This is a genomic window from Acinetobacter sp. ANC_7553, from assembly GCF_056779895.1.
Genome location: NZ_JBWYIV010000009.1, coordinates 1 through 57,671 on the forward strand (window position 1 = coordinate 1; position 57,671 = coordinate 57,671).

Below are 57,671 nucleotides of genomic sequence, written 5' to 3' on the forward strand. Positions count from 1 at the left end.
CTGGCTCAGTCTTACCTGAGATTGTTGGTGTAGTATCGTTTGTTGGCTTAAGCTCATCGATGGTTAATTCAGGTGCTACTGTGTCAACCTCGAAGCTCTCTGGCTGAGATTCACCTGTGTTACCTGCTTGATCTGTCGCTTTTGCAACTACGTCATATTCGCCATCTGCCAATTCAACTGATGGTGTATATGTCCATGTATCACCTGTAACTGTCGCTGGACCTTCTGCAACAACTTGACCGTCTTTGTCTTTAACAACGACATTTACTGTTGTTCCTGGTTCAGTTGTACCTGTGATTTCTGGTGTTGTATCGTTTGTATCCGCAATTGGATCAATCGTTACATCGGTATCAGATGGTGCAGTTGTATCTACAGTTAATTTGCCATCCGCAGTTTCAGTAGCAGTATTACCCACCGCATCTTTCGCTTCAGCTTTAACTGTATATTCACCTTCTGGTAATTCTTCAGTCGGTGTGAACGTCCAGTTACCTTCAGGATCTACAGTCGCATCACCTGTTGCTACAGGGTTGCCATCTTTGTCTAAGATTTCAACTTTTACTGTTGCGCCTGGTTCAGTCTTACCATTAATTTCAGGAGTTGTATCACTAGTATCTTCTAGAGGATCGATTGTAATTTCTGGATCGATCGTATCAACTTCAACCGCAGTTTTAGCAGGTTGACTTACATTTCCTACCGCATCACGAGCTGAAGCCTCGACACTATATGTACCATCTGGTAACGCTTTAGATGGCTTATATGTCCAGCTACCATCAGCTGCAACATTCACAACTGCAGATTGAACAACCTTGCCAGCCGCATCCTTGATTTCAACACGTACTTGTGTTGCACCATCTTCAGTTTTACCTTTAAAGGTAGGCGCATCAATGTTCGTAAGTGGTAACTCTTCAATCGTTACTTTAGGTGGAGTAATATCCACAGTAAAGCTTGAAGTAGCGACTTTACTATTACCAGCCGCGTCATATGCTGTTGCTTCTAGTTTATAGTCACCTTCAGCTAATGTTACAGGTGATTTAAACTGCCATTTACCGTTGGTCACTGTAGCAGGACCTTCTGCGATAATCTTACCTGAACTATCGCGAATCACTACTTTTACGCTCTCACTATCTTTAGTGGTTCCCGTAAATGTAGGAGTTTGATTTTTAGTTGTATTCACTGGATTATTCTCCGATTCCGAAAGAGTATTTGCGATTGCAGCAATTGCAAAAGTTGATTGATTCGTTGCTGTATCCCAACCCTCAGGTTCAGGATCAGTAGGGATTGGATCGATGTCTATGTCTGGAGGAGTTAAGTCAACATTGAATTCTTGTTTTTCTTCTTCACCTTTATTTCCTGATTTATCAATAGGCGTTACGATAACTTCGTATTTACCTTCATCCAGGTTTTTCTCAGGTGTATATTCCCATTTACCATCTTTATCAACAGGAACAGTATCTTTATCAACCACGTTTCCATCTTTATCTTTAATTTCTATTTCGACATTAGATTCTGGCTCACCTTCACCTGATAGTTTAGGTGTTTCTGAGTTTGTTTCACCCTTATTTCCAATTTCATCAATAGTGATGTCTGATGGTGGGACAGTATCAAGCGTGATTGTCTTAATTGGTGATTTATCACTTTCTTGACCACTTACAGTTTGTGTGACAGAAAGCTCATAGATACCATCTTTTAAATCTTGATCAGGTGTAAAACTCCAATCACCATTAGACAATGCAACCGTCTCACCAATTAGTTCATCGCCATTATAGATTTTGATGATTGCACCAGGTTGAGCTCCAGAACCTTTGATTTCTGGACGAGCATCATTTGTTACACCACCATCAGCAACTTCACCAATATGCTCTGGCACATCATCAATGACGATTGGTGCATTTAATAATGCATTTGGCTTTGGCTGAGGGTTAGGTGTAGGATTAGAGTCAGAACCATTATCTGCGACTGCTGCAATTGCACCAGCTGCACCAGCACCAATTAACCAAGGGAGAATACCACCGATAAAATCATCGGAATAAAGAAGAGGTTCGATTTCTTCGATTGGGTAATACAGAATTGTTTCTGCAATTGAGCCATCTTCATTGGTAAATTTAACCCAATAAAGTTGACCACTTTCATCTTGGAATACGAGGCTGTTATCAGCAAATGAAGGATTGAAATAGTTTTCAATCACAATCACTTCACCATTACGCAAATTGATTAGAGCATTATTATTATCACGAGTGATTGAAGCTACATCATCTTTAGATACTTGAACGACAACTACAGAGTTTTCGTTAAGCCCCACTTGACTAGAGTTGACATTCTCTAATACCTGATGACTCTCTTTAGATATTACGGAGATATTAGCCATGGTAAATTCTCACTTATAAATTTTATTTTTATCGATCTTTCTACATCTAAGATACAAAAAAGATAGACACTATTATCTATAAGTGAGATTTATATCACATTTTTAAGATTTAATGCGAATAGATTTTGCGTCTTTTATCAGCTTTTTGTAACCGCTCATCCACAATAAAAATATATACTTTATTTACAAACACTTATGACAAAAGAATTAATATTTTTCTTACTTTTAGGATATTTCAGGTCACCAAATTTCAAAGGCTTACTTATCATAATTTCTGCTATATTTAGTTTAACTACATACGGTAACTTGTCCACCTAACATTTTAATGTTAGTAAACTAGTATACTTTTCATTTTATATTGAAAATTAATACTTACTTTTTAGTAAGTTAAGAAATAAATTTTGCTTTAAATATGATGTAATTTTCACATTTTAATTTTATATTTCATCGATAAAATTCTGCGTAACTGAATAAAATATTTAAACAATATCACTGTTATCTTCTGCATTGATCATGCTTAATTCATAAAAAAAAAGAGCAAGCACTATCATGCTTGCTTCAATTAAATATAATTTTTTAGAAATTTTCTGGATTTTCTAATTTTTTCACCTCTTCAGCTTTAGCTGGATGATGGACGATTGCCACACCATCATCAGAAGTCCGATCTAATATTACTTCAGGATTATAAATCGTAATAATCTCATTACCTTTACTATCTTCACCAACAATATATTTAAATCCTTTACGATTAAGCTTATTACATAATCGCTGATATAGTCCCTTTAAGCCCTCTTTTTCCTCATTAGGATTGTAATAGAAAGCATTCATGACTGCTGGCAAACCTAAACCACATACTACACCCGATAATAAAACAACAATAAAAGTATAACCAATCAAGATACTACTGTATTGCCTTAACTCTGGGACATTAGCAACCGCGAGAATTAGAGCCAATGAAATCCCTCCTCTTACTCCTCCCCATGATAAAATTGCTAGGCTACCGTTATAGCTTTTCTTACGAAACGATGGGAAGAATGCAAAAGCCAGATAGTTCGCAGCAAAACGAGAAATATGTAAAATTACAAATGCGATAATACCGCCAAGTATCATGCTGGCATTTAGATCAAGAATAAACAGCTCTAAACCAATTAAAGTAAATAAAAATGAATTAATGATGCCTTCGACTGTATGCCAAAAGTGATTTACTTCTTGGATTTCACGATTTTGTAAAATTTCTTTCCATTTATTACCAACAATAAGTCCACCAATCACACATGCGATTGGTGCTGATGCATGAGCAAATAAAGCAACCAAATATGAACCACAAGCCAGTAAAGCTGTCGTTAGGATTAATGATTCCATTTCATGCTTCCCGCGAAGCAATCGTAAAATCCCCCAACCAAATATCAAACCAATAATTACAGCTACCACAATTTCATAAAGGAGTGTTTGTAGTGTCAGCAACAGACTAAAATGCTCGCCTTCAAGTACATTCAACAACGTCATAAATACAGCAATACACATTGCATCATTGAAAAGTGATTCACCCTCCAATTTCACCATTAGATGATGTGGTGCACGTACAGAACTGAGTACCCCTTTGATTCCGATTGGATCTGTAGCACCTAAAGCAGAACCGAGTAATAAAAGTACGAGTATTGGTACAGGGTTACCAATCAAATATTGAAATCCAAATAATAATCCACCAAACAATGCTGCACACAAAACCAAAGCAATAGTGGCAAGAATACTAATTGGCTTCCAATATACTTTTAAATCAGACACTTTAAATTTCAATGCCGACGATGTAAGAATGAAGCAAATAACACCATTTACGAGAAAATCATAAAAATCAATATGACGGACTGCTTCTTCAATATTTGCCAAATTAATGGTGATAAAACGATTATCCCCTAATAAATTGGCAGCCCATTGCAGAATAAAGACAAAAATTGCTGAAACAATTGGCACCCCTATCGCTTGGGGAAAACCTAGAATTCGTTTATTGAATATGGTTGTGGCAATTGAGAGGGCAAAAACCACTGTAAATACTTGGAGAAAAAAAAAGTTGCCCATTTTGCACTCTATGATATGTTTTATTTAAATGAGATCATTTAAATTTTAAATGAAAAAACTATAGCCATTTATTTATTTTATATAAAGAATGTTTACTCGCAATCCCTTTTTTTAAAGATGTGTAGCCTTCCTAATAAATTATTCCATTAGCAGGCTACATGTATTAACTTTGCAAAAAAATCAATCGATTCTGCTTGGTAGATTTAGATTGAGGTATTGAATGTATCACATTGGTTCACATCACCTGTTTTCATGCCACGATCGAACCAATACATTCTTTGTTGGCTTGTGCCATGCGTAAAGCTATCAGGAACCACATGTCCTCTAGCCTTTTTCTGAAGATAATCATCACCAATCTTATGTGCGGCATCCATTGCCTCTTCAACATCACCTTGCTCCAAGAATTGAGTTCGTTGATGTGTATCTTTTGCCCACACCCCAGCTAGACAATCAGCTTGCAATTCCAAACGGACTGATAATTGGTTCCCTTGAGCTTCAGTAGCTCGTTGTCTAGCTTGTTGGACTTGAGTTGAAATACCTAAAAGATTTTGAATATGATGTCCGACTTCATGCGCAATCACATAAGCTTGTGCAAAGTCACCAGCAGCATTTTGTGTAGATAATTCTGATTGATTTCGTTCACCCGATATACCCATTTGCTGGCGCATATCTTTAAAAAAATCAGTATCAATATAGATTTTTTGGTCTGCAGGACAATAAAATGGCCCCATCGCTGACTGAGCTGTACCACAGCCTGAATTGACTACACCACTAAACATCACAAGTTTCGGTGCTTGGTATTGCATTCCCTGTTTTTGAAAAATGGTGGTCCATGTATCTTCAGTATCAGCAAGTACCGTACCAACAAATGCCGCTGTTTCTTGTTGCTCGGGTGTTGGGTTTTCAATCCCTATCGCTTGTTGTTGATTATTAGAAGTCACTTGTTTAGTTGCCTGATAGGCTTGTTGTGGATCAACCCCAAAAAATTTCCAAGCAACAAATGCAACAACTAAACCAAGAATACTAATTCCACCAGCTTTAGCCCCACCACCTCCACGGCGATCTTCTAAATTACTACTTACTCTCCGGCCTTTCCAACGCATAATCTCAGCCCTTTTTTAATCATATAACTTCTTATAATACGTTATTTCATCAAACTCTAAACTTTTCTAACGTTCCATAGTTTTTGTATTCCTGAAACAACGACCAAAACAATAAGTCCTGCAATAAAACCTATGACAAAGTTTAAGAGCGTCGGGGTTAAAGCACCGATGATACTGCCTACATTTGGAATATGTTCAATATAATCGACAGAATCTTCAGTAAAGTGATGAAATAATGGAATGGTATGATTAATAATACCGCCACCAACCAAGAACATCGCGATTGTTCCGACAATAGTTAGTGTCTTCATAAGTTTAGGCGCAAAAGCAAGTAAGCCCTGACCAATTCTTTGTTTCAATGTAGACGTTTGTTTGACGAGATAAAATCCCAAATCATCAATTTTAACAATCATAGCAACTAAACCATAAACACCTATCGTCATTAAAATTGCGATGACTGACAAGACTGCAACCTTTATTCCAAAAGTAGCTGCTGCAACTGTACCCAATGAAATCACGATAATTTCAGCAGATAAAATAAAGTCTGTTCGTATCGCGCCTTTGATTTTATCTTTCTCAAAAGTTGCTAGATCTATATTTAAGTTTTCGAGTTCTTTTTCGGCCTGTTCAGATGTTTTAGCTTTTTTATGGTGTAATGAGTGAATTACTTTTTCTACACCTTCATAACATAAAAATAATCCACCTAACATCAATAATGGATTTATAAGCCAAGGTGCAATCACACTAATTAATAATGCTAATGGAACCAAAATTAATTTATTAACAAATGAGCCTTTTGCAACAGACCAAACGACAGGCAATTCACGGTCGGCTTTCACACCACTAACTTGTTGAGCATTGAGTGCTAAGTCATCACCCAATACACCGGCCGTTTTTTTTGCAGCCATTTTACTCATCAGCGCAACATCATCAAGAATGGTGGCTATATCATCTAATAGCACCAATAAACTATTTGCCATTATTGTTATCCTTCTTTGTTTTTTGGAATTTTATTCTTCTATTTCAATTTATTCTGTATCAACATTATTAATACTATCTCAAATAAGGCGTTTTTAATTCGAATCTTTCGATGCTTTATGCTGACATAAAAAAAAATAATGCCGTACAATATTGCGAAATTTTAAAAATTCAGCCCTAGTGTTGATGACTTTGGTATAGAAAATGAGTAATCAAGATAATCGCCCTGTTATTTTGACAGGTGACCGTCCAACTGGACAACTTCATTTAGGCCACTTTGTCGGTTCTTTACGTTCACGAGTAGGTTTGCAAGATTCCCATCACCAACATCTATTATTGGCTGATGCACAAGCTTTTACAGACAATGCTGATAACTTCGAAAAAGTTAGACGTAATATTATTGAAGTTGCAACTGACTATCTCGCTGTTGGGATCGACCCGACAAAAACAACAATTTGCGTTCAATCAAGCTTGCCAGCTTTGAATGAGCTGACCATGCTTTATTTAAACTTTGTCACAGTTTCAAGACTAGAACGAAATCCTACGATTAAGTCTGAAATACAAATGCGTGGGTTCGAGCGTGACATCCCAGCTGGATTCTTATGCTATCCAGTTGCTCAAGCAGCTGATATCACTGCTTTTAAAGCATCGATTGTGCCCGTGGGTGAAGACCAAATTCCAATGATTGAACAAACAAATGAAATTGTTCGTCGTTTAAATCGTCAGATTGGTCAAGAGCTTTTGCCTGAATGTAAGGCACTGCTATCGAATGTTGGTCGATTACCAGGATTTGATGGTAAAGCTAAAATGTCTAAATCATTGGGCAATACAATTGTTTTAGATGCTTCTGATAAAGACATTAAAAAAGCTGTAAATGCTATGTATACAGATCCTAATCATCTTCGTATTGAAGATCCAGGTCAGGTGGAAGGTAATGTTGTATTTACTTATTTAGATGCTTTCGATCCAAATCCAGAAGAAGTAGCAGAGCTTAAAGATCACTATCGTCGTGGTGGTTTAGGTGATGGTACAGTCAAAAAACGCCTTGAAGGTGTTCTAAAAGAGTTGATCACGCCTATTCGTGAACGTCGAATGGAGCTTGCTAAGGATCCTGATTATATTATGGATATCTTAAAAACTGGTACTGACAAATGTCGTGATATTACGCAAGCAACATTGGATGAAGTTAAAGCTGGATTAGGTGTTTTTAAATTTTAATCCCTAAAAAATAAGTAAACTTAAAGCCGCATCACATTGCGGCTTTTTTATGGCTATTTATTAGCCTATTTAAAATTAACCTTCAATTAAACTTATTAACGTAATCTTACACGTTTTAACTCGACTACCAATGAGTTGCTAAATGAAATTGAATATCATTTAATTACTGTTATGAATACCCCCAAAATTCATAACATTTCTCCTTAACCGAAACTGTGTAAGCAGATTCGTTGTTCTGCGCAGTGATCACCCCAATCACTGCGTATTTTTTTATGTTGAATCCATTCAAAATGAAATCAATATTATATAATTGATAATTACGTCACTTTATTTTATTATTGTGATTAAAATTTGATAAAAATTCTAATATCTATAAGAGACTACCCATGTGGGACATGTTTATAAATCCGTCGAACCTATTCTTCAGTATTAGTATCTGCTTGATGTTTTTTATAGGCATTCTTGAAGTCTTTCTATTAATAACAGGTCTCAGTAGTCAAGGATTTTTAGAGCAATTTCTGCCTAGTTCATTAGATTCTTCTCCTGAAATGATCGTTGACCATCAATCCAGTATTTGGATTCAATTTTTAGATTGGCTTTATCTTGGACGTATTCCTGTATTAATTTGGCTGATTATCTTTCTCACGACCTTTTCAATTGTTGGCTTCTTAGCTCAATCTATCATCCATCATATATTTGGATCATTTTTAACAATCTGGCTCATTACTCCACTGGTACTTGTGGTCTGTATGCCATTCGTACGGCTATTCTCAAGATGGATGGCAAAGATCATCCCTAAAGATGAAACCACAGCAATTCATAGCGACGATTTAATTGGACTTCGAGCAGAAATCATTTTAGGCACTGCTCGTTTGCACTATCCTGCGCAAGCAAAACTCAAAGATCGCTTTGGTCAAACACATTACATTTTAGTCGAACCTGAAGCTGACGAAATATTCGTACAAGGTCAGCAAGTCATACTTACACAACGTAGTCTCAAAGGCTTTCAAGCCATTTCACAATAAATCAACTTAGAGAAAAAAATGTTTAGTTCAAGTTTTTATCAAATTATTATAATTGCAGGACTTATTCTCATTGCGCTGGTTGTCATCGGAACCATTATTGCACGACTATATAAACGCTCAAGCAAGGAAGTTTCATTTGTCAGAACTGGTTTTGGTGGGGAAAAAGTTATATTGGGAGGTGGTGCAATTGTACTTCCTGTTTTACATGAAGTCATTCCTGTCAATATGAATACCCTTCGCTTAGAAGTTAAACGTGCAGCTGATCAAGCCTTGATTACGCGTGATCGAATGCGTGTAGATGTGATGGCTGAGTTCTATGTTCGTGTTAAGCCAACAGCTGAATCGATTGCTACCGCGGCACAAACTTTGGGTCAAAAAACCATGTCACCAAATGAATTAAAAGATTTGGTTGAAGGTAAATTTGTAGATTCCCTGCGTGCAGTAGCAGCAGAAATGGCTATGGAAGAGTTACATGAAAAACGTGTCGACTTCGTTCAGAAAGTTCAACAAGTTGTTTCAGAAGATCTGTTCAAAAATGGTTTAGAACTCGAAACTGTATCTTTAACAGGTCTTGATCAAACCAGCTTTAAATTTTTTAATCCACAAAATGCATTTGATGCAGAAGGTTTAACAAAATTAACAGAAACTATTGAAGATCGTCGAAAAAAACGTAACGATATTGAACAAGATGCTGACTTAGCCATTAAAGCGAAAAATTTAGAAGCTGAACAAGCACGCCTTCAAATCCTGCGTGAAGAAGAATACGCAAAGATGCAACAAGAGCGTGAAATTTCGATTCGAAAAGCTGAACAACTTGCTGAAATTGCAACACAAGAAGCTGCCAAAAAGCGTGAGGCAGAAGAAGCCCAAATCGCTGCAGAACGTGAAATTGAATTAAAACGTATTTCAGCTGCACGTGATGTCGAAAATCAAAATATTCAAAAAGCTCAAATTATTGAACAAGCGCAAGTAGAACAAAAGAAAACCATTGAACTTGCGGAACAAGATCGCGCAATCGCGATTGCCGAGAAATCTCGTGCTGAATCTGAAGCCAAGGCACTTGCTGACCAAGCTCGTGCGCAAGCAGTGAAAGCCGAAGAAGAAGTTGTGACTGTTCGTGAAACACAGCGAGCTGAGCGTATTAAAGCGGTTGAACTTGTTGCTGCAAAACAGGCTGCAGAAACTGATGCTATTTCAATTACTGTGGCTGCCGAGGCATCAAAACAAGCTGCTGTAGATGAGGCTGAAGCTGTGCGTACTGCGGCTGAAGCAGAAGCAGAAAAAGTTCGCCTAAAAGCTAAAGGTGAAGCTGATGCTAAAATTCTTTTGGCTCAAGCTTTAGAAAAACAATACCAAGTCGATGCTGAAGGGACACGCGCAGTCAATGAAGCAAATAATATTTTGTCAAGTGAACAAGTTGAGATGCAAATTCGTTTGGCACTTTTGAAGTATTTGCCTGAAATCATCCGCGAAAGTGTTAAACCAATGGAAAATATCGATGATATCAAGATATTACAAGTGAATGGTCTTGGTGGCATTACTGGCGCCACAACTTCAGCTGATCAAGCAGATCAATCACAATCCGTTGCACTTTCAGATCAAGTGGTGAATAGCGCACTCAGATATCGTTCGCAAGCCCCTCTTATTGACAGCTTAATGAGTGAACTCGGTATTCAGGGTGGAGACATCAACGGTCTAACACAAAACCTAAAACCTAAAACCTAAAACCAATTAATGATAAAAGCCCTGATTTTCAGGGCTTTTATTCGCTTTGCTGCTAGCTATTGCTGTTCTTATTATTTTTAAGATAACAAATATTATTTTAGGATTGATCAGTTTTCCTTATCCAACGATCTCATGCATTTTTCTTTTACTCCTGCTTTAGCAATTGATGCAGTCACCTTATGACGTTATGTATCTTTATTCTAGGCGCAATTTTTGCTGGATTTATTCAAGGACTCACAGGTTTTGCCTTCGCTCTCATTGCGATGTCTTTTTGGGTATGGATTCTACCGCCTCAGATCACCGCCCCCTTGGTCGTTTGTGCATCACTATGGTGTCATATCATTTCAATGTATAAAGAACCAAGAACCTTTATAAAGCCTTCTATCGTTTGGGTCTATATTATCGCTGGCTTAATTGGAGTACCTTTGGGTACTTTTTTGCTTCATTATATCAATGCAGACACGTTCAAATTACTACTTGGGATATTTTTATTAATTTGGTGTCCACTCATGTTCTTTAATCCGCAACTACATTGCTTAAAAGATACCAGACTCAGGATGGACGGCTTGATTGGTTTTTTGGGTGGAATTTTAGGTGGGCTCGGTGGATTCTGTGGTGCAATTCCCTCGGCTTGGGTGATGCTTAAACAACTTCCTAAACATGAGCAACGCAACATTCTTCGACATTTTAATTTTGCCATCCAACTGTTTACTTTGATCATCTATTTATTTAACCAGACCATTAACGTGAGTCACTTGTCTTATTTGTGGATTTTGATCTTTGCAGTTAGCCTACCTACGATCATTGGTGCAAAAATTTTTTATCAAATATCTGAGCAAAAATTTAAATCGATTGTCTTAACTTTATTGTTTTTTTCAGGCTTTATTTTAACCTTAAACGCAATTTTCTTGTATTAAAAAGGCAGATTGTTCTGCCTTCTCCATATATCAATTGTTGTGCGAATATCTTTGGTCAACACTAAATTTTTCCGGGAATTTAGCTGAAATCTTTGAATAAAATTCCATAATTTCTGCCATATCCACTTCTATATCTCCAGTAGGATAAATAATTTTACCTACACCGCATTTTTTTTGACTGTAATCCATATATGCTAAAGCGATTGGAACATTCGCTGTAATTGCCACATGGTAAAAACCCGTTTTCCATTTTTCTTGTTTTGACCTTGTTCCCTCGGGCGTCACCAACATGACCAATTTTGGATGATCTTTAAAAAGATCTGCCATTAATTGCACCATGCTTGGTCTTTCCTCTCCCTCTTTCTTTGGTCGGCGATTAATTCCGATCCCTCCCATAGCCCGGACAAAAGGACCAAATGGAAACTTCATATAGCTGTCTTTAATTGTAATTCTGACATTTACACCTAAAGCTTTGAGCGCTAATCGCGCGTATAAAGCATCCCAGTTACTGGTGTGTGGTGCAGCAATCATGACACATTGGTCTAAATCTAAGGGCCAATGGTTATCAATTTCCCAACCTAATGCATTTAAACTCTGTTCAGCAAATTTTTCAAACATATAAATATACAAATGTAAATTTTCGGGATTGTAACAGCTTTGGCATTACTTTTATTCAAAATATGTATTAGGTTTTACTACCGCTTTTTTTCTATCTATACATCAATTCAATTGACTCATGTATTTAGTTAAATAATTTCATTAACAATAAAAAAACCCTGCTTACGCAGGGTTTTTTTGAATCAGTTCAGTGCTTATGCAGAGAATTGGTTCATTGTATTTTTCGCATCGTCACCCGCTTTAAGCGCGTTGTCGCCAGCGAAGATTTCTTTATGGTCATCACCGATGTCTGAACCAGCCATTGCTTGGTGTTTAACACAAGCGATACCGCCACGAATTTCTTTACGTTGTACACCAGCAACATAAGCCAACATACCTTCAGAACCGAAGTAACCTTCTGCAAGCTCATGTGTAGAAAGCGCAGCAGTGTGGTAAGTCGGAAGTGTAATCAAGTGATGGAATACACCTGCTTCACGAGAAGCATCAGCTTGGAACGTACGGATCTTCGCATCAGCATCAGCAGCTAATTCAGTATTGTCATACTCAGCGCTCATTAACTTAGCACGGTCGTAAGCAGATACGTCTTTACCTTCAGCAACCCAACGGTCGTAAGCTTGTTGACGGAAGTTTAACGTCCAGTTGAATGATGGTGAGTTGTTATAAACAAGTTTTGCATTTGGCACAACTTCACGTACACGGTTCACCATGTGAGCGATTTCTTCAACGTTTGGCGTTGCAGTTTCGATCCAAAGAAGGTCAGCACCGTTCTGTAAGCTTGTTACACAGTCAAGTACAACACGGTCAATTTGAGTACCTTCACGGAATTGATATAGACCAGAAGCTAAACGCTTAGGACGGTGTAATTTACCATCACGTTTGATTAGGATTTCGTCTTCTTGCGCTTCTGAAATATCAATTTCAGTAGTGTCTAAGTAGCTGATGTATTGAGAAGCGATATCGCCTGGCTCTTTAACCACTGGGATTTTTTGAGTCAAGTCAGCGCCTTCAGAGTCAGTACGTGCAACGATGATACCGTCGTCAAGACCCATTTCTAAGAATGCATAGCGAAGTGCATGGATTTTCGCAATGAAGTCTTCGTGTGGAACAGTTACTTTACCTGCTTGGTGACCACATTGTTTCGCGTCAGAAACTTGGTTTTCGATTTGAAGTGCACATGCACCCGCTTCGATCATTTTCTTCGCAAGTAAGTAAGTTGCTTCTTCGTTACCGAAACCAGCATCGATGTCGGCAATAATTGGCACAACGTGAGTTTGGAAGTTGTCGATTTGTGAAGTGATTTCAGCAGCTTTAGCAGTATCACCCGCTTCTTGCGCTTTTTTAAGTGCACGGAATAAGTCGTTTAATTCTTTTGCGTCTGCTTGACGTAAGAATGTGTAGATTTCTTCGATCAATGCAGGAACTGAAGTTTTTTCGTGCATAGATTGGTCAGGAAGTGGACCAAACTCAGAACGAAGTGCAGCAACCATCCAACCAGAAAGGTAGATGTAACGGCGTTCAGTAGTGCCGAAGTATTTTTTGTTCGCAATCATTTTTTGTTGTGCGATGAAACCATGCCAGCAACCCAAAGATTGAGTATATTTGCTAGAATCAGCATCATAAGCAGCCATATCACGACGCATAATCGCAGCTGTGTATTTCGCAATATCTAAACCAGTTTTGAAACGGTTTTGAAGTTGCATACGTGCAGCATCTTCAGGACTGATGTCTGCCCAAGTGTTGCCGAATTTTGCTTTTAATTCGCGGATTGCATCAATCGCTGTTTGGTATGTAGTCATGATATTTTACCCTGTATATAATTTTAGGATTTATCAATCGAAGGACTAAATCTACTCGGTATTAATTGTTCAGATTTAGAGCGCTTCGTTGCTATAGACTTAGCTTAGATTGACTCTAGAAATTAATCCAATATTTTCGTTTAATTCTCAGTATTTATTTAAAAAATATGTAGATTAAAGTCGTAATATAAATGAAATACCATTCTATAAATTATTGATTTTAATAAAATTTATAAAATAAATATTTGTACACTTTTAACACAATTTGAGTGATTCTTATTCATTAGACTTAAGTATCAAGCTCACAATTACGTTTAATTTTTCTTCAAACATCTTTATATTTTAACCTTCAATTGACTTTTCTGACAGAGCATCGTTATTAAACTGTTAGTTTTAAATGAATATTTTTTAAACTGTGAACCATATTGATGGAATTACCAATAAAGCATTTAAATTGAGATAAACCTAAAGACAATTTAGAACATAGCATGGTAATTTCAAAAACAACTAAAGCCCTATTTCTTAAATAAATGTATAGGGTCTGTCTTATGACAAAAAAAACGTAAATTTGATGAATATATGTTAAATTCTGCTGAAAAAATCAGCATAAAAACACACAAACCTAAGCGCTTATGGCATAATTCCCCACGATTTCAAAAATTTATTTTCGGTATTTTTTTTATGAATCTTGAGCGGGTTGATCTCAATCTCTTAATTTACTTAGATGTTCTTTTGCGAGAGAAGAATGTTACACGTGCAGCAGAACAATTAGGTGTTACTCAGCCTGCAATGAGTAATATTTTACGTCGTCTTCGTAACTTATTTAATGATCCGCTTTTAATTCGCTCTTCTGAAGGAATGACTCCTACGGAAAGGGCTTTAGAACTACAGCCTCGTATTCGTGATGCCCTTTCTGATCTATCTATGATCTTAGAACCACGAACAGAATTTAGACCTTATACGTCAAATCGTGTTTTCCGCATCATGACTTCAGATTATGCTGAAGCGACACTAGTGCCTCGCTTAGTTAAGGCTCTGCGTTCAGAAGCACCAAATGTTGTTTTAGATTTTCTAACACCGAGTGATGTATCCTATCGTGATATGGAACAAGGTAAAGTTGATCTTGCTATCAACCGTTTCAACGAAATACCACAAAGTTTTCATCAGGTTCTGGTGTGGCGTGACAGCTTTTCATGCTTACTCAATAATAAGCATCCTGCCGTAAATAATTTGAATCTAAAAAGTTATCTAGATGCGCAACATATCTGGGTTTCTAAAACTGGGATGGGGGTAGGATTTGGTGTTAACCCAGAAAAACAAGCTGGTTTAGGTTGGATTGATCAAGCTTTAGAACGTATTGGTCAAAAACGCAAAATTTCGGTATTTACACGTCATTATCAAATGCCAGGTTTATTAGCGTCTAATGTCGATCTCATTGCGACATTACCGACGAAAATCGCTCGCCTACAAGCTAAAAGTCAAAACTTGATGCTCAAAGACCCTCCATTTTACATTCCTGAATTTGAACTCAAAATGGCGTGGTGCCCTCTATTACATCATCATCCTGCTCATCGTTGGTTACGTCAGTTGATTTTATATGTTGCTCGTCAAATGACTGAGGAAGAAAATCGTGAATTTCTTTCAAATAACAATACCCACTTCTCACAATTTTGATTGAGTAGAGCTGATTTAAATCAATACTTTAAAATTTTTTACTCAATAACTATGATATTGAGGTAGTGTAAAAATTCACTACCTCTATGTTTTTTGTGATAAAACTTTCCTCATAAATAATTTAAAAACAAAGGTGTTCGTGTGAGCCTCTTTCAGAATTTCGTGATCATTATGATTTTGATTGCTGGAGCTGGATTCTTATCATTAAGTGAAATCGCACTTGCAGGATCACGTAAAGTGAAACTGAAAATTTTGGCTGAGTCTGGTGATGATCGTGCACAAAAAGTGCTTACGCTTCAAGAGAATTCAGCTGATTTCTTTGCTGCCTCGCAAATCGGCTTAAATGCTATTGCAATTTTGGGGGGGATTTTAGGTGAAGCTGCATTTAGACCTTATTTTGTGATTTTGGTCGATCGTTTCTATGATGGTCCTTGGTCACAATCAATTGGTTTTGCATTGTCATTTACTTTAGTGACATCACTGTTTATTTTATTTGCTGATCTTATGCCTAAACGATTGGCAATGATTGCACCTGAAAAAATCGCTGTCTCTTTAATTAATCCTATTCAGGTATTCATTACTGTTTGTCGTCCATTAGCTTGGTTTATCAATGCAATTGCCAACCTATTATTCCGTTTATTCAAAGTAAATACTACTCGTGATGATAATATCACCTTTGATGATATTTCTGCGGTAATGGATGCAGGGGCACAAGCAGGTGTCTTACAAAAACAAGAACATCACTTTATTGAAAATGTATTTGAGCTTGAAGAGCGAAATGTTCCTTCGAGTATGACTACACGTGAAAACGTGGTTTTCTTTACCATCAATGAATCAGAAGAAAGTATTCGTCAAAAACTGGCTGAATTTCCCTATTCAAAATATTTAGTCTGCAATGAAAATATTGATCAAGTGATTGGCTATGTTGATGCTAAAGATATCTTGATTCGTATTTTAAATAATCAAAAATTTAATCAGTTGAATGAATCCACTATCCGTAATGTATTAACGATTCCAGATACACTTACACTATCAGAATTACTTGATCGCTTCAGATCTAGTAAAGAAAAGTTTGCCGTAGTCATCAATGAATATGCCTTGGTGGTTGGTGTTATTACCCTATCTGATATTATGATTACCGTGATGGGTGACTGGGTTACGCCAACGGATGAAGATCTTCAAATTATCAAGCGGGATGATCATTCTTGGCTGATTGAAGGCAGTACACCTATTGAAGATGTCAAGCATGCATTAGAAATTGATGAAATGCCTGATGATGAAAACTATGAAACTTTAGCTGGGTTTATGATGTTTAAACTTCGTAAGATTCCACGTCCTGCTGATAGTGTAGTATTTAATGGTTATAAATTTGAGGTGGTCGATGTTGACCATTTTAAAATTGACCAACTACTCGTGACCAGATTACTTGATGAAAAAGCAGAATTAGAATCAACTGTTGAATAAGACACTATCCACCACTCAGGTGGATTTTTTTATTCAGTTTATCTAATTAAACTTGAGATTTTTTTCCTTCAAAATTATTGAAATTAGAATTTATAATCAATTTTTATTATAACCATCACACTTAAAAATCACCTTTAATGTCTCCAATCACAAAATATAAATTTTAAACTTATGAATTTTAACTACTATTTTTTATAAAAATTATGGTTATTTTAATATTTTCTAAACAATATTTAGTTTAATCATAAATTTCTCTAAGATGGTCGGCGTTTTCGAAGATAACAAATACTGTAATAGAAACAATATTGATTAAAACGCTAATCTAAGGATAGATCCATGTTGACCTTGCTTGGTTTGGGCATGATTTTGTGCTTTATGTACCTCATTATGTCTAGACGTATGACTCCCCTCGTCGCACTCACGCTTATTCCCGTTCTTTTTGCGCTAATTGCATATGGATTAGGTTTTTTTGTGGATAGTTTGAACCATATTCAACTTAATGAACTTGGTGAAATGATGTTAGATGGTGTTAAAAAGTTAGCACCTACCGGCGTCATGCTGCTATTTGCTATCTTGTATTTTGCCATCATGATTGATACAGGTTTATTCGATCCATCAGTGAAATTTATTCTCAGATTGGTAAAAGGTGATCCCCTCAAAGTAGTATTAGGTACGATTACCTTAACATTGATCGTGTCTTTAGACGGTGATGGCTCTACCACTTATATGATCTGTGTTGCTGCCATGTTACCGCTTTACAAGCGATTAGGCATGAGCCCTTTAATTATGGCCTGTCTCATGATGTTAGCCAGTGGAATCATGAATTTAACGCCATGGGGTGGACCTACTGCACGTGCGGCAAGTGCACTCCATGTAGATCCTAGCGATGTGTTTGTTCCGATGATTTTACCGATGCTGTTCGCCATTGCTTGGTTGTACTTTTTAGGAACCATGTATGGCCGAATGGAGCGTAAAAGATTAGGCATCATGGAATTGGATATTAGCCATGGCGACAATATTCAAATTTCATCAAACCCAGAGGCAAATCGAGCGCATTTGAGATGGTTTAATGGATTATTGACTCTCGCACTGATGGCCAGCCTAGTCATGGGTATTTTGCCTATGCCTATTTTATTTATGATTGCATTATGTATTGCTTTAGTCGTGAACTATCGTGATATTGATATGCAAAAAAGCTTAGTCGCTCATCATGCTGGTAGTGCTTTAAATGTCGTTGGTATTATTTTTGCCGCTGGTGTTTTTACAGGTTTACTCACTGGCACGGGTATGGTCGATGCCATGTCAAAAGAGTTAGTAGCGATTATTCCAGATAGTATGGGTCCATATTTGGCACCAATCACAGCCGTTTTAAGCATGCCTTTAACGTTCTTTATGTCAAATGATGCTTTTTACTATGGTGTTCTGCCCATCTTATCTGAAGCTGCAGCACATTATGGCATCTCTCCTGTGGAAATGGCTCGTGCATCGATTGTTGGTCAACCCGTTCATCTGCTCTCACCCTTAGTTCCATCTACCTTTTTACTCTGCGGGCTTGCTGGGATTGAGTTTGGTCAACACCAAAAATTTACCATTAAATGGGCGATTATTACGTGCTTAGTGATGCTTGCAAGTGGATTAATATTTGGGATGTTCCCATTCTATTCTGCTATTTAATCGTATCTCTAGTTTCGGAGTGATTTTTTGATCACTCCAATCTCTTATTTATAAAGGCTTATTGAGCTTGAGTCTCATTCCAAATATTCAAGTTCCCCATGTTAGATAGAAGTTGATACCTCACCACTAAAAACTCTGTCAACAAGGTGGAATAATTCATTTTTGCTTCATTCAACACATTCTGAGCATTAAGCACTTCGAGTAAATTTCCTACACCCGCTTTATAACGTCCTTGGGCGACTTCATAGGCTTCTGAAGCACTTTGATTCAATATCGTTAGCGCCTTAATATTGTCATGGATTGCATTTAGCTCATTATAGCTTTTCCAGATTTCAGCATTAATTTCAAGCTTCAATCTTTCTTGCTCTAATTGCTTTAATTTTAAGTTTTTTTGAGCAACGACAATTTGATTTTTTCGATTATAACCATCAAACAATGGGAAATTGACTTGCACACCTGCTTGTAGAGATTGGCGATCACTGCCATAACTGTCACTCGTTTGTTTTTGCTGATCATAAATGCCGTTAAAACTAACAGATGGATATCTAGACCGCTGTATTGCCTTAATTTTATTTTCAGCTGCGAGTGAATCATATTGTGCAGCTTTAAACTTTGGATGCATTTTTTCAGCATCCTGAATGAGGATTTCAATCGGTTTAAGATCTAGCTCTTTTGGAATTTTTAATTGATTATTAATTTGGAAATTTTGGTATGCAGGCTCACCCATTAATGATGCTAAAAGTCCTTTTGCTATTTTTAAATCACCTAAAAATTTAGTTTGATCTGACTTTGCTTTCGCCAAATTTGCGGACATTTGTAATGCATCTGATTTGATACCAACACCCGCACGATATCGAGCATTTGCAATTTCATAGTTTTTTTCTGCAAGTACAACCAACTCATTAATATTATTTAACTTTAACTCAGCCTGAATAATTTGATAATAAGTCGAAATCGTTTTGATGATCATATTTTGCAAAGCTACATCATGCTGTGCCAAAGACATCGCTAATAATTTTTCGGCTTCTTCTGCTTGATAAAATCGACTACCAAAATCATAAAGTAGCCAATTGGCTCTTATTCCAAGTCCGTAACGGCGTAAGTCAGTGTCATAACTCAAAACAGGACGATCTTTTACTTGATTATCATCACGTGACCAATCGTAATTCAAGGTGCTATTCACTTGAGGATAATAATTTGCTTTAGAGATTTTAAGCTGAGCAGCTTGAATACGCGTTTGTACCCAAGTACTTTTTGTCTCAGGATTACGACAAACTGCACGTTCAATGGCATCAAGGAGCTCTATCTGCTGTTCATTCTTGAGACTATTTTGAGATAAACAATGTTGAGGTTGACTTAACATTTTCTGATTTTGAAGGTCAAGTGACACACTTTGATTGAGTTGTTGTTCTATTTGCTTACGTTTTGTCTCATTCTCGCGGGCGTTACGCTGTGCCGTGAGCTCATCAAACCATAAAGTCTTGCTTTGTTTTTTTAGATTTGGAGTCAGTTTTGACAACCAACTCTCTGCATAAGCCAATGAACTATGTCCGAATAGCGACCCAGCAACAACAATGAAAGCGATGTATGGAATTTTCATTTAGGTTGCAAATCCTTGGTCAACATATCACGGACAATCACGCCATCTTGTAAAGCGATAATCCGCTCAGCAGATGAAATCGTTTCTGGACGGTGCGCAATAATCAATTTGGTAATATTCAAATGCTTGAGATTTGCATTGACCTCTTGTTCTTTTAATACGTCTAAACTACTGGTCGCCTCATCCATAAATAAAATCTTTGGTTTTTTATAGATAGCACGAGCCAATAAAATTCTTTGTTTTTGTCCTCCTGACAACATATTACCAATATCACCTACTAAGGTTTGATATCCCATTGGCATACGGCTAATGTCATCATGAATTGCGGCATAGGCTGCACATTCTTGTACCCATTGCATGTCTGGATTTGAATCAAAAAAGCAAATGTTTTCTGCGATTGAACCAGCAAATAGAATGTCATCTTGTAACACTGTCGCGACTTGATCTCGCACAGCGTTTAATCCTAATTGTTCAAAGTCACGCCCCATAATTTTGACTTCACCTTCATTTTGTTTAAATACGCCTAACAGAACATGTAGCAGTGTGGTCTTACCGCAACCTGTTGCCCCGACAATGGCGACAGATTGATTTTGGGGAATCTTAAAACTAATCCCCTTGAGTACATAAGGGTCATTTTCTGAATATTTAAAGTGCAGATTTTCGACTTCAATTGCATTCTCAACCTGACCTACATTTGTGATTTCAGCATCACCGTATAATTTTTCTTGTTCTGTTAACACAATATCGGATAAACGCTCTACATCAATTTGAAGCATTTTAACTTCGATAAACTTATCGATTAGTCCTGCAACCCGACTATCAAATTGGCCTTTATACGCCATAAATGCCATCAGCACACCAACTGTAAAATTACCCTCCAATACCAATGTGGCACCTAACCAAATAATTAGAATGTTCTGAATCCCAAATAAGACTCCATTCGCCAATGAGAATCCCAACCCCAGCTTTTGGGTGGTTAATCCGGCATTCACTTGATTGACCATAAGATTTAACCAAGTCGAACGGCGAACATCTTGTCGCTGGAACAGTTTTATGGTTTTTGCCCCACGCACGGTTTCCATAAAATGGCTGCTTTGCTTCGCTGCATGAATAATTTGCGCTTCAGTCGCTCGCTTCAAAGGTGCATACCAAATCCATCGGATTAAGGCGTATAAGCCCATGGTAAAAATTGCGATCCAAGCTAACTTCGGACTGTATACAAACATTAAAATCAACGTAAATACTGTCATTAATCCATCAAGAATCGCAGCTAAGAACGTTGTGGTGAGCGTGGTTTGAATGTTCCCAATTGATCCAAATCGCGAAACAATGTCACCGAGTGATCGTCTTTCAAAATAAGAGACAGGAACATTAATCATGTGATTAAAGACGTTGGCTTGCCACTGCACACTTAAATGTGTGCTCATATACATCATGATCCAAGAACGAAGTAGCCCGATAAACTGCTGAAGCAACATCAACATGCCAAATCCAATAGCCAGTATCGTTAAGAGATCCCTATCTGCAGATACGATCACATGGTCGATCACCCATTGCATAAAAAATGGGCTAATTAATGAAAAAACTTCTAAGGCTAAGGCCAAGATTAAAATTTGCCCGAGAGATTTCCATAAACCACGAACATGACCGATTAGACCTTTAAGCTGAATCTGATTTTTATCTTCTTTTTTTTCAAATTCAGTATCTGGCCAAAGCTCTAATGCAACACCCGTAAAATGTTCAGACACCTCATTGAGTGTCAGTACACGTTTACCAAATGCTGGATCTAAAATCGTGACTTTATTGGCACTGACTTCTTGCAATACCACAAAGTGGTTGAAATCCCAATGTAAAATACATGGGGTTTTAAGCTGATCTAAATCTTCTAAATCCAGCTTTAATGGGCGTGTTACCATTTTCAACTGATTACTAATTTTGATCAGCTGATTGAGATTTGAACCCTTTTGAGAAACTGAAAAACGACGTCTTAACGTTAATAAATCAGACTCATAGCCATAATAATGCGCAATCATCGCAATACAGGCTAATCCACATTCTGTCGCTTCCGTCTGTAAAATGGTTGGAATTTTCCGTCCAAATCCAAGAGAAATTTTGTCTAATATCTGCATGTTATTTCTTCTTATATCTTGCCCGTGATGCTATATAACGGTTCGAGTACCCATTCATATAGTTTTCTTTTTTCTTGCATGATATCTGCATCAAAGGCCATGCCCACTTTAAGAGGCTTACTTTCACCATAGGCTTTTACAAACTGTTGTTCTAATTTGACTTTGACTAAATACACAGGTTCACTTTGGTTAAATGTTACACCCTGACTTAACTCGCCTAAATTGGTCAGTTCTTGTGGGTTCATCGTCGTCGCTGAGATTGAATGAATCACACCTTCACCTTGACCAAATTTTTGGTAAGGATAGGCTTGAAAACGAAGTTTTACGGTTTGACCAGTCCTTATAAATCCAATTGCTGAACTGGGTACAAAAAGATGTGCTTCTAAATAAGAAGGCGTCGGAACAATATTCATAACAGGAATATTAGGAGAAATAAACTGACCAACCTCTGCATTAATCGATGCTATTTTTCCTGTCGCATTGGCTTGTAATAGCAAACTATCCCGCGCTTTATTTTCTAAAAATTCTTGCTGATTCGAAGCTAATTGACGATCGACCAAAGTCAGCTCACTTTCCAACTTCGATGCTAGTCCTTGCTGAGCCAATATTTTATTTTCTAATTCAGCTTGTTTAGTATTTTTTTCACGCTCATAACTCTGTAATGCAACTTTTAGGCTGATATAGTTATCTTGCTTCAGTTGATATTCTTCAATCGAAATATATTCTTTATCTTTTAAATCTCGATAACGATGTGCATTTTCTTGTGCAAGTGCTAGACGTTGGCGTTGCTCGGCAATTAAGCCATCTAATTTTATTAAATCTAAACGTATAGATTGAATTTCTGCATTTAATTGTTGAACATTATTTAAATGTAAGTCTTTTAGTTTATTTTTTTCAGTATCTAAACTTTGTTTTTTTAACTCAATTTGTTTTTGTACAGACTCATTATAGTTACCTGTACTATTATAACGCGTCATTTTTAATGTAATTAATGGTGTCCCTTTCTCCACTAATTGACCTTCTTTGACGAATTTTTCACTGACTGTACCCCCTTCAGCACTATAAACTCGGATTAAACCTGTATTAGGAATCAATAATCCTTTAACACTCGTCCTCTTCGTATAGCTTCCAAAAAAAATAAAACTCACTAATAAAACAGTAAAAATGGCGACAACAATCGTGAGTACCGTAAATGAAAATGGTCGAATCAAAATGACTTCACCAATCCACTTTGACTTTTGTGCATCAATCGCTTTGTCTCTAAACAGCTTATTTGTCATATATATTTGTAATTAATTTTTCAAGTACGGGTTTTTATATTGAATTTTCATCAAGTTGACTACATTTCAACAGCGTGCTTAAAAGAGACAAACACAAACCAAAAGTTTTCAATAAAATAGTCATGATCTGTGTTGTCTCCTGTTCTATCCCACACTTCGCTCAGCTAAATCTGCTTTGAATAAACTCAGTTGGATACTGATTTCAATAGATTAAAAACGAAGCGTTCATCTTGTTTTATTTCAAAACTCGATTGACTAAAGGTGCTGTGAACAAAGCATGAGGATCATATTGCTTTAAAATATGACTACTCGACTGAATGGTTAAATGATTAGATTGACCCTGAGCATGGACGCGTGGAATTTCGTAATCGATATAAGTTGAACTATCCCAAGCTTTTTGATTGGTATAGCCCCACCCTTTAGACCATTCTGGTCGCATCAAAGAATCACCTTGATAACGTTGTGACATCCACTCCTCAACTTCTGTGTAAAATTGCGCTGAGAATGGCGTACCTGGCAAGGTTAAAATATCAAACCAAACGGCACAGTCCCATTCAGGATGATCAGGACAAGGTTTAATGGCTGATAATGCTGCTGTTTGAGCGCCGTGAACAATTGAATCTTCTGGATGATCCAAGCCCGTAACTCGAATTTCAACAGGTCCATTCATTGGGAAACGACCCATTTTTTGATATTGCTTCATCTTAATGCCGTAATAATCACAAAAATCAGCAATAACCCGTTGAACGTTTGCACGACTGGTAATGACAGCATAGCCATTTGCCGTAACACGCAAAGTTGTTGGTTTGACATACAGTAAAACGTTTTTTGACGTTCCCCATAAATCATAAGTTTGAGTGGAAGCCAAACCACCAGTCAAAATCGTCGTGATTCCAGATAATGGCGTACCATTTAAACCTAGTTTAGAGATTTCATACTGAGTAAAACCGAAGGTTGGCGTGAGATAAGTACTTTTATTGACGATGATTTTATGAATCAAATCAGTAATAGGTTTGATCAAATTATCTGAGAACCAATAATTGAATGGTTTGACTGTCTGTCGAGCAGTCAAAGGACGATACGGAGTAACAGTCCAAACTTTTAACCAAGGATAATCGGTGAATGGAAACCAAATTGCTTCTGCACGACCAGATTTATCCAGAAAATGAGAGAAGGTACGTCCAGCATGCTTATCTTGAGCGAATAGCTCATTGATATGAATGTCGGTATAGCTTTCACAACGAATATATTGATTTTTTGACGTTTGTAATTGTGCAGATAAAATAAATGCACGACCTATATGAACTAAAAATGCACGAATTTCTGGATCATTTCGCAGGAAGGTTTTCGCAACATATCGACCTTCTCGTTGGTCGAAAACAGCAGCAGTGATCGATACCACTAAATTACTGATCGAACCATAAGTTTGACCTTCTTGTTTTATTTCCCCTACGGCAGGTACACCTGTGCCATGACCATCAATGGCCAACACACCACCCAAAGTTAAATCTCCAGGTGCGGGCACTGCTACAAATCCACGATTACGGTATTCCATTGCGGTTAACAATGCTTCCATTTGAATGCCTGCTTCGGCAGTCACAATACCTTTTGCATCAATACTGACTTTGTTGATATGCGTTGGCATATCAATCAATAAAATTTTAGTAATCTTGTCTTGATCATCCAACAATAAAGGTGACCAATTATGTGACATCCCTTTGGGTCTGACTTTATAGCCATTTTGATATGCCCAGTTAATGGCTTTTAAAACTTGTTCTTGATTTCTCGGTGATGCTGTCCATGCATTTTCATAACGAGATTCCCCAGACCAATTTTCATATTTCTGTTTAAAAATTGAGATTTCAGTTGGGAAATTTACTAATCTTTCTTGTAAAGGAAAAAACCAAGCTTCTGCCTTTTGTGTTGGAAGCCATGCTGAAACAGCACCAACAGCAGCTAAGCTACCCATTGTTTTTAGAAAGTTTCTTTTATCGTGATCTATTTGTTCTGATGAATTCTGCATTGTTATAGCCACCAAAAGTTTAGCTTTATTATTTCTGTTACTGAAAGCAGACCAGTACTCATGACCAGTCTGCCTTTAACACTTTATTTAAAACTTATGAAAGCCAAGCACGAACGCCATTTAAAGTCGGAAGAAGTTTATATTGACCTTCTGCCTTTTCTTTTTCGTAATGGTTTGGAGTTTCAGCTACATCGCCACCAAGTGCACGACCAAGACCAATTAATGTTTTTGATGCCACTAAACCAGTAGTATCAGCAGCTTGGTGTACTAGCCCTAAACCTACTGCACTAAATACAACACCAACTGATGAAATCAGTTTTGAATTAAGTGTTTGATTGAATAAGTTCACACCGTGGATGATTGAGTCACCAATCAATGTTCCAGCACCAGATACTTCATTGATTTCTTCTTGCTTTAATTCTACTAAGCTCATGATTAAAACCTCGTTATAAAGAATTTATGTTAGATACACCTAACTTTTGTTAAGCACTTTTAATATACAGAATGAATTGTGTATCTATAATGAAAACTGTATGACACTATTTAATTATTTTGTGATTTATTTAACATTAATTTTGATAATTCGATTGACTCAATATTCTTGAAAATAACAGCCCAATTTCAAATAATAGATAGATCATTGTGCCCCCAATCGCCATTGATAATATGTCTGGCGGCGTTACAAACATGGCAATAAAAAAACAAAAGATAAAAATGTAAGGTCTATTTTTTTGGATGGTCTCAATGTCTACTAATCCAAAATACACCGTGATCATAATGACCAATGGCACTTGAAAAATCAGCCCTAAGACGAAGAAAAACTTAATACAAAACAATAAGTATTGTTGAATATCTGTCATAGGGGTCACACTATCTGGCGAAACTCCAATAAAGAATCCCAATACAGCGGGCAGAATAAAAAAGTATCCCAGTGCAATGCCCGAGTAAAACAACACAATACTTGAGGGAAAAAAGAAAAAGAAAATTTTACGTTCTTTCAGATAAAGCGCATGTTTTAAAAAAACATATAATTTATAAAAAATAAAAGGAAAAAGGATGATCAGCGTGACAAAAAATACCAACTTAATGGGTGCTACAAATGTACTGGTAATATCTGTCGCAATCATATGCGCATTTGCAGGTAATTTAGCTTGTAGAGGCAGTGCGATCGCGTTATAAATTTTGTTCGCGAATGGCACTAATCCAACAAAAATAACTAAAAAGCCGATAACGACATGAATTAAATTTCGCCTAAATTCTTCAAAATAATCAGAAAAATGACTCAGTGTTTTTTTGAGGTCGGAAGTTTCAGACATATCTCACTCCCATTACATGTATATCAACACACGACCAATGCGCTAAATGAGTCATTAGAAAATCTGTTTTATAAGGTGCTGGAACATAAAACTTTTGTATTGGGAAATATTGTTTTTGTTTCTGATCAATTTGATCATCTAGATGCGCGAAGTATTCCTGCATTTGAGTTTCAAGCTGTTTAACATTCTGAATTTCGTCTTTTAATTCTTCACGAAGTTGATGAAGCTCAAGTTCTAGATCTACTTTCTGTTTAATATCGGATTTTATTTCACTTATTTTTTTCAAGCTTCGAAGCGCAAAACGAATCGCATCGGGTAAACGATCAGGACCCAAGACCACAATTACAATCAGTCCAAGAAAGAGTAGTTCTCCAAACCCAACATCAAACATAGGCTAAAACACCACAATATTGCTTTGAATATTGTTTAAAAAAGATTATTGATGAGTGTCTTTTTTATCTTCGCGAACAGCATCTTTAAAATCTTTTACAGCGCCGCCGACATCTTTGCCAAAATTCTTTAATTTAGCTGTACCGAAAATGACCAAAATAATTATGGCAAATAGTGCGATATGACCAATTGAAAGACCCATCATTATAGTTATCCTTATTTTTTAATATTGCTTAATAATAACAGACCAACAATGCATAGAACTCTTGAAATGTCTAACAATCTCAGCATACATATTTGAGTCTGTTAAGATTTTTTATTCTGCTTTCAAAATATAAGCTACTGATAAAATTAAAAAAACCGATTTAAGCCTTTGCTTAAATCGGTTTTCAGTCACTTGATTCGCTAAACTACGTTTTCAATTCTTTGTTTAACTTGAATAATAAAGTATTAGCGACCATAGATTTCTAAAAGTTTATCTAAAGTTGCTTGATAATGAATATCGATATCTTCAGCTAAAATAGCATACGCATTATCTAACTGAACCATTGGCCAGCCTTCTTTCCAAAATGGAAAAATATTGTGTAGATCATGTGTTACGATTGCTTCTTCACGAGTAATCGCCTGTGCAACCTGCGATAAAACTTGTGCTGTTTCAGCACCATCAATCTCAAGATAATCAATACCACGCGCTTTAAGAATACGAATTCTGTCTTTTTTATATTTAATTTTTTTTGCTTGTGCTTCATTTAAGCCTAGCGCAAGTGTCACTGCTTCAACAAACTTTTCTTCAAAAGATTGATGTAATGCAACCAAGGCTTTTTTATGTGCTTCCTGACGCCCCTCTTTACCACCACTTCGAATCAGTTTATTCGCCTCAACATTAAGTTCGTCAGATTTCATTGACTGCAAAATATCTAAAATTTCGATATCACTTAAAGATTCAGCATTGTGGTGTGTCATGGGAGTACTTCAATTCAACTTAATCTTGCATTTTCTCATAATTCAACACAAATACATAATCTAATTCAAATTGAATCGATAAACTTTCAAATGATTCTAAATATTTGGAATTATACTTCTGAGTTTTAGTGCAATATTAAAGTCAAAACGATGGGTAGTGTGATTGCAGCACCGATAATTTGCAGACTAATTATGCCAGCCATTAATTGACTGTCACCACCCAATACTTTTGTCAGAATATAAGCAGCTGAAGCCGTTGGTAATGCAAAATATAAAATAAAGATTTGCGTCTCTAAAGCATTGAAGCCTAGCATTTTACAGACCAGCCAAGCCAAAATCGGCATTAAACATAAACGCGATAGCGTGTTGATCATTAGAGGTAATGATTCTTTTTTAAGAGCCACAAATTGCAATGCAGCACCGACACACATTAGTCCCATAGGTAAGCTACATATCGCAAGTTGGTAAATTAATGACTCTGCACCTTTCCATAATGGCAGCCCGGATACATTGTAGAGCACCCCAACCAGACAACCTAAAATTAAAGGATTTTTGAGTAACGATATAATCACTGCGCGAAAATTCATATTTTCATGATCGGTCAGTGCCAATACCGAGATGATATTCACAACAGGAATACTGATCGCCAACAGTAATGCAAAAATTGTCATGCCTTCTGCTGGAAAAAGCGAAGCAACAACTGCTAAACCAATATAGGTATTAAAACGTACATTACTTTGAACATAGACTCCAAATCTTCGTGTTGGGGTCTGAAAAATTCTTTTTAAAATATATAAAACTGCACAAGCAATTGGAAAGACCACGAGTAAAATGACTAAAATTTTACTTACCATCTCCATATGAATATCAGCTTGAGCCAAATTGCCAAAGAGCATGGCAGGGAAAAACACAAAATAGTTAAGTTTTTCTGCACCCGCCCAAAACTCGTCAGTTAAATATGATTTCTGTTTAAGAAAATATCCAATTAAAATGAGCCCTATCAGCGGCACTAAGGATAAAACAATGCTGTACATAAATGATGAGCCTAATCGAGTGCAGATCGCTCAGTCCTAATACGCTCAATCAACCACAGTGGTTTATTGCATGCATTTTGAACTGATCATTTTATATTACACTGCATCAAGCTGATCGTCTCAAAAATTCATCATTTACATCGAGCATTGACTTGTTTTATATACGCTAAAATTTCAGGCAAAGTCTGGATTGTTTTATTTAACGGCGGTTGATGTTCAGCTAAGGATTGGTGAAACCCCGCCAAATATAGTCCATCTAGTCCAGCCTGAGTAGCACCCCAATAATCATTCACTGGATGATCACCAACATAAAGACAATGATCAGGCGCAATTCCTAATTGTTGACAAGTCATATGAAATATTTCTGCTTGAGGCTTTGACACACCTGCCTTCTCAGAACTCATGATTACATCAAAATAATGCGCGATTCCTAAACCTTCGATAATTTTGTGTCGAGTGAAATGTCCTCCATTCGAAATGATTGCCAACTTAAACCCTTTATTTTTAAGGCGATCAAGCATCTGAATAGCATTTGGCATCATGACTGCGTTTAGTCCAAATTGATTAAACCAATAATTACTTAATTCATCTAATTCTGGTGCTTTTTTCCATTTCAACTGCTTCAGTAATGCATGAGCGACTGAACCACCAATGGTTGGAGCAGTCATTCTTTCTCGGATGGGATAGCCACCATGATCAATATATCGAATCGTTTTAAGAATCTCAGCTTGCGCAGACGAGGCAGATTGATCGATTTGATGTTTATAAGTATTAAATAATGCCCGACTAAAAGTTTGAACACTTAAATCTCGGTGTGTCAGTGTATTGTCCAAATCAAAAATAACAGCTTGAATTTTCATAGTGCTTAGAGGAGTGTATTCATTTGCCCATGCTATCAACTCTCCACAATATCGATTATTCATTTTTATTTCATCCTAAGCATGAAAATGAATATAAGATAGATTACAGACTAATTCCATTGATGTTTGTTTTGAGCTGTATACCGACTCCATACTAAAATCGGTATGAACAAAAATAATCCTAAAATACAGATCAAAATGAGATATGAGGTATAACCGAGCCAATCGCCTAATATGCCACTCAAGGTATACAGTGCTCCCGCAATGGAAGCCATCAATGCGACTTGGAAAGTAAAATCTGTTCCTGCAAATTCTTTCCGACTGTATTGCATCACCAAGGTTAGAATAATCACCAATAACATCGCAGCGAACATATCTTCTAAAGCATTGATCATATAGATCCACACGACGTTCAATTCAGAAGGTCGCGCCTCATAATGCGATAACCATGCAAATCCAATGAGACTCAATAATTTAAGCAGTGAAAAAGTAATTAAAGCACTTTGGCGCGAATAAAACCTAAGTAGCCAACCCGCAATACCTGCTCCGATTAAAGCAGCAAATGCTCCAAGCATGGTCACATTGACACCAATTTGCGTCTTAGATAGTCCTAAATCGACCAACAATGGTTTAAGAATAGGTCCAGACAATCCATCCGTCACTTTAATGCTACACAATACAAAAAACCAAAGTCTGAGTTCTCGATTTTGAAAAAAATATTTTAAGTAATGACTTAAAGCTTTCACGAAACTTTGAGTTTTAGATGATGAATCATCATCTCGATGATTATTGATGCTTTGTGAAGCATGTTGAGGCTCACGATACAATAATACGGGTAGCGTATTAAATGCCACCAAAATAGCCAGGCATAAAAAAGTGGTTTGCCAAGTCAATGCATCTAATACCCACAATATCGCACCGCCTCCCACAATAAAGCCCAATCTTGAACCAATCACTTGGAACATATTGCCTAGATGCTGTTGTTCGCCTTTTAAAATATTCACAGCTAAGCCATCAGTTGCTATATCTTGAGTTGCTCCGATGCTGTTCATCATCAAAAGTGCTACAAAAAATCCAAAGAGATATTGAGGTTGGTTCAGTGATTGAATGGGGATAAACGATAAGATAACCAGCGTAATCATTGTGAGTAACTGAGTGGGTATAATCCAACTGCGGTAATGCCCTTGATTGAACAAATGATGACGATCAACCAATGGAGCCCATAAAACTTTGAGTGCCCACGGAGCCATCAGCAATCCAAATCCACCAATATGCGTTAAGGAAACACCTTCAGCACGCAGAATCACGGGCAAAGTATGTGTCATAAATCCTACTGGCAATCCTTGCGCCCAATAGAGTGAAAATAAAAGCACATACATTTTGGTATTTGGTGACATGAAAGAGGTGTCCTGCAACTGATGTTTTCTTAATCAATCCGTATTGAGATGTCCTTGTCACTTGATTCTTATTCTGCCAATGTATCTCATACACAAGGTCTTTATAATAAGTTTAAAAAGCAATTATACAACGCACAATGAACAATAGATTTCCAAAATTACCATCACAAGTTCCTCAACGCGGTTCAACGTTGAGTCGAGCAGCGTTCAAACAGCTTTATCTTCGACAAGGCTGGTCTTTTGAAGGAGAATTTCCAAATTTTCCCAAAGCTGTCGCAATTGTGTCCCCGCATACATCAAATTATGATGGACTGTATGCCTTTCTCGCGATGCTTGGCATTGGCATTGAAGTCACAATCTTTGGAAAAGATAGTCTGTTCAAATCTCCACTCAAACATTTACTCAAATGGATCGGGGTGATTCCGGTAAAACGCGATACCCCCCAAGGCTTGACTCAACAAATTGTTCAAGCTATTCATGAACGAGATAAAATTTGGGTGGCAATGGCACCTGAAGGTACACGAAAAAGTGCTAAAAAGATTCGCAGCGGTTTTTATCACATTGCCTTAGGTGCAAATATACCAGTGGTAATGTTTGCATTTGACTATGATCATAAAGTCATACGATGTTTAGGAAGCCTTGAAATGACGGGAGACTATGAATCTGATCTGCACAAAATATTAGAATATTATCGTGGAAAAATTTCTCCTAAAAATATAAGTCGTTTAGCATTACCCTTTAAAGAACTTTTGTAAAAATGCTAGAAAAATAGACAGCAATCTGTTGAGATATGCCTAAAATTTTGACACTTTTTAACAGATTAATGTCTATGTCATTGCTCCTCAATCTTCCCAAAATCAGCTTCATTGGCCTGAGTTTATTGGCGCTATCAGGCTGTAACTCTACTGTAAAAAATCCTACACAATCCACTCAAATTCAAGCACGCGAGCCAGTGATCGCCATTGCTCTAGGCGGTGGTGGTGCAAAAGGTTTTGCGCATATTGGTGTATTAAAGGTTTTAGAATCTCATGGTATAAAACCCAAAATTGTTACGGGTACAAGTGCTGGAAGTTTTGTCGGTAGTATTTATGCTTCAGGCAAATCTCCCTATCAACTACAGCAAATTGCACTTCAGCTGAAAGAGTCCGATATTCGTGATTTAACTTTAAATCGACAGGGTGTGGTCCTCGGTCAAAAGCTCCAAGATTATGTCAATCGACAGGTTGGGAACAAACCGATTGAACAATTCCCGATTCGATTTGCTGCAGTTGCCACACGTTTAGATAATGGTAAACGCGCTGATTTCGTCAAAGGTAATACAGGTCAAGCCGTAAGAGCGTCATGTAGTATCCCTAACGTCTTTGTTCCAACAACGATTGGCAAAACCAAATATGTTGATGGTGGACTCGTGAGTCCAATTCCAGTTCAAACTGCCAAAAATATGGGTGCAGATATTGTGATAGCAGTTGATATTTCTGCACGCCCTGCAGGCAATAAGCCGATGAGCATGTGGGGACTGTTGGATCAAACGATTAATATTATGGGTCAACAAAGTATCAATACTGAACTCAATGCAGCTACAGTCGTGATTCAGCCAAAAGTTGGCCATTTAGGAACTTTGGATTTGAAAGCCAGCAATGAGGCAATACTTGAAGGTGAGAAAGCAGCGCAACTGAAAATTAAATCAATAGATACCGCAATTGCCAATTTCAAAAAATCTCCTGCTGCTTTCAAACCTGCACCAACAGCTCGCTTTTAAGCATTTTTTATAGGCTTCTCTGCCCTAGTCTGTTATCTTGATATAGATGTTTTCGTCTATAACAAGATAACGATTAGAGTAGATGTATGGACTTATTGATTGAACCTTGGCATTGGTTTGTATTAGGTATTTTGCTCATCCTGTCTGAGCTCATTTTACCGGCCTTTGCTGCACTGTGGTTTGGTATAGCTGCAGTCATTATTAGCATACTGGTGTGGCTATTTCCTTCTATGGGGCTTCCAGCTCAAATTATTTTATGGGTTGTCCTATCGATTTCATGTACGGTGATTTGGTTTAAATTTATTAAACCGCTTTCCGTTGATAAGACCAAAGCGGGGCTCTCACGTGAAGCGACAATCGGACAAGTTGGGATGGTCATTCAAATTGGTCATGAACCTGAATTGGTCAAAGTTCGGTTTCAGCTTCCAGTTCTCGGCTCTGACGAATGGAATTGCAGAACACTGAGCCCTGTTCAGGTCGGTGATCGTGTCAGAGTTACAGATATTTTAGGTAATGAGCTGGTCGTTCAAGCGCACAATAACCTCAATTCACCGTTATAAACAATAATTCTTAAAGGAGTAGAAATGTCTGGTTCAATTATTGCCATCGCATTTTTGGCATTCGTCGGGATCACTATTTTTAAAGGGGTTCGTATCGTTCCTCAAGGCTATAAATGGATTGTACAACGTCTGGGTAAATACCATACGACCTTAAGTCCAGGTCTAAACTTTGTGATTCCTTATGTTGATGAAGTCGCATATAAAGTCACGACAAAAGATATCGTTCTCGATATTCCATCTCAAGAAGTAATTACAAGAGATAACGCAGTTCTTTTAATGAACGCTGTTGCCTATATCAACATTACTACACCAGAAAAAGCAGTCTACGGTATCGAAAACTATACTTGGGCAATCCAAAACCTTGTCCAAACTTCTCTACGTTCGATTGTAGGTGAAATGGACTTGGATGATGCTTTATCTTCACGTGATCACATTAAAGCGAAGCTAAAAGCAGCAATTTCTGATGATATTTCAGATTGGGGAATTACGCTTAAAACGGTTGAAATCCAAGATATTCAACCATCAAGTACAATGCAATCTGCAATGGAAGCCCAAGCCGCAGCTGAACGTCAACGTCGTGCGACAGTGACACGTGCTGATGGTGAAAAACAAGCTGCGATTCTTGAAGCTGAAGGTCGTCTTGAAGCATCACGTCGCGATGCTGAGGCTCAAGTTGTACTCGCTGAAGCTTCAGAAAAAGCCATTAATATGGTTACCAATGCTGTAGGCGACAAAGAGATCCCTGTCGCTTATCTACTTGGTGAACAATATGTAAAAGCAATGCAGGATATGGCTAAATCTAATAATGCTAAAACTGTGGTATTGCCTGCTGACATCATGAATACGATTCGTGGGGTAATGGGTCGTAATAATCCTTAAATCGCTCAAACACTCTTCAAAATTTAAAAAGGCAGCTTCGGCTGCCTTTGTTATTGATATGACTCAAGATTCAAATCTTCAGCATTTATTTTAAATTTATGGTTAAATTTCGCATCCTGAAAGATTGCATGAAAACAATCTATCGTCTAACTGCATCATGGAAATTGTATGAGCACCTTTGATCCCACCTTAATCACTTTCTTGTTCTATATTGTCGCCATGGTCGTGATTGGTTTAATCGCGTATCGAGCGACCACGAACTTTTCAGATTATATTTTGGGTGGACGACGCTTGGGAAGTTTTGTAACAGCCCTTTCAGCTGGTGCTTCTGACATGAGTGGCTGGTTACTTATGGGTTTGCCAGGTGCTATTTATCTTTCTGGTCTATCAGAAATGTGGATTGCAATTGGTTTAATTATTGGTGCATGGCTCAACTGGCTGTTAGTGGCAGGACGTCTCAGAGTTCATACTGAAGTTCAACACAATGCCCTTACACTCCCAGATTACTTTTCCAATCGTTTTAATGATCAGAAAAAAATTCTACGAATCGTTTCTGCATTTGTCATTTTAATCTTCTTTGCCATTTATTGTGCTTCAGGCATGGTGGCAGGCGCTCGATTATTTGAAAGTATGTTTGATCTGCCTTATAGCACTGCCCTTTGGATTAGTGCAATTGCAACGATCAGTTATGTGTTTATTGGTGGGTTCTTGGCTGTTTCTTGGACAGACACCATCCAAGCGGGATTAATGATTTTTGCCTTATTGCTTACCCCCATCGTAGCTTTACTGACTTTTTCCGATTTATCTCAAGTGAATCTAGCACTTGAAGCAGCGCGACCAGAAGCAAGCAGTTTAATGGGTAACTTAAGTACCGTCGCAATTATTTCATTACTGGCTTGGGGTTTAGGCTATTTCGGACAACCTCATATTCTCGTACGTTTTATGGCTGCTGATTCAGTTAAATCGATTCCTAATGCTCGTCGTATTGGTATGACTTGGATGATTCTGTGCCTTGGTGGTGCAGTGGCTGCTGGATATGTCGGTATTGCTTATTTTCAGCAAAATCCACAGTTCGCTAATATTGTGAATGCTAACCCTGAAACTGTATTTATGGAGTTAACGAAAGTTCTATTTAACCCATGGATCGCCGGCATTGTATTAGCTGCAATTTTGGCTGCGGTAATGAGTACATTGAGTTGTCAACTTCTTGTATGTTCAAGCACTTTAACCGAAGATTTTTATAAATCTTTCATCCGTAAAACTGCTTCTCAAAAAGAACTGGTTTGGGTGGGTCGTTTGATGGTGCTACTGATTGCTTTACTTGCGATTGTTTTAGCGTCAAACCCTGAATCTAAAGTACTTGGTCTAGTTGCCTACGCTTGGGCAGGCTTTGGGGCAGCATTTGGCCCGCTCATTATTCTGTCTTTATTCTGGAAACGCATGACTTTAAATGGCGCTTTGGCGGGGATGATCATTGGTGCAGTGACCGTTATTGTATGGAAAAATATTTGGGCTGATACTGGAATCTATGAAATCATTCCTGGCTTTATTTGCTCTCTCATCGCAATCATTGTTGTGAGTTTATTAGGTAAGCAACCGAACTCAGATGTTACTGACCGATTTGACGAAGCAGACCGATTATATAAAGCGACAAAATAACAAATAAAAAAGAGGACTTTCAGTCCTCTTTTTTTTAACTCTTTCGAGCAAGTAAAAAAGCTGAAATCTGTTTAAGTTCAGATGCTGAATCACCAAAATAATCTAAAGCACTAATGGCTTGCTGATGAAGCTTTTTTGCATATTCTTTTGCAGCATCTAAGCCCAATAAAGCTGGATATGTTGATTTTTCTACAAGTTCATCTTTTCCAGCGGTCTTTCCAAGCGTTTCAGTATCCGAAACTATATCTAAAATATCATCTTGTACTTGAAATGCTAAACCTAATGCTTGACCAAATTCACGCAATTTCGGTATTCCTGCATCTACACCGTCCATCACTGTCACTGCTGACATCATGATTGCCGCCTGAATCAGTGCACCAGTTTTATTAAGATGAATATTTTCCAATGCTTCCTGATCAATTTTCTTGCCTTCCGCTTGCAAATCTAGGACTTGACCACAAACCATCTTAGAAGATGATGTCGCCAATATCTGCATTTGCTTCAACACAATAGAAGGATCTACAGTGACTTGTGTATCAAAAAGGCGACTTCCTAAAACCTCAAATGCCATCGACTGCAAGATATCTCCCGCAAGTAGTGCTGTATCTTCACCATATGCAACATGGCAAGTTGGTTGACCACGACGCAATAAATCATTATCCATACATGGTAAGTCATCATGAGCAAGTGAATAGCAATGAATTAACTCGACTGCGACTGCTGCACGTCGCACAGCAGCAAAATTTTTATGATCTTCACTTAATTCTGCTGTTGCATACGCTAAAGCTGGACGAACCCGTTTTCCACCTAACATGACTGCATGATTTACAGCACTTTTCAAAGGCTCTGGAATGAAAAATGCATCTAGGGCAATTTTCAGATCCTGTTGGATTTGCTGCTGAGCACGTTGTAATACTTCACTATTCACAGAGATATGTACTGTCACTGCCGTCTTTGAACCTCAAGTTATACCGTTTCATGTCGGTATATATAAAATTGTCCTTATTCTACAACCAATTGTGATTGCTACAAAACACAATGCTGATTTGTTTTATTTAGTGATAGGTTTAAATGAAGAGTGACTATTCATCTAACACATGAATCGAGTTTCGACCCAATACATGTGCAATGTCAACAGCCCGATCTAAGGTTTCTAATATTTGCTTTTCTGAGTACATTTTCTGGCAATTAGGATGAAAAATCCCAATCGCACACGTGAGTACCTCATCCTCTTGAGGATCGAAATAAATTTTTTCACGGACCAATGTTTGTTTTAGGCGTTCAGCAATGGTGAGAATTTTCCAAGGAGTCGATTCTTGAATCACCAAGATAAAACTTGCAGAATTCAAACGATAGACTTCTGCTAAATCTTGATTCAACTCCTCTTTAATCAGAGATCCAATACGACTCAAAATTTCATCGCCAATGGTATAACTATTGAGCTGATTAAACTTTTTAAAATTTTCGACTTCAAACTTGATAAAAGAATAATTTTTCCGATCTTGAATAAGGAAGCGATCTTTTAAAAACTGTTCAAATGCCAGCTTATTGTTCATCCCAGTCACAGGATCCAAATATAGCTCTTCAAACAACCTTTTATTATTTTGGATCAAGACACGTTCACGTCTTTTCAATTTTGTTATATCTGCACATACGATCAACACGCAATCCAAAGAGGTTGATTTATCTCTTAAAGCACTAAAATAAATTTGAAAAAAATGCCCTTTTGAATAGAACTCATTTTCAATTTTGTATAAGCGTGAATCATGTCGAAACAATTGCAGCGCATCTTGAAATAATTGGTAAACCGTCGTTGATACGAAACCTAATTTCTTTCCGAGTAAATAGAGTGCATCACTCTCATAGATATCAGCAAATAATTGATTTGCACTAATAAATACACCATCATGCTGAACTAGCGCCACAGGCACAGGGATTTTGGCAATCACAGATACCAAATCTAATTTATTTGTAGCATGAATTTGGTTTAGAAACTCTTGATCAATCTTGGGCGTATCCTGCTCAAAATTATTATCCTTCTTCATTGGTCTTTCTCATTTTAATTATTCGTGGAGCGAAGGCTATTCAGCAACTTAATTTTATGAATTCGGTGAATATAATCACGTTGACTTATTTCCTTAATATAACATGTCAAAATTGTCATAGTCTCAATTATTTATGAGTGAATCGTACTGTTAGTAATGCTTTCAGGCTAATTTAGTATACTTATCACATATTTTATGCGCGTAAAAAAACCACTCGAAAGTGGTTTTTTCATATTAAAACGTATCGCCAGGAATTCGCACCCATCCTTCCATGAGTACTCGAGCACTGCGACTCATAATGGCCTTTTTTACAGTCCATTGATCATTAATTTTTTCGGCTTCAGCGCCCACTCTGAGTGTTCCAGAAGGATGCCCAAATCTGACTGATTTTTTTTCACCACCACCTGAGGCTAAATTGACTAATGTTCTAGGAATTGCAGCGGCGGTTCCAATCGCTACAGCTGCGGTTCCCATCATGGCATGGTGTAGTTTACCCATTGATAAAGCACGAACCGTCAAGTCGATCTCATCAGCGTGTACTGCTTTTCCGCTAGATGAGATGTAATTTTTAGGCGCAGATACAAATGCAATTTTAGGTGTATGCTGACGTTGAACCGCTTCATCAATATGCTGAATAATACCCATCTTTACAGCACCATAAGCACGAATTTTTTCAAACTTGGCCAAGGCCTCGACATCATTATTGATATGATCCTGAAGTTCAGTTCCTTCATACCCTAAGTCTGAAGCACACATAAAAATAGTTGGAATACCCGCATTAATCAGCGTCACCTGAAAGCGACCAATATCTGGGACTTCCAGCTCATCAACCACATTTCCTGTGGGAAACATGGTAGCCCCATCCTCTCCATCATCTGCGGGATCTAAAAATTCTATTTGCACCTCTGCAGCTGGAAATGTTACCCCATCAAGCTCGAAATCACCTGTTTCCTGAACATGACCATTTGTAATTGGGACATGCGCGATAATCGTTTTCTGGATATTGACCTGCCAAATCTTTACCGTACAAATCCCATTCTCTGGAATCTTTTCTGCACTCACGAGACCATTTGAAATCGCAAATGAGCCTACTGCTGCCGTAAGATTGCCACAGTTGCCACTCCAATCGACAAATGGTCGATCAATCGCAACCTGTCCAAAAAGATAATCTACATCATGATCAGATTGAGCGCTTTTAGAGAGAATGACTGTCTTACTGGTACTAGATGAAGCACCACCCATTCCATCGATTTGTTTGCCATAAGGATCAGGGCTTCCTATCACACGTAATAAGATCTGATCTCTTGCTTTACCTGGAACTTGAGCTTCTTTAGGTAAATCATTTAAGTTAAAGAAAACACCTTTACTCGTTCCTCCACGCATATAAGTGGCTGGAATTTTAATTTGTGGTGTTGAACTCATAGCTCATTCCTTCTCTTTTAATATTTGTTATCAATCGTGATTTTTAGTTCAACACAGTATAAATGATTTTTTATGTGAACATGAGCACTTAACACTATGGTATGAATTTCCATCAATTACGATAGATTAAATTTAATTCACTCTCACAAAAACAAATTCTAATAAAATTAAATGATTGATTAAAAAATAATTAAATCATTTTTCTATAATAATTTTATTTTATTTAAATCATAAAAAATATTCATGAACGCTGACGTACTAGGCTAATGCAATTTGATCTATTACAATCTTGTAACTTATTTCAATCGTCGGGCTGAATACTTTGAATAACAAGTCTTCACAACTTCAGCGTGGCTTAAAGAATCGTCATATCCAATTAATCGCTATGGGTGGTGCAATTGGTACAGGCTTATTTTTAGGTTCCGCACACGTGATCCAATCTGCCGGCCCATCTATTATTTTGGGTTATGCAATTGGTGGTTTAATCGCTTTTTTAATTATGCGCCAATTAGGCGAAATGATTGTTCATGAACCTGTTGCAGGATCATTTAGTCATTTTGCAAATAAATATTGGGGTAAGTTTCCTGGATTCCTAGCAGGTTGGAACTATTGGATTCTTTATATTTTGGTCGCGATGACCGAATTAACAGCTGTTGCAAAATATATTAACTATTGGTGGCCTCACATTCCTGCTTGGTCATCAGTTCTTTTCTTCTTTATTATCATTACCTTAGTTAACCTCTGTAATGTTAAATTTTATGGAGAATCAGAGTTTTGGCTGTCTATTATTAAAGTAGCAGCTGTCGTGTCGATGATTATCTTCGGTCTATTCTTGTTGTTTACAGCAGGATCTGACTCTACTGCATCATTCAGTAATCTTTGGACTCACGGTGGTTTCTTCCCTCATGGATTCGAAGGTTTATTCTTCATGCTGGCATTCCTGATGTTCGCCTTTGGTGGTATTGAACTGATTGGTATGGCGGCAGCTGAGGCTGAAAATCCAGAGAAAACGATTCCTAAGGCAATTAATCAAGTTGTTTTCCGTATTCTGATTTTCTATGTTGGATCGCTTACAATTCTTCTTTCTTTAGTTCCATGGAATCAACTGCAACTTGGTGGTCTAGATAAAAGTCCATTCGTAATGATCTTCAGTCAACTGGGTATTGATTGGGCTGCTCACCTGCTCAACTTTATTATTTTGACTGCTGCGCTATCGGTATATAACAGTGGAATGTATGCAAATAGCCGTATGCTTTTTGGTTTAGCAAAACAAGGGAATGCCCCTAAAATTTTTGAAAAAACCAATAAACAAGGTGTACCTGTTCCTGCGGTATTGTTGTCAGCAGTGTTAATTTTCGGGTGTGTTTTATTAAACTATTTCGCACCTGAAGATGCTTTAAGTAATTTAATTTATATTGTCGTTGGTGCTCTAGTACTTAACTGGGCGATGATTGCTTTGACTCACTTGAAATTTAAGCAAGCGATGAAACAGTCGAATACCACTTCTAAATTTCCTGCTTTATGGTCACCAGCGAGTAACTATTTAGTTCTTGGGTTTATTCTTGTCGTGCTTTACATCATGTGGACTCAGAGCTTAAGCGGTGCTGTGATCATGATTCCGATCTGGATTATCCTGATGTTGGTATTGTTTAAATTACTTTACCGAAAATAGTAAGACACATTAAAAAAGTTATTGCTAAGCAATAACTTTTTTTCAAAAATTTATTTGATCAGATTTGTATGCGTCCTTAGCTTAACTGGATAGAGCAGTTGCCTCCTAAGTGACCGGCGTGGGTTCGAGTCCCGCAGGGCGCACCATTTTCTAAGATTAATACACTTATCAACAAATTGACCCAAAATAAAAAAAATAATGTCATTTCAGTCAAATTTTTGTTGCATCTCATTACCTTTATGATATGTTGTTTGTAGAGTAAAAAATAAACATTTTAGCATAAATCGTTTATTTATCAGCTCTTAAGGAAATAACTAAAAAAATTCTATTAAATTAAAAATTCAAATTATCTAAGGATAGATAACATGAAATTAAAAACCATCAGTGCATCTGTATTATTTGCTTTATTACCGATTTCCGGGGCTCATGCAGCCGCTATGGATCGCTCAGGTCAATCGATAGGAGCATTTTTACAACCAAATAATTACTTTGAAGCTGGTATCTCCATTATTGACCCTGATGTATCTGGAAAAAATCAATTGGGTCCAATTAGTGATATGGGTGATGATTATTATTTTCCAAGCGCAGCTTTGAAATTACAACTTAACGAAAATTTCTCTTTCGGTATTCTATATGATCAGCCATTTGGGGCATCTGCAACTTATACAGATGGTATGATTCCTGATGATGGAGCCTTAGGTAATCGGCCACTTGCAGGCACTAATGTAAAAGTTAATTCAAATAATATTACTGCTCTTTTCGGCTTTCAACCTAATGAACAATGGAACTTTTATGCAGGCGGTGTATATCAAGATGTGAGAGGCAACTTAACACTGTCTAGTATTGGTTATAATTCAACTTTTAAACGTGATGAAGGCTACGGTTGGTTAGCAGGAGCAGCTTTTCAAATACCAGAAATTGCATTAAAAGTGTCTTTGACTTATAGATCTGAAATTGATCATGAGCTTGACACTACTGAAAATTCAAATTTAGTCGTTGGTGTAATTAACAATCAAGTTGCAACAATTGATGGACTAGTAGCATTAGCAAACGGCACAGTAACATTTGAGCAAGTGGTAAGTTCTCTGCCTATTTCTGCAGAAGATAAAGCTCAAGCATTAGCAGCAAATAGTTTACGAAACAAACTACTTAATTCTGATTCAGAAAAAACTAAAATCTCCACACCTCAATCCGTTAATTTAGATTTCCAAACTGGCATTATGGCCAATACAGTTGCTTTTGCAAATGTACGATGGGTCGAATGGGGTGGCTATGGTATAGATATTGATAAATTTGGAAGTATTACCCAATTATTATCAGGCCAACGACAAAATATTATCGATTATGATAAAGATCAATGGTCTGCCACAGTTGGTGTTGGGCGAAAAATTAATGAAAAATGGGGTGGTGCTATTTCTGCCGGTTGGGATTCAGGTGCTGGTAATCCTGTAACTGCACTTGGTCCAACTGAAGGTTATTGGAATGTCGGATTAAGTGCACAGTTTAGTCCTACTCCAGCAACTTTTATCGGTGGAGGCGTCAAATATTTTTGGTTAGGAGATGCTGAAGCTCGTTCTGTTGGCAAATATGTCGGTAATTTTGAAGATAATAATGCTTGGGCATATGGTTTAAAAATGGGTTATCGTTTCTAAATGCCATTTATTTTTCAAAAGAGCACTTTAGTGCTCTTTTTTATTTAATCATGAATACCGTTGACTGACTGTATAGTTCATTTATAAATTAACGATAAGATAGTATGACTCAAAATTAAATAATTCATAAATTCAATAATTTATATAAAAATAAAATTCCTATTATTTTTATCAGAATTAAAATTCAATTATAAATTTATTTCCTTAGAGTATTTACTCTGATTCTTAATGTGTTATTTTGTGAATATATGATTTAGGATCAGTTTAAGATAACTAATCCTCAATTCAATTGGAAAATACAAAATAATTCATTGAAGAAGATCAGGGAAAATTCAAGTGAAATTAACAAAATTATCAGCTGCTGTATTATTCGGTTTAGCATCATCAGGCACTTTTGCTGCTGCATTAGATCGTTCTGGACAATCTATTTCATCATTCCTTCAACCAGGAAATTACTTTGAAGCAGGTATCTCAATTTTAGATCCATCTGTCTCTGGTAAAGATTTATCGGGTAATCATACTGGAGATATGGCTGGTGATTACTACTTCCCTACCGCAGCATTAAAAATACAAGCGACTGATAATATTTCAGTGGGTCTTTTATATGATCAACCTTTTGGTGCAGATGCTGAATACACAGGAACAAATAATTTTGTCGCTAGCCCAGCCGATGGTGTATTACCTGGAACTGCTTTGACAAATGGATTACCAGTAGTGACTGCTAATCCAACAGGAAGCTTTAACGGTATACCTGTAATCACAGATCCGTCTACTGGATTACCAGTTGCAATCGGTTTAGGAACTCAAATAACTGGAAACACATCTGTCGAAGTTGATACTCAAAACTTATCACTGATTTTAGGCTACCAACCTACAGAAAATTTTAACTTTTATGGTGGTGCAGTCTATCAAACAGTTAAAGGTAACGTAAAACTTCGTGGTTCAGCATATAGCTTATTTAATGGTTATGATGCTGATATTCCTGAAGACAATGCCTTTGGATGGTTAGCTGGCGCAGCATATCAAATTCCTGAGATTGCGCTTAAAGCATCGATTACTTATCGTTCCGAAATTGATCATAAAGTCAATGTTAATGAAAGTATTCCTCTCATTGCGCCTCTAGGTTCTTTACTAGTGGCTTCTGGAGCATTACCAGGTTCAGCTTTGGCAGGTCTTAATTCATCTGGTGAAACTAAAATCACTACACCACAATCTGTAAATTTAGATTTACAATCTGGCATTATGGCTAACACCGTAGCATTTGCAAACATACGTTGGGTAGACTGGTCAAGTTTCTCTATACGCCCTCATAAATTTGGTCAATTATCAGAGCTTGCTGGTGGACTATTACCATCTTTAGGCAAACCTAATGGATTTAACCTAGTTGATTATTCTAAAGATCAATGGTCTGTAACAACAGGTGTAGGTCGTAAATTTAACGAGCAATGGGCTGGTAATGTTTCAGTTGGATGGGACTCAGGTGCAGGCAATCCTGTAACGACACTTGGACCAACAGAAGGTTATTGGAACGTAGGTTTAGGTCTTCAATATAGCCCTACTCCAGCTACGTTTATTGCAGGTGGTGTTAAATACTTCTGGTTAGGTGATGCTGATGCTCAGACAGGTGCACATAGCGCAGCAGGAAAGTTTGAAGACAATGACGCTTTAGCTTATGGTCTTAAAATCGGCTATAAATTCTAATCATTCATCAATAAAAAAAGACCACATGATTGTGGTCTTTTTTTATTTTTATACAAGTATAAATTAATTGCCTGTTATATCATCATTTAAAATAAGAAAACGACTCAAACTACAATTCCTTTTTTGCTCAATAATATTTTTTAAAAACATGGACATAATTATTTAATCTCATAACTTGATATTGAAGCTACATAAATTTGATTATATTTCAAACATTTCCGAGTATTTACTCTTTTTTTATTTATGTTATTTTTCATGCAATTTTTTTCGCCATATGGCATTCATGGATGAACATCATGAAATTTAAAGTACTTTCATACTCTGTCTTATTATCTACGCTCCCATTAACTTCAATTTACGCCGCAGGATTAGATCGTTCAGGTCAGTCAATTTCAGCATTTCTCCAATCAGGTAATTATGCAGAAGCTGGTATTTCTGTTTTAGATCCCACCGTTAAAGGTTCTTCCACCGTGATTAATAAAATCACTGGTCAGGATTTAACAGGCGAAAAAATTACCGATATGGGCAGTGATTATTATTTTGTAAACACTGCTCTTAAACTACAGATTACTGACCAAGTTTCTTTAGGATTAATTTACGATCAGCCTTTTGGTGCAGATGCATTATACGATGCTAAAAATCAATCATTTGGGAATAGTTTAAGTGGTACATCAGTTGAAGTTAAAACACAAAATTTAACTGCACTTATTGGCTATCAACCCACTGAAAATTGGAATTTTTACGCTGGTCCAGTATGGCAAACAGTTGAAGCTGATATCAATTTAAAAGGTAGTGCATACCAAGTCTTAAATGGCTATAACATCCATGTAGACCAAAAAGAAGCTTATGGCTGGATTGCAGGTACTGCATACCAAATTCCAAAAACTGCATTAAAAGCATCTATCACTTATCGCTCTGAGATTAAACACAAAGCTCAGTCGAATGAAACCTCGCTCCTTCCACTTTACGCCGATGCATTAAAAAAGCCTGAGTTTAATAGATTAGATAAGATCGCTGCAGTAACTGAAGCAGTTACTCCACAATCTGTAAATATTGATTTACAGTCTGGAATTGCAACAAACACTTTGGCGTTTGCTAACCTGCGTTGGGTTCATTGGGATCAATTTACGGTTACACCTAAATTACTTGGATTAGTTGGACAGGACCTCATTTCGTATTCCGATGATCAGTACTCTGCAACCTTAGGTGTTGCACATAAATTTAATGATCAATGGGCAGCAACCACAACTGTAGGCTATGACTCTGGAGCTGGAAACCCTGTAACCACTTTAGGTCCAACTGAAGGTTATTGGAGTATAGGCTTAGGTGGTCAATTCAACCCATCACAGCAAAGCTTTATTCAAGCTGGTGTTAAATATTTCTGGTTAGGCGATGCAACTGCACAAACGGGTGGCATAAATGTTGGAGAATTCAGCAACAATTATGCATTAGGTTATGGCATGAAAATCGGGTATCGATTCTAACAATTGTTATAAGAAAAGGACGCTAAAGCGTCCTTTTTTCAAAGTAATAATTTAAGCTGGAATATCACGAACAGAAGCGTTGCGAATCGCTTCTTTCAATGCAGCATAACCATTAATCGCAGGAAATTGTGGGAATTCTGCAATTACATTATCTGGCGCATCAAATAAGAAACCTTGATCTGCTTCACCGAGCATCGTAGTATCGTTATACGAGTCGCCTGCAGCAATTACACGGAAATTTAAACCGTGTAAAGCTTGCACTGCTTTACGTTTTTGATCAGGTTGACGTAGTTTATAATTTGTAATCATACCATTTTCGTCAGTTTCAAATTTGTGACAGAAAATCGTAGGCCAACCCAATTGTTTCATCAATGGATGAGCAAATTCATAGAATGTGTCAGATAAAATGATCAGTTGGAAATGTGTACGAACCCATTCAACAAACTCTTTAGCGCCTTCAAACGGTCCCATATCTGCAATAACAGCTTGAATGTCATTTAAACCTAAACCATGTTGTTTAAGAATATTTAAACGCTGAGTCATGAGCACATCGTAGTCTGGAATATCTCGAGTTGTTGCTTCAAGCTCTTTAATTCCTGTTTTTTTTGCAAAATTAATCCAAATTTCAGGAACCAAAACGCCTTCAAGATCTAGACAAACGATTTCCATGATACTGCCCTCAGCATTAATAAAATTTGCAATATCATAGCCGAAGATTGCCGAATATCGATGTAATTTTTTAAATCTATTTTATTCATAAGTATTTATTTTTATTTCATAAGATAAATCTCTGAATTCAACTAAAATATACATCAAATATTTTAATATAGGACTTGTTGTTTCCAAGCCTATATCGCCAGGATTCTCATGACTACCATTCCAAGCATAGATTTAATTGATGCACTTGCATCAGAGTATGAAGATAAATCCCCTTCGGAAATTATAGCCTTAGCTTTAAATCAAACAGGTGAAATTGCCATTTCATTTTCAGGTGCTGAAGATGTTGTATTGATTGATATGGCTGCAAATTTAGGTAAACCTTTTCGCGTGTTTAGTCTAGATACAGGTCGCTTGCATTCAGAAACTTATCAATTTATTGAGACTGTTCGTAAGCACTATAATATCAACATTGAAATATGTTTCCCGGAAGCTGAAGCTGTTCAGAATCTGGTCAACGAAAAAGGACTGTTTAGCTTTTATCAAGATGATCATAAAGAGTGTTGTGGTATCCGTAAGGTTCAACCTCTTCGTAAAAAGTTAGCAACACTTGATGGTTGGATCACAGGTCAACGTAAAGATCAAAGTCCGGGTACACGTACTGAAATTCCAGTCATTCAAGCTGATCTAGGTTTTTCAGGTGAAGGTAAACAACTCATTAAATACAACCCTTTGGCGAATTGGACGAGTGCTGACGTTTGGAATTATATTCGCATGATGGAAATTCCATATAATCCATTGCATGAAAAAGGTTTTATTTCAATTGGATGTGAACCATGCACGCGTCCAGTACTTCCAAATCAGCACGAGCGTGAAGGTCGTTGGTGGTGGGAAGAAGCAACGCATAAAGAATGTGGTTTACATTCAGGTAATTTAAAAAAGTAAAAACTGTCTCACAAAGTTTTAAGCCACTGATTTAAAGTGGCTTTTTTGTACTGACCATTCATTAAAAAAATTTATGCCCCCTCCAACAAATACGTCTATACTGATCTCTTGGATTGATAATTCTAAAAAACAATTTTAGAAATTTGCAGTGAGGCAAACCTAGACTATGCGTCCATTACACCCGCTTGATTTTATTTTCTTATCTTTGGAAAAAAGACAACAGCCCATGCATGTTGGCGGATTATTTTTATTTGAAATTCCAGAAGATGCGCCACCAACCTTTATTCAAGATTTAGTGGCAGATATTCGCAACTCAAAATCTATTCCAATTCCACCGTTTAATAATAAATTAAACGGACTGTTTTGGGACACAGACACTGAATTCGATCTTGATCATCACTTCAGACATATTGCTCTACCACATCCTGGTCGTATTCGTGAGCTACTCACCTACATTTCCCAAGAGCACAGTTCATTAATTGATCGAGCTAAGCCATTATGGATGTGTCATATCATTGAGGGCATTGAAGGCAATCGTTTCGCCATGTATTTCAAAATACATCATGGGATGGTCGATGGTATTGCAGGCATGCGTTTAATTGAAAAATCACTCTCTCATGATCCAAATGCAAGAAGTATCGTTCCGCCATGGTGTGTCGAAGGTCCGCGTGCTAAGCGACTTAAAACACCTAAAGTAAGCCGTGCAAAACAAATCTTGTCTAATTTGAAAGGTCAAGTGCAGTCTACACCGGGTGTATTCAAAGTGCTGTCTGAAACTGTCTTTAAAGATATGGGACGTAATCCGGACTATGTATCTAGTTTTCAAGCCCCAAGTAGTATTCTGAATCAAAAAGTCAGCTCATCACGTCGTTTCGCTGCTCAGTCATATGAGTTTAAGCGTCTCAACCATATTTCAAAATCACTGGGTGTGACCATTAACGATATTGTGCTTGCGATTTGTTCCGGTGCTTTACGTGAATATTTAATCAGTCAAAGTGCTTTACCAGAAAAACCATTAATCGCTATGGTTCCTGTCTCCGTTCGTACTGATGATTCAGACATGTCAAATCGTATTACGATGATTCTGGCGAACTTAGCGACACATAAAGCCGATCCATTAGAACGACTCGATCTTATTCGTCGTAGCGTAATGAATGCGAAACAAAAATTCAAACGCATGACTTCAGATCAGATTCTCAACTATAGTGCCTTCGTATATGGTCCTGCAGGTTTAAATATCATCTCTGGTTTAGCACCTAAACGTCAGGCCTTTAACCTCGTTATTTCTAATGTTCCAGGGCCTAAAGAGCCGCTATATTGGAATGGTGCACGTTTGGACGCACTCTACCCTGCTTCTATCGTACTTGATGGTCAAGCATTGAATATTACAATGACCAGTTATATGGATAAATTAGAAGTCGGTTTAACCGCATGTCGAAATGCTTTGCCTAAGATGCAAAATTTATTGACCCATTTAGAAGATGAGATTCAACGATTTGAAAAAATTGTGGGTTTACCTGAAGATGAAAAACCGCAGATTATGAAAAAGACCACTAAGCGTAGTGCAGTGAAGAAACAAGTCGTAGCGGATATAGAAGTTGCAAATGAAAAACCAGCTTAAGGCTGTATATTTCGATATTCACAAAAAAATTAAGGGGCTTTAAAAAGGCCCCTTAATTTTTAATATTACGACACTGCTTGATTAATTGCTGACAGAGCGAAACGACCATCGCTTGTGTAACTCGAACTTCTTGACCTTGATCGTTGAGCATCAAGCAAGCGCTTTTGTTTGAATCCACAATTTGACGATGGCTACCCGCTAATTGTTCCGTTAAATTCATACCCACTTTGACCTCACTTTGCTAAGACAACATCGCTGTCTTTGGCTATTCGATTTGATTTCTTAAGTATTGAGAAATCGGGATCGAATGTAAAATCTCAGTTGTAACAAGTGTTTAACGATATTCTGTTACAATTTCAATTCAAAATGATATCGTATTGCTCTTGCGTGTATAAATTTTCGACTTGGAACTTAATGACACGTTTCACAAAATGCTCTAAATCAGAGACGGCCGCAGCTTCTACGGTTAATAATCGATCCACAACCGATGGATGCGCAACGACAGTAAAGTCAGTCTGAGACTCAAAATCTCGAGCATATCTTAATATCTCTCGAAAGATTTCGTAACAAACAGTCTCGGCACTTTTCACATAACCACGTCCCTGACACGTTGGACAAGACTCACATAACAAATGTTCAAGTGATTCACGCGTCCGTTTACGCGTCATTTCTACCAAGCCAAGCTCAGACACTTGAGTGATTTTAGTTTTTGCATGGTCACGTTCTAAGACTTTTTCAAATTGCTTAAGCACTTCATCACGGTGTGAGGCCTCTTGCATATCAATAAAGTCAATAATGATAATTCCACCTAAGTTGCGCAGTCTGAGTTGACGCACAATGACTTGTGTAGCTTCCATGTTGGTCTTAAAGACGGTGTCCTCAAGAGAGCGTCCACCTACATATGAGCCTGTATTGACGTCAATAGTGGTCATGGCCTCCGTCTGATCAATCATGAGATAACCACCAGACTTTAAAGCAACACGTGTTTGCAGTGCTTTTTGAATATCTGTTTCAACATTGTATAAGTCGAATATCGGACACTCACCAGGATAATGTTTCAGACGATCAACCATATTTGGTACAAACTCAGCCACGAACTCTTGTAGCTTGCCAAACACTTCTCTTGAATCGACTTGAATTTTTACCGTATCTTCATTTGCCAGATCACGGATGATACGTTGAGGAAGTGGTAGCTCTTCAAAGATAAGTGATGGCACCACGACACTTTTTTGTTTGCGCTGAATAAATTCCCAAAGTTTTGCCAAATACGCCATATCTTGCGCAATAGCGGCCTCTTCGATCCCCTCTGCTGCAGTTCGTACAATGACAGAACCGGGTAACTTATGTTCAGCTTGAATACGCTCAATGATCGAACGTAAACGATCACGCTCTTCTTCTGATTCGATTCGCTGAGACACGCCAGTATGATGTCCATAAGGCATCATCACCAAATAGCGAGAAGGAATGGAAAGATCAGTACTTAAACGCGCACCTTTCGTGCCTAACATATCTTTCATGACCTGCACTGTCAGAATCTGACCTGGTTGCAGAAGATCAAAGACATTTGGCGTCGGTTGATTACGAGGCCAAATCATGTCATTGATATGTAAAAAAGCAGTACGAGATAAGCCAATGTCTACAAATGCCGCTTGCATACCAGGCAATACACGTACAACTTTGGCTTTATAAATATTCCCGACTAAACCACGTTTAGCGTTGCGTTCAACAAATAGTTCGTTGACCGTCCCATTTTCAACTAACGCCACCCGACACTCCATTGGGGTGACGTTAATCAACAACTCGTCAGACATAAAAAACACTCAAAACATTATAAAAATTTTTTAAAAGGTTAATTTAGTGCCTTAACCACTTTTCAATATTTGATTCAGTAACTGTGATGTTTCATGTAAAGGCAAACCCACCACATTGGTGTAGCTACCTTCAATACGAGGAACGAACTTTGCGGCGATTCCTTGTATTGCGTAAGCCCCTGCTTTTCCTACAGGTTCCCCAGTTGACCAATATTCTTCCATATCATGATGACTGAGTGATTGAAAATCAACCTTTGTGCTCACTACCGTACTTATTGTTTTATGTTGTGAAGCCACACAAAGGCCACTGAGAACTTCATGCTGACGCCCTGACAAGGATTGCCAAATTTCAAACGCATGTTGCTTCGAGTCAGGTTTGCCAATAATTTGCCCATCTAAACTGAGGCTTGTATCTGCGGCAATGACCACCGCATCTGGAAATTGTGCTAAAACAACCTGAGCTTTTTGTTCTGCCAAACGTCGAACATAATCATGTGCTTGCTCACCATCATGTACAGACTCATCGATTTCTGGACTAAAAATATCAAATTTAAGTCCAAGCTGTGCAAGCAATTCTTTACGCCGAGGCGAGCTCGACGCCAGGATTAAATTCGCCATTTTCGGAGCAAATAATACAAGATGGGCCAAGTTAAAATACTGCTCATTAGTGGCTGCCAATGACGAGTTATCGAAAATTGCATATCGGAAATAATTTGTGCAAAAAGGACATAAATCAAATGTGCCAATATAGCAACACTAGCGATTGCCCAAGTATTTCCAAACGTCATTAAACGGCGTTCACGCACAAACCAACGGATGGCGAATGTTAGTAAAACGAAGCTTAACGCATGTAAACCAAGGGGTGCATCAAGCAGTAAATCGGTAAATAACCCGACTGCAAAAGCAAACCAAACGCCACACCATGTCGGTTGAAGCAAGATCCAATACATCGTAATCATCAGCATGATCAGCGGTCGCCATCCTGCCAATGAATAAGACAGAGGATACACCACCAAGACTGAACCAATAATGATTGAAAGCACGATGATCCATAGAGGATCACGTGTTTTAACTGACGATATTTTTTTAGCGCTGAGCATGAGGTTGCTCCATGGCTAATGAGTCTGAGAACAGCACCACCACATGGTGTCCACCTGCCAACTGAGCTGCAGGTTTCACGTCTATCTGCGCAAACTCACCGGTATTTTCACGCTTAACTTTGGACACTGTTCCGACCAAATAACCCGCAGGAAAATGTTGTCCTAAACCTGAACTATAGACCTTGTCCCCAACTTTGACGTTAGCGCTGGTCGGTACATATTCCATTTTCAGACGACCTAAATCACCAGTGCCTGACACAATGGCACGCATGCCAGAGTTTTCAAGACGTACAGATAGGGAGTGTTCTTTATCAGACAATAACATGACACGGCTACTGTGCGGATAAACATTGATGATCTGCCCCATGATACCGTTATCATCCAACACGGTTTGCCCGACACGCAGTTGGCTCGCAGCACCGCGGTTAATGATAATGATATGACGTAATGGATCGGCATCTGTGCCAATCACCTCAGAGATTTCCATACGACCGTCAATGATCAAAGGCGTATCCAATAATCCACGTAAGCGTGTATTTTCAGCGGAGAGTTCTGAGAGTTTTTGAAGACGAACCTGAGCCTGAAGCAGCTCTGCTTGCATCGCAGTATTCTCACGACGCAGTTGCGCTTCAGACTTGGTTTGTTGACTGAGCCATTCTTTCGATAAAACGGGATAACTTGCAATGGCATAAATGGGATTGTATGCCGCGTACAAGACATCTCTTGCTGGTTGAATCAAGTGTGGAGCACGCCAATTAAACATTAACACGAACAAACACACGATGACTGCAATGATGAAAGAGCGAAAAGATGGCGGTTGTCTTGAAAACAGATTCGGTTGCACCGCCTCGTCCTTAAATTAAATTACAGAAAATTAACCAACAAACAGCATGTCATGGTTCGGGTTATCAAAGAGTTCTAAGACTTTACCACCACCACGTGTTACGCAAGAAAGCGGATCTTCAGCAACTACTACTGGCAAACCTGTTTCTTGTGACAATAACTTGTCTAAGTTACGTAATAACGCACCACCACCAGTCAACACAATACCGCGCTCCGCGATATCTGATGACAACTCAGGAGGTGTTTGTTCAAGCGCAGATTTCACTGCAGAGACAATGCTTTGCAATGGATCAGTGATTGCTTGAGTAATTTCATCAGAAGTCACCGTAATTGCGCGCGGAACACCTTCCGCCAAGTTACGACCACGAACTTCGATTTCTAGCACTTTGCCATCTTCATCTGGAAGTGCCATACCCACTTCTTTTTTGATGGTTTCAGCTGTCGTTTCACCAATGACGCAACCGTGTGCTTTACGAACATAATGAATAATTTGTTCGTCAAAAACATCACCACCAATGCGTAATGAGTCTGCATAGACACAACCTTGCAATGAAATGATTGCAATTTCAGTTGTACCACCACCTACGTCTACGACCATCGAACCACATGCTTGCTCAACTGGCATGCCTGCACCAATCGCTGCTGCCATTGGCTCTTCGATTAAACGTACATCACGTGCGCCTGCATTGAATACAGCCTCACGAATCGCACGACGTTCAACCAAAGTTGATTTACATGGCACACACACCACAACACGTGGCGCTGGTGGGAAAAGACGCTTTTCATGCACTTTACCAATAAATTGGTTTAACATGGTCTCAGTGACTTCGAAATCCGCAATCACGCCATCTTTCATTGGACGAATTGCAGAAATATTCGCAGGGGTACGACCAAGCATTTGCTTAGCATCCAAGCCAACAGCGGCAACTATTTTTTGTGAACCACTGTGACGAATTGCCACAACAGTCGGTTCATTTAATATAATGCCCCGTCCTGGCGCATAAATTAGTGTATTAGCGGTGCCTAAATCTATGGCTAGATCTGGCGAAAACAAGCCAATTAGTCGTTTTAGAATCACGGGTCGTTCTCAGTTCAACGTTATATAGACGTAAGATGGCAACTTTAACTAAATGTGATGCTTTGGACAAGTCAATCGCTTATTATAACGCATGATATTTTGAATATTTTTATTACTGATTAGGTGAGACAGCATGTCAGCATCAGATGCTCAGCAATCTGCAGATTTAAATGCACAAACCGTTTCAAGCATTGCACACTTAGCACGCTTGTCTTTGGATGACACTCAATCTGCTGAATATGCTCAAAGTTTGAATAAAATTTTAGGAATGATGGAAACCTTGAAAGGCATTGATACCGAAGGTGTTGAGCCATTAAAGAGCCCATTTGACCATCCGCAGCCATTACGTGAAGACGCTGTGTCTGAACAAAACCACCGTGATGACTATCAAGCCGTTGCACCAGCTGTGCAAGACGGTTTGTATCTTGTTCCACGTGTAATTGAATAATTGTTCAGTTTTGCCCTATTTAAATTTTAGTTAAGAATTTTTCTCATGACAGATTTACATCGCTTATCGGTTCGTGAACTTATCGATGGTTTAGCAACCGCTAAATTCTCTTCACGTGAATTGACGCAACATTATTTAAACCGTATTGAAAAAATTGATGCGCAAGTCAAATCTTATGTCACTGTGACTGCTGAACAAGCATTCGCTCAAGCTGATGCAGCTGATGCAGCGATCAAAGCAGGTACAGCGACCACTTTGACTGGTTTACCTATTGCACATAAAGATATTTTCTGTACGCAAGGCATTAAAACCACGGCTGGTTCTAAAATGCTAGACAACTTTATCTCTCCGTACGACGCAACCGTTGTAGCGAAAAGTAAAGCTGCGGGCCTAGTGACTTTAGGTAAAGTGAACATGGACGAATTTGCCATGGGTTCTACATCAGAATCATCTTACTTCGGTGCAACGGCGAACCCTTGGGCTTTAGATCGTGTCCCAGGCGGGTCATCAGGTGGTTCTGCTGCCGCAGTTGCAGCTGACCTTGCACCGTTTGCGACTGGTACAGATACAGGTGGTTCAATCCGTCAACCTGCATCGTTCTGTGGCCTTACAGGCTTAAAACCAACCTATGGTCGTGTATCACGTTTCGGTATGATTGCCTATGCATCATCACTTGACCAAGGTGGCCCAATGGCACGTTCAGCAGAAGACTGTGCGTACCTTATGAACGTGATGGCAGGACATGACGCAAAAGATTCAACCTCTGTACAAAAAGATGCTGATGACTACGTTGCAAACTTGAACGGCACGTCTGTAAAAGGATTACGCATTGGTATTCCTAAACAGTACTTTAATGTTGAAGGTTTGGCTGCTGACGTTAAAGCACGTGTTGAAGAATCTCTAAAAAAATTGGAAGAGATGGGCGCAACGCTTGTTGAAATTGACCTCAACATGACTGAAGCTTATGTTCCAACCTATTACCTGATTGCCCCTGCTGAAGCATCGTCTAACCTGTCACGTTTTGACGGCGTACGTTATGGCTACCGCTGTGAAGATCCAAAAGACATCATGGACTTGTACAAACGTTCTCGTTCTGAAGGTTTTGGTGCTGAAGTTCAACGCCGTATCTTGATTGGTACTTATGCGCTGTCTGCAGGTTATTACGATGCCTACTATGTCAAAGCACAAAAAGTACGTCGTTTAATCCAACAAGATTTCTTAAAAGCATTCGAGTCTGTTGACGTGATTGCTGCGCCATCTGCACCAACAACGGCCTATAAGATTGGTGCAAACCTTTCTCCAGTTGAAATGTACTTGGGCGATATCTATACCATCGCGGTCAACCTTGCAGGTCTTCCTGCGATTAACGCGCCTGTTGGTTTTGATCAAAATAATTTACCTGTTGGCTTACAGTTGATTGGTAACTACTGGTCAGAATCTCAATTGTTGTCTGTGGTGCACCAATACCAACAAGCAACTGATTGGCACACCAAACGCGCTGTAATTGCTGAGGAGAATGCATAATGGCGAAGAATAATGCAAAACCTAAGTCAAATTTGATTGATGGTTGGGAAGTCGTTATTGGTATTGAGATTCACACTCAACTTGCGACTAAATCTAAAATCTTCTCAGGTTCTTCAACTGAATTTGGTCAAGACCCAAATACACAAGCGAGCCTTGTTGATTTGGCAATGCCGGGCGTACTGCCTGTATTGAACAAAGAAGTGGTTGATCTTGCCATTCGCTTTGGTTTGGGTATTGATGCGTATATCGACCAAGCGTCTGTATTTGCACGTAAAAACTATTTCTACCCTGACTCTCCAAAAGGCTACCAAATCAGCCAAATGGACAACCCGATTGTGGGCTTGGGTCATATCGACATCCAACTTGAAGATGGCACAGTAAAACGCATTGGCGTGACACGTGCGCACCTTGAGGAAGATGCAGGTAAATCGATCCATGACCAATTTGAAGGGATGTCAGGCATCGACTTAAACCGTGCAGGGACACCACTTCTTGAGATTGTATCTGAACCCGATATGCGTTCGGTTGAAGAAGCAGTTGCTTACATTAAAGCGATTCACACACTTGTGCGTTGGTTAGGTATTTCTGATGGTAACATGGCGGAAGGTTCATTCCGTGCCGACTGTAACGTATCACTGCGTCGTCCAGGTCAACCATTCGGTACACGTTGTGAATTGAAAAACTTAAACTCATTCCGTTTCATTGAACAAGCGATCAATGTTGAAATTGAACGTCAAATGGAAATCTTGGAATGGGATGGCACCATCGACCAAGAAACGCGTTTGTTCGACCCTGTGAAGATGGAAACGCGTTCTATGCGTTCGAAAGAAGAAGCGAACGATTACCGCTACTTCCCAGATCCAGACTTGTTGCCTGTGATCATTGCAGATGAGCAAATCGAAGCGATTAAAGCGACTATGCCTGAGCTTCCTGCTGCACGTCGTGCGCGTTTTGTAGCGGACTTTGGTGTGACTGAGTACGATGCTCACGTTCTGACATTGACTCGTGAAATGTCAGAGTTTTATGAAGAAGTTGTTAAGGCTGCGGGCGGTGCTGCACAAGGTAAGATTGCTGCAAACTGGGTGATGGGTGAATTCTCAGGGGCGCTGAACAAAGCAGGCTTAGAATTGGCTGATTCTCCTGTATCTGCTGAGAAATTGGGTGGCATGATTGCACGTATTGTGGA

48 protein-coding genes, 1 tRNA gene and 1 pseudogene (1 of these 50 running past the window's edge) are annotated in these 57,671 nt (G+C 38.1%); 22 read left to right on the forward strand and 28 right to left on the reverse strand.

Annotated elements, in window-relative coordinates; genetic code table 11:
• From AC1M9I_RS08330 to AC1M9I_RS08345, 4 genes are all read right to left on the reverse strand, one after another.
• Window positions 1-2,365, reverse strand: a 2,365-nt coding sequence (locus AC1M9I_RS08330) for an Ig-like domain-containing protein (protein ID WP_481610914.1), incomplete at its 3' end; no start/stop codon positions are given.
• 576 nt (window positions 2,366-2,941) lie between these two features.
• Window positions 2,942-4,441, reverse strand: coding sequence for a cation:proton antiporter (locus AC1M9I_RS08335; RefSeq protein ID WP_481610915.1), 1,500 nt, complete (start codon window positions 4,439-4,441; stop codon window positions 2,942-2,944).
• A gap of 203 nt (window positions 4,442-4,644) precedes the next feature.
• Window positions 4,645-5,544, reverse strand: coding sequence for a KPN_02809 family neutral zinc metallopeptidase (ypfJ, locus tag AC1M9I_RS08340; RefSeq protein ID WP_481610086.1), 900 nt, complete (start codon window positions 5,542-5,544; stop codon window positions 4,645-4,647).
• Window positions 5,545-5,600: 56 nt separating this feature from the next.
• Window positions 5,601-6,524 carry a DUF808 domain-containing protein gene (locus AC1M9I_RS08345; protein ID WP_481610916.1) on the reverse strand — a complete coding sequence of 308 codons (924 nt, stop codon included), beginning with the start codon at window positions 6,522-6,524 and terminating at the stop codon, window positions 5,601-5,603.
• 202 nt (window positions 6,525-6,726) lie between these two features.
• On the opposite strand from AC1M9I_RS08345, the gene trpS reads away from it, so the two are divergent.
• From trpS to AC1M9I_RS08365, 4 genes are all read left to right on the forward strand, one after another.
• A complete protein-coding gene (gene trpS / locus AC1M9I_RS08350; protein ID WP_092767023.1) occupies window positions 6,727-7,740 on the forward strand; it encodes a tryptophan--tRNA ligase in 1,014 nt (337 codons plus the stop codon).
• A gap of 386 nt (window positions 7,741-8,126) precedes the next feature.
• Complete coding sequence (locus AC1M9I_RS08355; RefSeq protein WP_481610917.1) at window positions 8,127-8,765, forward strand: YqiJ family protein; 639 nt, start codon at window positions 8,127-8,129, stop codon at window positions 8,763-8,765.
• An 18-nt stretch (window positions 8,766-8,783) separates the two neighbouring features.
• Window positions 8,784-10,490: a flotillin family protein gene (locus AC1M9I_RS08360; RefSeq protein WP_481610918.1), complete on the forward strand. Its 1,707-nt coding sequence runs from the start codon at window positions 8,784-8,786 to the stop codon at window positions 10,488-10,490.
• Window positions 10,491-10,669: 179 nt separating this feature from the next.
• Window positions 10,670-11,407, forward strand: a complete 738-nt coding sequence (locus AC1M9I_RS08365) for a sulfite exporter TauE/SafE family protein (RefSeq protein WP_481610919.1) — start codon at window positions 10,670-10,672, stop codon at window positions 11,405-11,407.
• A 30-nt stretch (window positions 11,408-11,437) separates the two neighbouring features.
• Here the strand turns inward: AC1M9I_RS08365 and AC1M9I_RS08370 are convergent, their stop codons facing one another.
• Both AC1M9I_RS08370 and AC1M9I_RS08375 read right to left on the reverse strand, forming a co-directional pair.
• Complete coding sequence (locus AC1M9I_RS08370) at window positions 11,438-12,025, reverse strand: 1-acyl-sn-glycerol-3-phosphate acyltransferase (protein WP_481610920.1); 588 nt, start codon at window positions 12,023-12,025, stop codon at window positions 11,438-11,440.
• Between the two features lie 194 nt (window positions 12,026-12,219).
• A complete protein-coding gene (locus AC1M9I_RS08375; protein ID WP_035267987.1) occupies window positions 12,220-13,821 on the reverse strand; it encodes an isocitrate lyase in 1,602 nt (533 codons plus the stop codon).
• A 681-nt stretch (window positions 13,822-14,502) separates the two neighbouring features.
• Between AC1M9I_RS08375 and AC1M9I_RS08380 the strand changes: the two genes are divergently transcribed.
• From AC1M9I_RS08380 to AC1M9I_RS08390, 3 genes are all read left to right on the forward strand, one after another.
• The gene (locus tag AC1M9I_RS08380) at window positions 14,503-15,495 is read left to right on the forward strand and encodes a LysR family transcriptional regulator (RefSeq protein WP_035268043.1); all 993 of its coding nucleotides are present in this window, start codon (window positions 14,503-14,505) and stop codon (window positions 15,493-15,495) included.
• Window positions 15,496-15,636: 141 nt separating this feature from the next.
• Window positions 15,637-16,959 carry a polyamine export protein PaeA gene (paeA, locus tag AC1M9I_RS08385; protein ID WP_035267989.1) on the forward strand — a complete coding sequence of 441 codons (1,323 nt, stop codon included), beginning with the start codon at window positions 15,637-15,639 and terminating at the stop codon, window positions 16,957-16,959.
• A gap of 336 nt (window positions 16,960-17,295) precedes the next feature.
• The gene (locus AC1M9I_RS08390; RefSeq protein WP_481610921.1) at window positions 17,296-18,633 is read left to right on the forward strand and encodes a CitMHS family transporter; all 1,338 of its coding nucleotides are present in this window, start codon (window positions 17,296-17,298) and stop codon (window positions 18,631-18,633) included.
• A 58-nt stretch (window positions 18,634-18,691) separates the two neighbouring features.
• On the opposite strand, the gene AC1M9I_RS08395 is transcribed toward AC1M9I_RS08390, so the two are convergent.
• The 12 genes and pseudogenes from AC1M9I_RS08395 to AC1M9I_RS08450 all read right to left on the reverse strand — a co-directional run bounded on the left by AC1M9I_RS08395 (window position 18,692) and on the right by AC1M9I_RS08450 (window position 31,625).
• A complete protein-coding gene (locus AC1M9I_RS08395) occupies window positions 18,692-20,233 on the reverse strand; it encodes a TolC family protein (protein ID WP_481610922.1) in 1,542 nt (513 codons plus the stop codon).
• Complete coding sequence (locus AC1M9I_RS08400) at window positions 20,230-22,362, reverse strand: peptidase domain-containing ABC transporter (RefSeq protein WP_481610923.1); 2,133 nt, start codon at window positions 22,360-22,362, stop codon at window positions 20,230-20,232. Before AC1M9I_RS08400 ends, AC1M9I_RS08395 begins: the two co-directional genes overlap by 4 nt.
• Window positions 22,363-22,373: 11 nt before the next feature.
• Window positions 22,374-23,642, reverse strand: a complete 1,269-nt coding sequence (locus AC1M9I_RS08405) for an HlyD family secretion protein (protein WP_481593588.1) — start codon at window positions 23,640-23,642, stop codon at window positions 22,374-22,376.
• Window positions 23,643-23,877: 235 nt separating this feature from the next.
• Window positions 23,878-25,665: a cholesterol oxidase substrate-binding domain-containing protein gene (locus tag AC1M9I_RS08410; protein WP_481587244.1), complete on the reverse strand. Its 1,788-nt coding sequence runs from the start codon at window positions 25,663-25,665 to the stop codon at window positions 23,878-23,880.
• A gap of 94 nt (window positions 25,666-25,759) precedes the next feature.
• Window positions 25,760-26,098 carry a hypothetical protein gene (locus AC1M9I_RS08415; protein WP_035268003.1) on the reverse strand — a complete coding sequence of 113 codons (339 nt, stop codon included), beginning with the start codon at window positions 26,096-26,098 and terminating at the stop codon, window positions 25,760-25,762.
• A gap of 136 nt (window positions 26,099-26,234) precedes the next feature.
• A complete protein-coding gene (tatC, locus tag AC1M9I_RS08420; protein ID WP_051586588.1) occupies window positions 26,235-26,981 on the reverse strand; it encodes a twin-arginine translocase subunit TatC in 747 nt (248 codons plus the stop codon).
• Window positions 26,974-27,372, reverse strand: a complete 399-nt coding sequence (gene tatB, locus AC1M9I_RS08425) for a Sec-independent protein translocase protein TatB (protein WP_051586589.1) — start codon at window positions 27,370-27,372, stop codon at window positions 26,974-26,976. Before tatB ends, tatC begins: the two co-directional genes overlap by 8 nt.
• Window positions 27,373-27,426: 54 nt before the next feature.
• Window positions 27,427-27,576: pseudogene (gene tatA / locus AC1M9I_RS08430) on the reverse strand (twin-arginine translocase TatA/TatE family subunit); the annotation flags it as partial.
• Window positions 27,577-27,821: 245 nt separating this feature from the next.
• A complete protein-coding gene (locus AC1M9I_RS08435; RefSeq protein WP_179998562.1) occupies window positions 27,822-28,334 on the reverse strand; it encodes a hypothetical protein in 513 nt (170 codons plus the stop codon).
• 125 nt (window positions 28,335-28,459) lie between these two features.
• Window positions 28,460-29,368, reverse strand: a complete 909-nt coding sequence (locus AC1M9I_RS08440) for an AEC family transporter (protein WP_035268008.1) — start codon at window positions 29,366-29,368, stop codon at window positions 28,460-28,462.
• Between the two features lie 131 nt (window positions 29,369-29,499).
• The gene (locus AC1M9I_RS08445) at window positions 29,500-30,228 is read right to left on the reverse strand and encodes an HAD family hydrolase (protein ID WP_481593643.1); all 729 of its coding nucleotides are present in this window, start codon (window positions 30,226-30,228) and stop codon (window positions 29,500-29,502) included.
• Window positions 30,229-30,338: 110 nt separating this feature from the next.
• Window positions 30,339-31,625, reverse strand: coding sequence for an MFS transporter (locus tag AC1M9I_RS08450; RefSeq protein WP_481593591.1), 1,287 nt, complete (start codon window positions 31,623-31,625; stop codon window positions 30,339-30,341).
• A 137-nt stretch (window positions 31,626-31,762) separates the two neighbouring features.
• Here AC1M9I_RS08450 and AC1M9I_RS08455 point away from each other — a divergent pair, with 137 nt between their 5' ends.
• The 5 genes from AC1M9I_RS08455 (at window position 31,763) to putP (ending at window position 36,482) form a co-directional block, all read left to right on the forward strand.
• Window positions 31,763-32,380 carry a lysophospholipid acyltransferase family protein gene (locus tag AC1M9I_RS08455; protein WP_481591646.1) on the forward strand — a complete coding sequence of 206 codons (618 nt, stop codon included), beginning with the start codon at window positions 31,763-31,765 and terminating at the stop codon, window positions 32,378-32,380.
• Between the two features lie 74 nt (window positions 32,381-32,454).
• Window positions 32,455-33,384, forward strand: coding sequence for a patatin-like phospholipase family protein (locus tag AC1M9I_RS08460; RefSeq protein ID WP_051586590.1), 930 nt, complete (start codon window positions 32,455-32,457; stop codon window positions 33,382-33,384).
• An 86-nt stretch (window positions 33,385-33,470) separates the two neighbouring features.
• Window positions 33,471-33,944, forward strand: a complete 474-nt coding sequence (locus AC1M9I_RS08465) for an NfeD family protein (protein ID WP_179998566.1) — start codon at window positions 33,471-33,473, stop codon at window positions 33,942-33,944.
• A gap of 24 nt (window positions 33,945-33,968) precedes the next feature.
• Window positions 33,969-34,823: an SPFH domain-containing protein gene (locus AC1M9I_RS08470; protein ID WP_481587249.1), complete on the forward strand. Its 855-nt coding sequence runs from the start codon at window positions 33,969-33,971 to the stop codon at window positions 34,821-34,823.
• Window positions 34,824-34,991: 168 nt separating this feature from the next.
• The gene (gene putP / locus AC1M9I_RS08475) at window positions 34,992-36,482 is read left to right on the forward strand and encodes a sodium/proline symporter PutP (protein WP_481610924.1); all 1,491 of its coding nucleotides are present in this window, start codon (window positions 34,992-34,994) and stop codon (window positions 36,480-36,482) included.
• Between the two features lie 34 nt (window positions 36,483-36,516).
• Here putP and AC1M9I_RS08480 read toward each other — a convergent pair whose 3' ends face one another.
• The 3 genes from AC1M9I_RS08480 to prpF all read right to left on the reverse strand — a co-directional run bounded on the left by AC1M9I_RS08480 (window position 36,517) and on the right by prpF (window position 39,949).
• Window positions 36,517-37,428: a polyprenyl synthetase family protein gene (locus tag AC1M9I_RS08480; RefSeq protein WP_481593593.1), complete on the reverse strand. Its 912-nt coding sequence runs from the start codon at window positions 37,426-37,428 to the stop codon at window positions 36,517-36,519.
• 136 nt (window positions 37,429-37,564) lie between these two features.
• Window positions 37,565-38,527: a GGDEF domain-containing protein gene (locus AC1M9I_RS08485; protein ID WP_481593594.1), complete on the reverse strand. Its 963-nt coding sequence runs from the start codon at window positions 38,525-38,527 to the stop codon at window positions 37,565-37,567.
• 234 nt (window positions 38,528-38,761) lie between these two features.
• A complete protein-coding gene (gene prpF, locus AC1M9I_RS08490) occupies window positions 38,762-39,949 on the reverse strand; it encodes a 2-methylaconitate cis-trans isomerase PrpF (RefSeq protein WP_481610925.1) in 1,188 nt (395 codons plus the stop codon).
• A 322-nt stretch (window positions 39,950-40,271) separates the two neighbouring features.
• Between prpF and AC1M9I_RS08495 the strand changes: the two genes are divergently transcribed.
• From AC1M9I_RS08495 to AC1M9I_RS08515, 5 genes are all read left to right on the forward strand, one after another.
• Window positions 40,272-41,621, forward strand: a complete 1,350-nt coding sequence (locus AC1M9I_RS08495) for an amino acid permease (RefSeq protein ID WP_481610926.1) — start codon at window positions 40,272-40,274, stop codon at window positions 41,619-41,621.
• Between the two features lie 70 nt (window positions 41,622-41,691).
• A tRNA-Arg gene (locus AC1M9I_RS08500) sits at window positions 41,692-41,767 on the forward strand.
• A gap of 219 nt (window positions 41,768-41,986) precedes the next feature.
• Window positions 41,987-43,273, forward strand: a complete 1,287-nt coding sequence (locus tag AC1M9I_RS08505; protein WP_481593596.1) for an OmpP1/FadL family transporter — start codon at window positions 41,987-41,989, stop codon at window positions 43,271-43,273.
• A 336-nt stretch (window positions 43,274-43,609) separates the two neighbouring features.
• Window positions 43,610-44,974 (forward strand): OmpP1/FadL family transporter, encoded by a 1,365-nt coding sequence (locus AC1M9I_RS08510; RefSeq protein WP_092767002.1) that lies wholly within the window; start codon window positions 43,610-43,612, stop codon window positions 44,972-44,974.
• A gap of 296 nt (window positions 44,975-45,270) precedes the next feature.
• A complete protein-coding gene (locus AC1M9I_RS08515) occupies window positions 45,271-46,458 on the forward strand; it encodes an OmpP1/FadL family transporter (RefSeq protein ID WP_481610927.1) in 1,188 nt (395 codons plus the stop codon).
• 51 nt (window positions 46,459-46,509) lie between these two features.
• Here AC1M9I_RS08515 and thrH read toward each other — a convergent pair whose 3' ends face one another.
• Window positions 46,510-47,127, reverse strand: coding sequence for a bifunctional phosphoserine phosphatase/homoserine phosphotransferase ThrH (gene thrH / locus AC1M9I_RS08520; RefSeq protein WP_481610928.1), 618 nt, complete (start codon window positions 47,125-47,127; stop codon window positions 46,510-46,512).
• 198 nt (window positions 47,128-47,325) lie between these two features.
• On the opposite strand from thrH, the gene AC1M9I_RS08525 reads away from it, so the two are divergent.
• Together AC1M9I_RS08525 and AC1M9I_RS08530 are read left to right on the forward strand one after the other, a co-directional pair.
• On the forward strand, window positions 47,326-48,060 hold the full coding sequence (locus AC1M9I_RS08525; protein WP_035269807.1) for a phosphoadenylyl-sulfate reductase: 735 nt from the start codon (window positions 47,326-47,328) through the stop codon (window positions 48,058-48,060).
• 166 nt (window positions 48,061-48,226) lie between these two features.
• Window positions 48,227-49,681: a WS/DGAT/MGAT family O-acyltransferase gene (locus AC1M9I_RS08530; protein ID WP_481610929.1), complete on the forward strand. Its 1,455-nt coding sequence runs from the start codon at window positions 48,227-48,229 to the stop codon at window positions 49,679-49,681.
• A 52-nt stretch (window positions 49,682-49,733) separates the two neighbouring features.
• On the opposite strand, the gene AC1M9I_RS08535 is transcribed toward AC1M9I_RS08530, so the two are convergent.
• The 6 genes from AC1M9I_RS08535 to AC1M9I_RS08560 form a co-directional block, all read right to left on the reverse strand.
• Window positions 49,734-49,901, reverse strand: coding sequence for a PA1571 family protein (locus AC1M9I_RS08535; protein ID WP_171076802.1), 168 nt, complete (start codon window positions 49,899-49,901; stop codon window positions 49,734-49,736).
• A 136-nt stretch (window positions 49,902-50,037) separates the two neighbouring features.
• A complete protein-coding gene (gene rng / locus AC1M9I_RS08540) occupies window positions 50,038-51,492 on the reverse strand; it encodes a ribonuclease G (protein WP_035269804.1) in 1,455 nt (484 codons plus the stop codon).
• A gap of 51 nt (window positions 51,493-51,543) precedes the next feature.
• Window positions 51,544-52,110, reverse strand: coding sequence for a Maf family nucleotide pyrophosphatase (locus AC1M9I_RS08545; protein WP_035269801.1), 567 nt, complete (start codon window positions 52,108-52,110; stop codon window positions 51,544-51,546).
• A complete protein-coding gene (gene mreD / locus AC1M9I_RS08550; protein ID WP_481587256.1) occupies window positions 52,098-52,592 on the reverse strand; it encodes a rod shape-determining protein MreD in 495 nt (164 codons plus the stop codon). Before mreD ends, AC1M9I_RS08545 begins: the two co-directional genes overlap by 13 nt.
• Window positions 52,579-53,436, reverse strand: a complete 858-nt coding sequence (mreC, locus tag AC1M9I_RS08555; protein ID WP_035269796.1) for a rod shape-determining protein MreC — start codon at window positions 53,434-53,436, stop codon at window positions 52,579-52,581. The genes mreD and mreC overlap by 14 nt, the downstream gene beginning before the upstream one ends.
• Window positions 53,437-53,466: 30 nt before the next feature.
• A complete protein-coding gene (locus AC1M9I_RS08560) occupies window positions 53,467-54,513 on the reverse strand; it encodes a rod shape-determining protein (protein ID WP_035269793.1) in 1,047 nt (348 codons plus the stop codon).
• Between the two features lie 133 nt (window positions 54,514-54,646).
• Between AC1M9I_RS08560 and gatC the strand changes: the two genes are divergently transcribed.
• The 3 genes in view from gatC to gatB are tightly spaced (at most 45 nt apart) and all read left to right on the forward strand, a layout consistent with a single transcriptional unit that may run on beyond the window.
• Window positions 54,647-54,961: an Asp-tRNA(Asn)/Glu-tRNA(Gln) amidotransferase subunit GatC gene (gene gatC / locus AC1M9I_RS08565; protein WP_035269791.1), complete on the forward strand. Its 315-nt coding sequence runs from the start codon at window positions 54,647-54,649 to the stop codon at window positions 54,959-54,961.
• A 45-nt stretch (window positions 54,962-55,006) separates the two neighbouring features.
• On the forward strand, window positions 55,007-56,485 hold the full coding sequence (gene gatA, locus AC1M9I_RS08570) for an Asp-tRNA(Asn)/Glu-tRNA(Gln) amidotransferase subunit GatA (protein ID WP_481610930.1): 1,479 nt from the start codon (window positions 55,007-55,009) through the stop codon (window positions 56,483-56,485).
• A protein-coding gene (gatB, locus tag AC1M9I_RS08575; RefSeq protein ID WP_481595093.1) for an Asp-tRNA(Asn)/Glu-tRNA(Gln) amidotransferase subunit GatB crosses the window boundary here: on the forward strand, window positions 56,485-57,671 show its 5' portion. Its footprint extends 289 nt past the window's final position; only the first 1,187 of its 1,476 coding nucleotides appear in the window; its start codon is at window positions 56,485-56,487; the stop codon falls past the right edge of the window. The genes gatA and gatB overlap by 1 nt, the downstream gene beginning before the upstream one ends.

What these genes read in the sequence shown, in the direction of transcription:
- AC1M9I_RS08335 (WP_481610915.1), bottom strand. Translation starts at nt 4,441, where the DNA reads ATGGGCAACTTTTTTTTTCTCCAAGTATTTACAGTGGTTTTTGCCCTC.
- ypfJ (WP_481610086.1), bottom strand. Translation starts at nt 5,544, where the DNA reads ATGCGTTGGAAAGGCCGGAGAGTAAGTAGTAATTTAGAAGATCGCCGT.
- AC1M9I_RS08345 (WP_481610916.1), bottom strand. Translation starts at nt 6,524, where the DNA reads ATGGCAAATAGTTTATTGGTGCTATTAGATGATATAGCCACCATTCTT.
- trpS (WP_092767023.1), top strand. Translation starts at nt 6,727, where the DNA reads ATGAGTAATCAAGATAATCGCCCTGTTATTTTGACAGGTGACCGTCCA.
- AC1M9I_RS08355 (WP_481610917.1), top strand. Translation starts at nt 8,127, where the DNA reads ATGTGGGACATGTTTATAAATCCGTCGAACCTATTCTTCAGTATTAGT.
- AC1M9I_RS08360 (WP_481610918.1), top strand. Translation starts at nt 8,784, where the DNA reads ATGTTTAGTTCAAGTTTTTATCAAATTATTATAATTGCAGGACTTATT.
- AC1M9I_RS08365 (WP_481610919.1), top strand. Translation starts at nt 10,670, where the DNA reads ATGACGTTATGTATCTTTATTCTAGGCGCAATTTTTGCTGGATTTATT.
- AC1M9I_RS08370 (WP_481610920.1), bottom strand. Translation starts at nt 12,025, where the DNA reads ATGTTTGAAAAATTTGCTGAACAGAGTTTAAATGCATTAGGTTGGGAA.
- AC1M9I_RS08375 (WP_035267987.1), bottom strand. Translation starts at nt 13,821, where the DNA reads ATGACTACATACCAAACAGCGATTGATGCAATCCGCGAATTAAAAGCA.
- AC1M9I_RS08380 (WP_035268043.1), top strand. Translation starts at nt 14,503, where the DNA reads ATGAATCTTGAGCGGGTTGATCTCAATCTCTTAATTTACTTAGATGTT.
- AC1M9I_RS08390 (WP_481610921.1), top strand. Translation starts at nt 17,296, where the DNA reads ATGTTGACCTTGCTTGGTTTGGGCATGATTTTGTGCTTTATGTACCTC.
- AC1M9I_RS08395 (WP_481610922.1), bottom strand. Translation starts at nt 20,233, where the DNA reads ATGAAAATTCCATACATCGCTTTCATTGTTGTTGCTGGGTCGCTATTC.
- AC1M9I_RS08400 (WP_481610923.1), bottom strand. Translation starts at nt 22,362, where the DNA reads ATGCAGATATTAGACAAAATTTCTCTTGGATTTGGACGGAAAATTCCA.
- AC1M9I_RS08405 (WP_481593588.1), bottom strand. Translation starts at nt 23,642, where the DNA reads ATGACAAATAAGCTGTTTAGAGACAAAGCGATTGATGCACAAAAGTCA.
- AC1M9I_RS08410 (WP_481587244.1), bottom strand. Translation starts at nt 25,665, where the DNA reads ATGCAGAATTCATCAGAACAAATAGATCACGATAAAAGAAACTTTCTA.
- AC1M9I_RS08415 (WP_035268003.1), bottom strand. Translation starts at nt 26,098, where the DNA reads ATGAGCTTAGTAGAATTAAAGCAAGAAGAAATCAATGAAGTATCTGGT.
- tatC (WP_051586588.1), bottom strand. Translation starts at nt 26,981, where the DNA reads ATGTCTGAAACTTCCGACCTCAAAAAAACACTGAGTCATTTTTCTGAT.
- tatB (WP_051586589.1), bottom strand. Translation starts at nt 27,372, where the DNA reads ATGTTTGATGTTGGGTTTGGAGAACTACTCTTTCTTGGACTGATTGTA.
- AC1M9I_RS08435 (WP_179998562.1), bottom strand. Translation starts at nt 28,334, where the DNA reads ATGACACACCACAATGCTGAATCTTTAAGTGATATCGAAATTTTAGAT.
- AC1M9I_RS08440 (WP_035268008.1), bottom strand. Translation starts at nt 29,368, where the DNA reads ATGTACAGCATTGTTTTATCCTTAGTGCCGCTGATAGGGCTCATTTTA.
- AC1M9I_RS08445 (WP_481593643.1), bottom strand. Translation starts at nt 30,228, where the DNA reads ATGAAAATTCAAGCTGTTATTTTTGATTTGGACAATACACTGACACAC.
- AC1M9I_RS08450 (WP_481593591.1), bottom strand. Translation starts at nt 31,625, where the DNA reads ATGTCACCAAATACCAAAATGTATGTGCTTTTATTTTCACTCTATTGG.
- AC1M9I_RS08455 (WP_481591646.1), top strand. Translation starts at nt 31,763, where the DNA reads ATGAACAATAGATTTCCAAAATTACCATCACAAGTTCCTCAACGCGGT.
- AC1M9I_RS08460 (WP_051586590.1), top strand. Translation starts at nt 32,455, where the DNA reads ATGTCATTGCTCCTCAATCTTCCCAAAATCAGCTTCATTGGCCTGAGT.
- AC1M9I_RS08465 (WP_179998566.1), top strand. Translation starts at nt 33,471, where the DNA reads ATGGACTTATTGATTGAACCTTGGCATTGGTTTGTATTAGGTATTTTG.
- AC1M9I_RS08470 (WP_481587249.1), top strand. Translation starts at nt 33,969, where the DNA reads ATGTCTGGTTCAATTATTGCCATCGCATTTTTGGCATTCGTCGGGATC.
- putP (WP_481610924.1), top strand. Translation starts at nt 34,992, where the DNA reads ATGAGCACCTTTGATCCCACCTTAATCACTTTCTTGTTCTATATTGTC.
- AC1M9I_RS08485 (WP_481593594.1), bottom strand. Translation starts at nt 38,527, where the DNA reads ATGAAGAAGGATAATAATTTTGAGCAGGATACGCCCAAGATTGATCAA.
- prpF (WP_481610925.1), bottom strand. Translation starts at nt 39,949, where the DNA reads ATGAGTTCAACACCACAAATTAAAATTCCAGCCACTTATATGCGTGGA.
- AC1M9I_RS08505 (WP_481593596.1), top strand. Translation starts at nt 41,987, where the DNA reads ATGAAATTAAAAACCATCAGTGCATCTGTATTATTTGCTTTATTACCG.
- AC1M9I_RS08515 (WP_481610927.1), top strand. Translation starts at nt 45,271, where the DNA reads ATGAAATTTAAAGTACTTTCATACTCTGTCTTATTATCTACGCTCCCA.
- thrH (WP_481610928.1), bottom strand. Translation starts at nt 47,127, where the DNA reads ATGGAAATCGTTTGTCTAGATCTTGAAGGCGTTTTGGTTCCTGAAATT.
- AC1M9I_RS08525 (WP_035269807.1), top strand. Translation starts at nt 47,326, where the DNA reads ATGACTACCATTCCAAGCATAGATTTAATTGATGCACTTGCATCAGAG.
- AC1M9I_RS08530 (WP_481610929.1), top strand. Translation starts at nt 48,227, where the DNA reads ATGCGTCCATTACACCCGCTTGATTTTATTTTCTTATCTTTGGAAAAA.
- AC1M9I_RS08535 (WP_171076802.1), bottom strand. Translation starts at nt 49,901, where the DNA reads ATGAATTTAACGGAACAATTAGCGGGTAGCCATCGTCAAATTGTGGAT.
- rng (WP_035269804.1), bottom strand. Translation starts at nt 51,492, where the DNA reads ATGTCTGACGAGTTGTTGATTAACGTCACCCCAATGGAGTGTCGGGTG.
- AC1M9I_RS08545 (WP_035269801.1), bottom strand. Translation starts at nt 52,110, where the DNA reads ATGGCGAATTTAATCCTGGCGTCGAGCTCGCCTCGGCGTAAAGAATTG.
- mreD (WP_481587256.1), bottom strand. Translation starts at nt 52,592, where the DNA reads ATGCTCAGCGCTAAAAAAATATCGTCAGTTAAAACACGTGATCCTCTA.
- gatC (WP_035269791.1), top strand. Translation starts at nt 54,647, where the DNA reads ATGTCAGCATCAGATGCTCAGCAATCTGCAGATTTAAATGCACAAACC.
- gatA (WP_481610930.1), top strand. Translation starts at nt 55,007, where the DNA reads ATGACAGATTTACATCGCTTATCGGTTCGTGAACTTATCGATGGTTTA.